The sequence below is a fragment of the Candidatus Paceibacterota bacterium genome (assembly GCA_035404205.1).
Classification (GTDB): domain Bacteria; phylum Patescibacteriota; class Minisyncoccia; order UBA6257; family JAVHQB01; genus JAVHQB01.
The window spans coordinates 23,050-66,557 of sequence record DAONGQ010000001.1; the positions used below are offsets into that span (position 1 = coordinate 23,050).

Consider the following 43,508-nt stretch of genomic DNA (forward strand, 5'->3'; position numbering starts at 1 on the left):
TGCCATTGGTTAATCCGGTGTGAGTATAGGTAATGGCAGTACCAGAATAAATTACGGTGCCAGAAGAACAATTTGCAGGAGCAGTAGCGCCTGTAGCAAAGACAACCTTGTAAGGTGTAGTAGTATTAAGGCCAGAACCAGCATCTGTAGCAGCCGTCCAATTTAGAACTACCTGTGAAGCTCCGCCAGTAGCAGTTAAAGTAGGGTTAGTCGGCAACTGTGAATCTTGTCTTACTGGTTTAGAATAAATATTTCCAGCGTTGCCAATGTTATCCCAAGAAGCATAACGCACATACTGAGTACAGACAGTGCCTGCCCCACAGGTAACAGAAGTGGAGGTCCCTATTGTACCTGAAGCTGGTACACAAGTATTAGCTGTATCCACACAATACTTAGTAGTAGCGACCCCTGAACCAGCGGTAAATAATTTTACATTATCTATCCATAAAGTTCCTTCCGAACCATACTGCCCATAAATGTATAAAGAAATTCCTTTGCTTACATCTATATCGCCTACAAGAGTAAAAGTGTAAGTCTTGGTTTCCCATATATTAATAGCAGAGAAAGTCTGCTGTGGTTGACCGCTAAGAAAACTAGTAGTACCACCTAGATTGGTATAATACAATCCAAAGGAAACTGGTTTTCCAGTAGCATCAACTTTACCGTCCATTGTAACCGTGATTTGCGTACCCGCGCTCCAATTACGACTAGCCGCTGTGCCTAAACTATAGGATGTCCCTAGCCAGCGATGGCAAAATCCATATGTACAATTCTTATCAATATATTCAAAACAAGGGGTTCCGTCTATACCAGCAGTAGGATTTATATGAGCGTGGTAGCCTATCGCAGGCGAAGAAACTCCCCCATTATAACCAGAAGCAAATCCAGTAGAAGGAGCATAAGTTAAATTTAGACTCGTATCCCATCCAGGATTGTAACTAGAATTTATATCAGAAAATTGGGCATTGTTTAAATATTGATTATCAACAGAAGTAAGATTTACGACAACAGGAGAAGTAGCCGTCCAATTGTTTGTCCAACTATCAGAAACTGTAGGACCTATGGAGTCTACTGTTTTTGTGGTATAAGTAGGCGTACTAGTTCCCCCGCTAGTAGTAGCTCTCATTCCAATCGATAGACTCGCGCCATTTGTAGCCGTAACATTTTGAATAGCGCAATTAAAATTAGGCAAAGCCCCCGAAACATTGGCCGAAGTCCAAGTTGTTCCGCCGTCAATAGAATATTGGCATCCAGTGATTGTTAACTGGCTTGTAAAAGGAATAGAAATACTAAAAGGCGAACCTATATAATTATTATATATAGTTGCTAATACCGGCGTTCCGGGAATAGGAAGCGCTTGTGGAGTAGCGCTGGCCTCAGATGTTAAAGTCCCTTCTCCTAAAGCGTTTACTGCCGCAATTTTATAATAATAAGTAGTTCCGTTAGTGAGCCCGGTATGAATATAATTGGTAACATTCCCGACACTAATAACATTAGGATAGCTGCCCGTAGTAGTCCCCCAGTGAATTTTATAATTTGTAATAGCGGGACCACCAGTGGTTGTAGGAATAAGCCAGGTTAAAGTATTTTGAGCATCTCCTGCCGCAATAGCAAAAGACCTTGGAGCTGTTGGTGTAGTGGTAGTAGCAAAAGTCCTTGTAGCAGACCACAGAGAACTTCCATTGGCTGGATTATAAGCGTTTACTCTCCAGTAATAGGTCACATACGGCTGTAAACCGGTTACCAGATAGGAAGTGTTAGCGATTGTGCCATCATAGAACAGGGAATTAAAATTAATATCATTGGCCACTTGCAATCTATACTTTTGGGCTCCACTTACGCTCGCCCATGATAATGTTTGAGTGCTCACCATCCCCAAAACTACTCCATCCGAAGGCGAAGATTGCGCAGGGACTCCCAGTAACTGCAAAACGGCGGGGGTGCCTAAGCTAATAAGACCGTCTTTTTTAACATAGATACTAACCGTATTGCTTCCCCCATCGCTCAAACTGATCAAATAGTCCGCATTGTCCTTGATTGTTCCTGTAGATTTATTAAAAACAACATCCATCGTTGTGATGCCATTAGGGTCGGGAGAAAGAAAATTAACTCCATTGCCTAAAAATTTCTGATCCGATAAATTATCGCTTCTAGCTGCTACTCCCTTAAAAATAGCATAACTAGAATAATTAGAATTGGCATTGGCTTCAAAATGAACCCCCCAATAATCCCCTTGTTCCTGATTAACTGCCTTAGTCTTTGCCTTCTCCAAACGAGCTACTATTTCTTTAGCGCTTGACTCCAACTGGTCTTTTTTGACGGCATTATAATAAGTTGCCCCACCTAAAGTAGCTAAAACCGCCGTAATACCCATCACAATCAAGAGCTCAATTATAGTAAAACCTAACCGCGATGACGCATATTTAGAGCCCAATGGTTTTGACCTAGTTTTCATATTCTTTAAAAATACTAAGGATAATAAGTTCCCACAAGTTATTAATTTTATCGGATTGATTAGACAATAGCGCTAGCATTAATTTAAAATTAAAATCTTTTATACTATTAATTAATTAGTAACTCAACACCCGCCTGCTCCTAATTTACAATTTTCATCTCCTAATTAATTTGTTTGCTAGAACTGTCCTACCAATTGATACATAGGAACAATAATGGACAAAGCCAGAACGCCAACAATCAATCCTATAAATACCAAAAGAACTGGTTCTATAAAAGAAACCAGCATTTTTAAAGATGATTCTGCTTCGGTTTTATAGAAATTAGCTAAAGTCTCTAGAATATCGCCAGTATGCCCAGCCTTTTCGCCTACGGCAATTAAATTAGACAGGACTCCACCAAAAACCCCTTCTTGCTTGAAAGCATCGCCTATAGACAGGCCTTTGGTGCTTATATTCCTGCTAATATTTAATAAAGCTTCGGTATATTTTTCGTAACCAGTAGCCTTGGCTGTAATTTCTAATGCTCGAATGATTGGCATCCCAGATTTAATTAAACTGGAAAGCACGGAAGTGAATCTTTGCAAAGCTAAATTTTCTTGCAAATGCCGAGCCACAGGAATTTTATCTAAGAAGTTACCGAAAGCCTTTTTCCCTTTACTGGTTTTAGAAAAATATAAGAAGAGACCAACTGGAATTATAATAAACAAGGGTAAGCAAATATATGCGTATTGATTTAAAAAGTTGGAAGCCCCTAATACAATTCTCGTATAGGTTGGAATTTTAGCCGTGGTGTTTTCAAATACTTTACCTATTTTGGGCAAAATGAACATGGCCATAAAAATTGTGACCGCCGCGGCGCCAATAATAAGGATAATAGGGTAAGTTAGGGCTGATTTTACCTTGGATACCAATTCAGATTCCCCTTCCAAATCTACAGAGATTTTCGCCAGGGTTTGGCTCAATTGGCCGGAAGATTCCCCCGCCTTAATTAAATTAGTAACCACTAAGCTAAAGTATTCGGGGTGCGCCTCAAAACTAGTATAAAAGGGTTTCCCCTTCTCCAAATTACCCCTTACTTCTAGAAGGAATCTCCTTACTGGACCTTCCGTGGAATCGGTAATTAAGATGTCTATGGCTCTAAATAAATCTGTACCAACCTGTAACATCAAAGAAAGGTATTTCATCAAAAATACCTTATCTTTAAGGCTAATTTTTTCTTTGCCCAAAGAAATATTAAGCCCCTTCCTTTTGACAATCTCCTTTATTGCTATAGGAATCATTCCTTGCGAAGAAATGTAGCCCAAAACAGTAGAAGTGTCTGGAGCCTCATAATCACCCTCCTTAATGTTCTGCTGAGCGTCTATAGCTTTGTAATGAAAAAGCATGGATATTGGTTCATCAAATTTATAAAGTTCATAAAGTAAATCCAAATTACAAAAGTCCGCTTTATAAACTTGATAAACTTTTTAATTGATAAACTTATATCTAATTTTACATCTAAAAAAGCCCCTTAGCAAGGGCTTCTTTAGTGCCTTATATAATTTAAACCTGTTTTTGCAAAATGTTTTTATTGCGCCTCTAAAGTCGTGCTTGTGGTCGGTATGGCATAAGCCGCCGGATTTTCCATTGCCCTGGCCAGTTCGCTATTATTACCAAGCTGATTAATCCAAACAATTTTGTCCCTATTCAAACTTAACTTATCTTCAGCCCCCCAAATAGAATTGGTGAGTTTGGCTAACATGTAAGGGGAAAGGCTGGCTGTTAGCGCATTATAATTTTTTTGCAGAAAATAAACATTAGTTAAATGTAAACTAGGAAAATAGCGCAATTTCCCAAAATATATTTCCCCATTATCCAAGTAAACAGCTGAGTAATGATTACGATTACCCATAGAGACCAATAAATTAACGGATAAAATTATTATGATCCCCGATAAAACAATTGTGATAACTAGGTATTTATTCCCTTTAAACATAAGCCTTAGTTAATAAATTTAATAATCTTTGTAGCCGTTAGTTTTTCCAAATTTAAAATATCGCTACCTGGTTCTTTTGTCCAAATAGCCACTTGGTCACCAGCTTTCAAAGCATTCGGATCTTCTAAATCTGAACTTGTCTTGGTAGAAAGGTCTTGCAATAAAAACGCAGTTTCTTTTGTGGTCAGTATTTCCTTGTCAATCGCTTCTTGCGTTGGGTTTTTAAAAATATGGCTTAGTCTCACACTCACAATCATTTGGAAAGGGTTCGCGCTTATAACTTGCTTCACTTGACCATCTATCAGATAGAGAGGTTGTCCTTGCTCATTTTCCGGTAAACCCATATTATTTGTGGGAGAGGGGCTATTATTTGCGGTCGTAACACTTTTTTTATAGCTTGACCTCTCTCTCACGATAACTAAGCCAGTAGTACCTAACAAAATAATTACTATCAATACGACTAAAATTTTATTTTTTTTCATATTATTGGTTTAAATATTTCAAGAATATTATACCAAAAGGGTTCGCTTTAGTAAAAGTTTTAAGATTTAACTAAAATTAATTTTGCAAATGTAGGCTCTTAAGCACCTGAGATAAAATAGACCCACGGACAATGAGGGCGCCAAGAAAAGCCGCGAACATAAAAGGCGCATAAGGAATTGTTTTATATATATTAAAAGTAACCTCAGGATTTGTTTGGCAAAATGCCTTAATGTTTGCAACCTGCAATTCGCTAAGACCATCTGAACTAGTTATCTCTATACCGGATGTTTGTAGTTTACTTTTTATTTGCGTCACACAGTCAGCTGTTAAAACCATGCCTGGACACAACTGGGTAGGCGTAATGGTAAGGGTCTCGTGTTTCTCTATATAGGAATAGACAAATTGTATTATTAGGTTAAAGAAAACCATAAACAAAATAGAGGGTCTCAAGATAGATAACAACGGATTGGAATGGTGCAAACATAAAATTATTGACCCCAATACACCTAAACCCATCATCACGGGCACAAAATATTTGTTTTTGGAAAAAGGTCTAAAAACTAATAGCTGTAACCCCAAAATTAATAAATACAGATTTAGGGGTTTGGCCATGATGGTCCGCAGGGTTAAGGGTGCCATGGTTTCTAAGCCCTCTAAAAAAACTAAGAAACTGACATATACCAACGGCAGCTTCAGAACTTTCCATATCAACTTTCCTACACTTTTGGCGCTAATTTTTGTAGGCTTAAAAAAATTAAAAATCACAATCCATGCGTTCCTGGAAAATAATTTATGTTTTTTTAACCAATCCGCCAGCAAATGGATTTCCTTAATTAGTATAGTTACCAAAAAAAACAAGCAAATAAGAAAAAAGGTGTCTATCAAAAGTGAAGCTGAAGGAAAAAAAGAAATGTAATCTTTCCCGTAAATTTCCAATGGGACAAGCAAAGCATAAAGCAAAAATAACTTAGCGTCTCCAGCTGCCCATAAATTGAAATACCATAAAATATAACCAAAAATGATGGCTATTGTGGCATTGGCCAGCAATTCTCCTAAATAGGTTAAATTAGTAGATTGCCTAAGAAAACTCCAACCATAAACAAACAAAAATAAATATAATCCCAAGACGTAGACCAATCCGAATAAAATATGGCGATTTTTTATTTTGCCATATTTTATATCGCTATAACTAGCCATACCCCCAACAAGAAACAGGGGCAGGAGAAAAAAAAGACTTAAGATGTGTTGTGGAATTATCATTATAATTGATGCGCTTCTTTTACCGGTCTATACTCAAAATCGCTGGGTCGTACTTTAATGTTTTTTACGGGATGGAACTCTTTTTCTCCTATCAATTTTAAATAGTCACGATGTATTCCCATGCAATATTTTTTTACACGGCAGTTATTGCAAGCTTTTACAAAAGTGACTTCCTCTCCCCTAAGGGTTCGCCAAGCATGTGGCCATAGTGTTGGTAGCAAGGTACAAAGAGGAAAATGATAAAGGCGAAAATCATTGAATGATTTGCTCCATTTTTCAGCTATTTGGTAAACCTTCCAATTAATCTGGTCATAACGTAATCCCACTAACTTGAAATTGTCTTGAGCTTGGCCTTCCATTTCCATAAAAACCAGCACTACATCTCTGATTAGACTAACATCAAACTCTTCGGTCAGGAATTCTAAAATCTTATCTAGATTCTTATAAGTTAATTTAGTAATTATAATTCGAATTTCTAGGAATTGGGAATCATTCTTATATCGCAAAATATTGTGAATCCCTTTTATTGTTTGTTCGAAACTCCCCTTGACCCTCGTGACCGCATCATGTGTTTTGGCGTTATAGCCATGAATGGCAATCTCTAAAACTAAATTATTAGTTCTTAAAACTTTGCGAGTAAAGGCTTCATAATAAAAAAGCCTGCCATTAGATGCCATCGCTATAATATTTTTAGGATATTGCTTGCTAAACCAGTGGAGTATCTCAAAAAAATCTGGATGGATAGTTGGTTCCCCGCCAGTTAAACAAATCGCTTCCCCTCTCTTTAATTTGGTATTGGTCCAGCGATTAATAATATTTTTGCACGAATATTCAGAGCTATTATTTTCGAGTTGATAATCCTTAGGATTAGTACACATCGTGCAATGGTTGTTGCATTGGTTCCAAATGGCAATATCTGGCATAGCTAAGACTCCACTATATTAAAAGTCATAGTATCATGTTCTGCAATTTCATCTATTTCCGCTTCTGTAACATTGTAATATTGGGCTTCATCTTGTAATTTTTTCTCAGCGAGAATCTTAGCTTCGGCCAGAGAAGAGGCTTTTACATAACCCAAAACTTCATAGTGCTCTTCGCTCTGATAGGTAATGATGTATTCTTTCTCGGCAGCTTCTTTATTGGTATTTGTGTTTTTAGTCATATAAATATGATGTTTAAAATATTTTAATAGATAAATTTTATTTCGTAATAGGTTTTAGCTCGGAAGTACCATAGTGTTTTATATAGTCAGGCCAAATCCCCTCACAAATATTATACAACTTACAACCTCGGCATATCTTGGGTTTAATCCTGCCCACTTCTTGTCGTCCCTTGATAGCATTGTCATCATAGAAATCGGGCGCTATGTGTTCACTATTGCTGTAAATTTGTATCTCCAGAAGCTCGCTAATCTGATTTAAATAATCTTGGAAATAACACAGGGGAACATAACGAATATGCCAATGGGGTATTTTATATTTTTTCCCAATATCTAAACATTTATGCACATAGGGGGCTATAACAGAAATCTTGGGCACTAATTTAGCAAATTGGTCATGCGCTCCACCATAGGTGGGGTCAACAAATATAAATTCCGCGTTTTTCAGGCCCAATTTTCTTATATACTCGCCTATTTGTGGCAAATATTTATAATTTTGTTTAACTATAGTGGTATTGGTTCCTAAACTAATTTTCAGTCCAGATTTTTTTATAATTTTTTGGACATTTCTCACTCCTTGCGTTAATTGTTTAAAACTTCCTGGCGTATCTGTAAGCACATCGTGTAATTTGGCAGTATGCCCATGGATGGAAAAAACAATACTATTGAGACCTGCTTGAATGATAGCTTCGGCAAATTCGGGATAAGCGAGCATTCTACCATTGGTAGCTATCATAATCGTTTCAAATCCCAAACTTTTGGCGAATCTAATGATGTTTAAAATATCTGGCCTGATAGTGGTTTCCCCTCCTATTAGCTCTAAATAAGTACTCCCCCTTTCCTTGGCTGAAATCATTTCGCGTTTAAGTGAATTGTAGGGAATGGCTGGAATTTTTCTTTTGTCATAATTAATGCAAAAAATGCATTTATTATTGCATGTGTAGCCTACGAAAATAACTGTTTTCTTTATCTTTTCCATTTGATTTTATCTATCTGGTTTTACTAAAACTGGCACATACTTATTCTCTTTTTTAGTTTCAAAAAGCTTTTTCTTATTAAAATAAATTGTCAATAAATTATCTGTGACGACAAGTTTGTTCCCCTTGGAAAGAATTTCTGCAATATCTCTCCATTGGTTAATAAGCTTTTTGTCTACTTTTTGATAATAAGTATCTGAATAAATCTTCGATTCAATTTTATTGTATTTAATTTCTCCTGTTCCCATGGTGTATCGTTTGAACGACCCCCAAAGGAAAATCTTATCCATAAGAGTCCAGTATAAAGAAGCTGCTTGTTTTTTGCAATCTTTAAATAAGGAGCTTCTTTTTTTATCTATATAATCGAGGCAAGCGAAAATTTCATCAACATAGGTTATACTTTTCTTACAAGTAAGATTGCAGGGATAATATGGCAAAAGAGACACGGTAAAAACATTTAAATGCCAGTCAAAATGTTTAGAGCGTTTTAAAGATTCTATGGCTGGATTTTTAAACCCAAAATTGTTGGGATTTCCTTGCACATTTTGCAAATAATTTCCAAATCGCAAACAACATTCTGGGTACCCCATCAATTTACCAAATTTGTAGCCATATCTGCCATCAATCATTTTAGCGTGATAATAATCTGCGCCTTTACGAGCCCTGTCCATAGTCGGAGCCAATGCCAAGATTATGTCTCCTTCACGGGAATCGCTAAGAGGTATTTCTTGAAAAATCCCTAGAGGACTGTTTACTATGTATTTGCACTTAGAGGTAGCCAAATATAAGTCAATTTGTCTAGCATAATCTTTAATTTTGTTTATATTTTTCTCAAGCTTATGAGTAAAAACCATCTCATCTGACATCGCCGGTTTATAACCTAGAACCGTCATCATTAATTCTATCTCTGAAAAACCAAAAAGCATACATAGCTTACTAATGACCGGATAAGCTTGTTTTAATTTTTGCTGTTGTGATTTAGCTAAAACCATCTATTATTAAAATTTGGGCTCAACATTGTTTTATTTCTCAAATTTGTTCGTTATCTATCTGGTTTTACTAAAACTGGCACATACTTATTAGCTTTATTAATAGTAAGCAAGCATTCTTTATCTTTATAGACACTACATTTTTTATCAGTTACTACCAGCCGATTTCCTTCTTTAAGAAATTTTTCTATTTTATGCCACTCTGTTAGTTTGTTTTCATCGACTTCTTGATAGAAAGTACCGGAAGTAAGCATAGGCTCTATTCTAGTATATTTTACTTCTCCGGTCATTAATCCGGTTCTTTTCAAATCTCCATAAAGCAAAATTCTGTCAGCACAAGTCCAATAAAGAGAAATGGGATTTTTTAAATAATCTTGTAAAAAAGAGCTTTGTGCTTTATCTACATAATCCATGTATAAAAACACCTTCTTAACATAATCTATGCTGCGAGGACAAGTGAAACTGCAAGGATAATGAGGCAAAAGAGACACAGTAAAAACATTTAGATGCCAATCAAAATGTTTTGAACGTTTCAACGATTCTATAGCTGGATTTTTAAATCCAAAATTATTTATGTCGCCATCCAAATTCTGTAAATAATTTCCAAATTGTAAGCAGCATTCAGGATATCCCATCAATTTACCAAATTTGTAACCAAATCTTCCATCAATCATTTTAGCGTGATAATAATCAGCTCCTTTTCTAGCTTTATCTTTAGTTGGGGCTAGGGCTAGAATGATCTTTCCGGGACGTGGATCATTAATAGCAATCTCTTTAAAAATACCTTGAGGGCTGTTTACAATATATTTGTATTTTGAAGTCGCCAATACCAAACCAGCCTTTTTGGCATAATTGGCAATATCTTTAAGATTTTTTTGTAACTTGGTATCCAAAAAAATAGCATCCGCCATCGCCGGTTTGCTACCCATTACCGTCATTAAAATTTCTGCTCCAGATAGATGAGATAACTCAACTATTTTTTGAACATTCGGATAGACTTTATCTAACATTCGTTTTTGAGTTGAGGTCAAAACCATTTTAAAGCATTAACTTTTATCTAAATGCCATCAGCTTAGCATTTTTTATCGATTTAATCTAATTCCCAACAAAAGTTTCCTTATAAAATACGGATGATTTTGCTGGCTATTAAATAGACTTTTTTACTAGGAATAGAGTATCTGCTTGTTCCTATCAATAATTATTACTAAAATTTTATTTTGTCTAGCATCTAAAACCAGACTTTCTAATAGCGTTTGAGTAAACTTGCCAACTTGAATTAAATTAACTTTATGAGGATTCAAGTTTTTTATTATATAATCCAATTCTTTATTATTTTGTAAATTACTTTTTATTTTATTACCCTTAAAATTTAATGCAGTTACAGGACGAATACCATCAAAATTAAATAATTCTATATATTTCTTCCAAAAACCCTGACATACATTATTAAAAATACATTTTCGACACAATTTATCTTTATTTTTATATAATTGTTGAAACTCATCACCCGCCATTTCAAAATCGTGATAAGCTTTATTTCCGATGACGCCAAAAGTTTTTTCTTCGCTAGAATTAAGACTAGAAATTACCGCTTCTTCAAATCCTGGAATGGCACACAAAGGAAATTGCCCACAGCTAGCAATGATTATTTTGTAACCTTTCTTTTCAAAAAATCGTAACGTTTTTATTAGATGCGGCCTAAGATCACTAATCTTGGGAAAGAGCCAATCATTATCAACGGCATTTCCCTGTGGAAAAGGATAGGCTAAATTTATAATTTTAATTTTAGGGAAGTTGGTAGATAGAAATCGCGCAAATGCGTACAAATTTTTATAGTTCTTGGTGGTAATTACTTGATAGATAGTTAAAGAACGCCCGTGAGCAATAATATTCTTGATTCCATTAATTGTTCTATTAAATGAATTCGGCAAACGAGTTAACTGCTCAGAAATATTTTCTTTATGTGAGTGCAAGGAAACGCTAAAATTTAAAATATTTCTAAAATCAGCTTTTAATAAATCGTTAAAATATTTTTTATCGCTTAAGCGTACACCATTCGTAATAATGCAGATACTTTGAATACCTTTAAATTTTTCGGCATAGCGAATTATTTTGGGGAGGTCATCTCTTAGTGTTGGTTCCCCACCAGTAAAAACAATCCCTTCCCCCCCATTTTTAACAAAATCAGAAATGGTTTTTTGCGCTTTTGTGATATTCATGGACCCAAAAACACCGTTATTTTGTCCCTTGACGACACAAAAAACACAATCTTCATTACACTTCTCATCCGGGTTTATATAAATTACTGTCGGACTCCTCCTTTCTTTGTGGACAGATAATTCGACTTTTTTGTTTTTAGTTATTTTTTGAATAAACTTATCCATGTTTATTGGCCAAATTTTTTAAGAAGCTTCTGTGGATTATCTTTCCGTGGTTTAAAATCCTTAACACCATATAATTCTTTCATTCTTGGATAAAAACCTGCGCAGATTTCATTTACACTGCACCTTTGACATTGAGGTGCTTTTATAGCCCTAGCCGAATCTAACTCAGAAAAATTTAGGTCTCTTTTGCCGGTTAGATAATCATCGGTTATTTTTGTATTTTTGATTTTGAAAGTGGTAGAAATAGTGTGAGTTTCAAATCCTTGCATGATGCAAAGGGGCACAACTTCTGATACATCAAAGGGAATATTGTAATCAACGCATTTCCTCATAGCCTTTTGTAAATAAGGCTTGATATCGCTTAAGCGTGGTATTATCCATTGGTTTTCCCACGCCCAACCATCGGGAACAACTATACTTAAATTAAGAGTTAATTTTTTGATATGCAAATCATGAACAAAATCAATAAACCCCGGTATATCCTGATAATTTAACTGATTAACTACATGGATGATGTGTATATCAAAGCCAACTTTATTAGCAAATTTAATGTTTTGAATAATACTTTCATACCCGAAATCTACACCTCTTAATTGATTGCTAATATTTTTTTTATGGCTGTGACAAGCAAAATTAATAATATCTAATCCAGCTTTTTTGAGATCTTTTAATTTATTCAAGGACAACAAGGTCCCGTTAGTTTGGATTTCAACAATAAAATGACATCCTTTAGCATAATGAATAACTTCTAAGAGGTGTAAATACAGCAGTGGTTCGCCTCCTGTAAAAATAATCCTTTTACAGGTTGGATCATTCGCTAATATGCTAATTTTCTTTTTTATTTTTACTAAGCTGGTCTGGAAAGAATTATTATAAGAATTCTTTGGGGGACGATTGCAAAAAATGCATTTTTGATTGCAATTAGAGTTTGTTTGAATATAAATCGATGTTTCTCCTTGTAAATTAGACACTGGTTTTGTGTTCAAATTTAAAACAGTTTTTTTAATTAATGTTTTTGCGGTCATATATTAATGAAGGTCAATAGAATTGAGTATGGCAATTCGTTTATTTTTCTCCGAAATCCAATATAAACCCATCCATAATATTCTGTTTTTTATAAACAAATAGAGACCTATCATCTTTAAAAATTTCTACTTGTTTATCATTAGCCGTAAGTTTGTTGCCGCTTTTCAAGGCTTTAAATATTGGTTTATCTAGGAGAAAGAATGGTAGAGATATTTTTTGATAATATACAGCTTTATTTTTAACACGACCATCTAAAACTGCTAATTTAAAGAGGTCAAAGAATAGAATTGGTTTAGATAAGGTCGCTTTTACCACCCGCTCTATATCTGGAGTATATCGTTTCATTAAAAAGTCTATTTCTTTACCCATTTTAATGCTTTCTTGGCAATCATAACGACACGGAACGTGAGAAATAAACTGAAAATAATGAAATGGGATGGAAAGACGCATGTTCAGTGGACCACATTTTTCAAAATCCTTAACTTCATTGTCCCCGACTCTTGACGAAAAGTTAAGCAAATTATTAGCAAAGGGGCTACATTTATAGGCAGTTTTATAAGCCTCATAGGTCACGAGAGGCGCATTGTGTTGTTGATCTGCATGAATATACTTTACCCAACTTTCAGTGCAACACTTAGGGTATCCAAGCAATTTGCCCATTACATCAGGGGTATCTCCTTTGCCGCAAAATGCATTTAATGTCCTTTGTGCCAAAAGTTTGTTGTACGATATTGAAGATATTTCTATCCGTCTGTGCCAAAGTGTTTGCTCACCAGAAACAATATATAAATTAGGAAAATTACTTCGGATCAATTGAATATCCTCTTCTGAAATGCCGCAATTAATTACCGGCTTGATTCCGGCCATTAGGGCAAGAAATTCTTGCAAAACAATGTGAGTTTTAGGAATTATAATTGCCGCTTTTTTTAACTGTGAATCTACGGTTGTCATAATTTGAATTCTTTATTACCATAAAGTTGAAGATAACTATCCAATATACCATCGCAAGATTGTTTGTAGGGGCATTTGGCACATAAAGGAATTCTTACTTTTCTATTATTCTTTTCTAAACATGGAAAAAAATATTGTCGAGCCTCTACTGGTAAACTACAGGGAGGGAATTCCACCAAAAGAATTTTTAGGTCTTTTTTATCCAAATAGCCACCATTTTTTATAGTATCAAAAACATATGCCCCAGCTTTTAACATGGGTAAAATGATTTTTTTACTAGACGATCGATAGCTTAAAGGCGCAATATTTAAAATATTTATTTCTTTTACTCCTAACCCAGTTAACAGTTTTAAACTAGCCCCCAAACTTTTATAATTTAATTTGTTCACAGGTAGGTTAACCAGTATGCTTACGTCTGGTTTTTTGTACTTCAGCACATTTTTTATCCCAGCTATTGTTTGACCATAAGCCCCTACGACCTTTACTTGAAAATCGTGTACAGCCGGTGTAGCTCCACTCAAAGAAATACCTATTTGGTTTACTCCCGTATTAAGGACGGCTTTAGCGAAAGACGGTTGGCTTAAAAGCCTTCCGTTGGTAGTAAAACCAACTTGGTGAAATTTAAGCTTTTCTACTAGCTTAAGAATTTCCAAAAAATCTGGACGAATGGTTGGTTCTCTTCCCATGATGTTGATAAAATCATAATGCCGTCTAATTAGTTGTGCTTCTTTTTCTATTTCTTCTAAGCTTTTCTGCTTCAACGTTTTTAGATATTCATCAGCCTCACTACAAAATATGCAATTGTTGTTGCAGTAATAACCAACGTATAAATAAGGACTCGAGTCTAGCATATTCTTAATTTGATATTTATTCTGTCGTACCATTAATTATCTTATTTCTCAACACAAGCAGTTGAATCATGTAACTTTCATTTGGAAGATAAAGTTCCTTTTCGATTCGTGACCTTTTCTGGACCACTAATTGGCAAATATTTTTAAATATATTGTTATTATCACAATCAAAAGATTTTAGAAAATATACCTTCGGTTCGTTTTTAATATCACTTGAGTTTAAAATAGTATCCGCTGATAACTGCGCATTTGTCAATTGGGTATTGCTGTTAATAAAATCGGTAACGCTTATTGCTTTATACCCCAAACACAATAAAATATTTCTATCTGTATTGGATAAAGTAACAATAAGGGATTGCTTGTCAGTGAATCCTGATAAGAGTCTACTATCAATGGCATAAGAATTAAACCATGAGGGAAATGAGGTGATTTCACTTCGGTAATTATTCAGGCTGCATATACAAATACACATCTGGAATGTTAATAAATAAATAATTAAACCCTTGCTTAAAAACTTTATTATTGCCTGTTTCTGCTGCCCCATTGCCCAAAACCAATATAAGCAATATCCTGCATAAATAACCAGAAACCCATAAGCAGATATAGCGTGTCTAGCCTCATACCAGCCACAATCAAAACAATAACCAAGCGCCAGGGAGGCAAAAAAGATTATGGGTAAAAAAAATTGTAATTTCTTGTGTGTGTAATCTCCGGAAATCAAAAATATACCAATAATGGCCAGTAGTACCGGTAAAATAAGATCATTTTGACTCCAAAATTTAACAAAAACCGGTAAATCACCTAAAAAATAGCTTAGGCTAATCCTCGTATTAACCAAAGGTTTTAAAAGCTTATTTACTAAAAGTACAAAAGAATTATTGGCATAGACATCATTCGTTGTTTGAGAGGGAAAACCACACCAACCAGGATTTCTTGAAAAGGAAATCTTAAACAAATTCGCTTTTATTATTGGTGGAATTAGTAGCATTACTGCGATAATAGAAAACAAAACTATTTGTTTTTTAGAAAAATTTTTCCATTCTTTAACGATACAGAATATAATCAGATAGATAAGATAATAAAAGAAATACTCCATTTTGGTCTGGTTAAGAACCATCAGTGAGCTTAAAGCAAGAAGATGTAGAGATAGTTCGTGATATTTAAAAGCCAAAAGGATTGTTAACAAACACAAAAGAGATAAAAAATGTACTAAAGTTGGTAAACCGAATAATACACCAGTGTAACGATATGACCAAGGGGTTAGTATGTAAATAATCACACTAAAAAGGCCAGCTGTATCATTGTCAAATAAAGTTCGGGAGCAACCAAAAATAAGCCATAAGCTTAAACTTCCCAAGAGAATGTTAAAAATCCTTATTGCTGGATAATTAAAATTGCTTACTTTCAAGAGGCCTGCCATTATTATAGGAAATACTATACCTGTATGCTCATTAGAATAAGTTACTTTGTTGCCCCCCAATATAGTTTTTGCCCGATAGATAGATCCCCACTCTTCGTCGGCGGCTCTAAAAGAATTAAAATTAAGATTAATTACAAAAAAACATAACGTTAAGCAGATTAGAATGATTAAAATTGGTTTCTTAATCTGTTTGCCTAAAAACATGCTTTTTTTAATGATAATTGCTAACCAGCCCATGCCAATAGCAAACATTATTATCATTATCATGAGTTGTAAGCTCCAGGGATAGATAACTGAGGAATGGAAAAAAAGTTTATCTATAATTTGCGTCAGCATATTATTGTCTTATAATCTTGCTTTCGAACGATTTAAAAGCAGTTCCACCATACAGTTGCTTGTAAAGTGTCCAGATCCCACCGCACTCTTTCTCGTAAGCGCAATTTTGACATTGAGCGCCTCTAGTTTTGTGAATATCATAATAAACGCTATCCTCTTTTTGGAAACGTTTGGGGTTATACCCCACCTGATGAATAGCCTCTGCTCTACCTTTGGCTGCGATAATATTCATATTGGATTGATTTAACAGTTTCTCTGGGAATAAACAATAGGCAAAATCAAAAAAATTTACTACTTCGAATTTTTTTAAAGTAGTATAGAGGGAGGCAAAAATTTTCCGTAATTTCTGGGGATTGACTGACAAGATTTTATAATTCGTTAAAGCATAACCATCTGGAATAAGGTCCAGCAATGTCCAGTATTTAGCCCCTAGAGAAACTAAAAATTCCCCTGTTTTTTTAAGGCCATTTATCGTTCTGTTAAACACTGCTGTATTGATAGTAGTTACAATTCCCAAAGATAAAGAATTTTTAATTCCTTGGACTGTTTGTTCAAAACTGCCTGGTACTCGGGTAATGCTGTCATGTACCTTAGATTCTCCTGAATATAAAGTTATAGTTACTCTGTTTAAGCCATTCTTTTTTAAGGACTTCAGATATTGAAGTGAACTTAAAGCCCTACCATTAGTACTAAGAGCTATTTCTCTATAACCAAGTTTTGTGGCTTCACTTACTAGCTCCAAGAGGTCTTCTCTTATGGTAGGTTCTCCCCCAGTAAACTCTGCCCGTTCAAATTTGAGCCTCTGCCCTTCTTTTAAATCTTTTAAAATGTCTATTCTACTTCTTGGAGTAAAATGTACACCCTTTGGTCTAACACTGCACATAACACAATTATTATTGCAACTGAAGCCCGTCATTATCAGAAAGACTTGATTGTTTGAGAATGTATGATCAGAGTAATTCTTTACCATATGTTAAAATTAATATTTAAACCGCTAGGGGTAAGAATAGTAATATACAAATAAGACTATTTTAAACAGTTGTGTTTGTTTGCTAATTGTTTAATTTCTTTATCTCCAAACAAAGAAAGATAGTCTTCCCATACACCAGCGCATTTTTTAGAGAATATGCAGGTTTGGCATATCTTTATCTTCTCTTGGCCAATAGCATTCGTATCGGTGTTACGTACACTTTTCTTCCGTCTCTCTTTGCCATACCTTATGGGTTTTTCCACCCCTAGTTTTTGTTGTGCGGTGACAAAGCTAACACGAGGTGACATTGCCAATATAGCAGGAGTAAAAAGGCAGGGAGAAAAGGCATAAAAAATAACTGTTTGGAATTTATTCAATAGGGGCTGTAAACTTTCTAGGGTCATAGCTAGATCGATTCTTTTAACACACAAGTCTTTATAATTACCGGTATTTTTGTTTGGAAGCAGGTCGGTAAGGGCCCAGATAGACACACCCAAAGAATGAATAAAATTTCCTATTTTAAATAAATACCGATAGTTTAACCCTAAAACAACTGTGACCACACTTACGGTTAATTGCTTATAGGCTAGAGCATTTTTGATTCCGGTTATAGTTTGTGAAAAAGCGCCAGGGTCACGAGAAATGGCTTCGTAAAGTTTTTTATTATGAGCATGTAGGGAGAATGTAATATTTGTCAAACCAGCCTGCACAAGTTTCTGACAAAATATTTTGTCGCTCAATAGTACTCCATTAGTGCTTATGCCTATATTTTCATATCCCAAATTCTTGGCTTGTTGTACCAGGTAGCAAAGGTCTGGCCTTATCGTTGGTTCACCGCCAGTAAATTCCATTCTCGTATAGCCTGCTTTTCTTCCCTTGATTAAATCTCTTATTATTTGTTTTTTGCTGCCATCCATCAAATTTTGATTTGAAGAGCGAACAGAACACATAATGCAATTGCTATTGCAGGACAATCCGGCAATTATCAAAAAAACTTGTTCATTGGGAACTTTTTGCTTTTTAATTTCTTTTTTTACTATCATTTCTATTTTATTGGTTTAAACTCTTCCCAGCCGAAAAGGGCTGGATATTCACACCAGGGCCCCTCACAGATCTTATTCTGAGAGCAATTTTTACATTGTGGCCCCTTAGCCTTGCCGCTATTCTTTCTATACGCTCCATAATCAGCCAATTCTATTTTATCGTCAATTACACTAGTAAAGGGGATATATTGCTCAGAAATATATTTTTCATAATTTTTCATGAAACAATAAGGAACAGCCTCTACCATTACCTTAGCTCCTGCTTTTGACCCTATATCAATGCCTTTTTTAATGTAGGACATTACTTTGTTGTAACGGGGGACAATTTTATTTACCAACTTTGGGTCACGCATAATAATACTGTTAATATGCATAAAGGCAAATTGGAACTGATCGACTTTAAGTTTTATTAAGAGCTTGGCTAATTGAGGCAAATCTTGGTAATTCATAGCGGTCACAACACTATTGGTGAGGACATATTGATTTAGTGCTTTCAAATTTTTGATACCAGTAGTTACTTCCAAAAAACTCCCGGGAGCCTGTGTTAAGCCTTCATGAATTCCCTTACAGGAACCATGTACGGCGAGAGCGAATTCATTGGCCCCCGCTTTCACGATGTCTTTACAATATTTTTTATAATAAAACATTCTTCCATTACTTTGGATTTGAATCACTTTATAACCGAATTCTTTAGCATAAGAAACCCAATTAATTAGCTCAGGTCTCACAGTGGGCTCACCGCCTGTAAAAACCACCCCCTCATGGTTTTTGCGCATACGCTTTAAAATTGTTTTTATTTCATTGTCTGTTTTGTTGGGGCAACTAAATCTTTTATCGCCCTGAATGCAGAAAAAACAACGATTATTACACTGAAAACCTACTTTTAGGTCTAATCTGTTCATGCTTTATATAATTAATACATTGATTTTTGTCATCAGAAACAGTACATCACTTATAATTTGGGGCGAAAACAAAAGGATAAAATTTTATGTACTTCTTCCAAACTCTAGGACAATTTTTTGCATACAAGCAATCCTGGCACTCCCTAGCAAAATATTTATCCCGATATAGTTGGTCGAAAGAATTGAGATCGGTCTTGATATGATATTCTACCGTTTTATTTTTATATTTACCCAATATGCAAAAGGGATAGAAAGTAAGTGAAACTTTTATCCCTAGGTTATTTGCATAATCGATAGCCTGCTTAATAAATGGAAGCGTGTCTTCTATCCTTGGGATGAGATAACTATGTTTTAAAGCACGACCTTTTGGAATAATGAACAAAAAAATAGTTTCTTGGATATGCAATCGATTAAGTAGGCCAATATATTCTTTAAGGTATAAAAAATTTGACGAACAAACCACTAAATTACAAATAACCCTAACCCCTAATTTATTCAAGTTTTGGATTGCCTTTAAGGCTCTGCCAAACCCACCCCTCTCACTTACTAGTTTATCATGAATTTCAGCAGATGGACCATGCAGAGAGAGGTAAATTGTAATATTTTCTTTCTGCCTTGCCAAGCTTTTTCTAGCTAAGTGATAATGGCTAAAACCAGTACCATTTGTTTTTATGGCAATCTTTTTGAAACCCAAAAGGAAACTTTCTTCTATGAGTTCCGGGAAATATGGCGCAATTGTAGGCTCGCCCCCATCTATACCTAAGAAAATCGCCTCTTGTCTCCTTGCCCTCTGGAGTTTTTCCCGCGCTTCTTTAAACGAGAGCATATATCCTTTTCCTCCATTAACCAAACAAAACCCACATTTTTGATTACAGGTATTTCCTAGATTCAAATGATAATAATTCATAAAATATTCCTCGAGTTGCTTGCCTATTAAACGGAGCTATTATATCATATAATATGCTATTATTCACTGATTAATATGCGCGAGACATGATGTTAACAATACCTAATTTGCACAAAAAATTATCCAAGCTTTTATGGCTAATACCCATTGTTTTAGCAATTACAACCTTTTTTTTAATCACTAAAACCGAGCTTCCTTTACCATCAATCAAGCTCACCCAAACTCAATATATAAAAACTATAGAGACTTTATCAGGTAAGGATGATTTTTCTCAAGCCTATAAAGTCGCTCTAAAGTACGAGAAGAAATTTCCTAAGTCCAGTAATAGCGCCTATTATTTAGGTGAAATACTATTCCATTTAGGACAGTACCGGGATTCCATCAATAAGTTGCAATTTGCTCTTAAGGATGATTCCTTGTCAGCGTCTAAAAAATCTAATATCTATTACTTAATTGGTCGAGATTATAACTATCTGCATGATTCTGCCAGCGCAATTGCTTATTTCCAAACAGCTCTTGGTATTGATGCCAATAATTTTTTAGCTTATGATTCCCTGGGAATGGAATTCATGACAAAACGAGAGTACAAGAATGCTCTAGATACTTTTAACACTGAATTGTCAATTATACCAGATAACCTTACCAACCCATTAGCGACCTCCCCTTACTATAATTTAGCTGCCATCTATTTAGAACTAGGAGATCATACTAACGCTCAAAAAAACATAAACTTCGCAGAAAAATTATCCGCAGGCTTAACACAACCTGTCCCGACATTATTATTAGCAAAAATAGCCAGCTTAAAGCTAGCTATCGATAAGATGGGACAGTAAATTCGTTTTAACTCTATGCTTTATCGCGAAGACAGAAAATCTTTATAAATGTCTTCCCGGTCTTGATATTCACTAAAGTTTCGTTTACCAATTTGATTACGCGCAAAATAGACTCTTTCCCCTTTTAGCCTGTATAGTTCTAAACAATCCTTGTAGCTCACTGGCAAAGAGTAGGTTTGGCATACCTCTAAATATTTTTGTCCGAATAAAATCTTTGGTAATGGTTCTGTGACTCTATAGCACACTTTATTCTTTTGTAAGGCATCTAGAAAAATAGTAATGGAGTTCGCCGTATTTTTATTTAATAAAGCCGTGGTGATCTGGAAGTTAATTAAAACCATTACCAAGTCTTTATGCTTATTTTTATAATTTATAATTTTTGCAGCCAATGCGCTTAAGTGTTCAACGTCCTTAATTATAATATAAGGATTTTTCTTTAAATTCTTCCCACCATTGCTAACAGCCAATTCAAAATCAGTATACAAAAGAGAAAAGAATAATCTGCCGTTTTTTATTTGCAAGCATGGTTTTTTATTAATCAGATACCTTTCAGAAAAATATTTCAAAGTAATCGTGGGCGATATTTTTTCTATTGACCCACAGAGAGGAATTATTGGGTCAATCGTGCCACTCTTGTGACCTTGAGCATATAAGCAAATCGTGGAGCAAGCTCTCAGCAGAGAGCAATCATTACAACCATTAACGTTCATCTGGTGTTCGATTTTGTCCTTCAAGCCATCTACCTTAGCTAAATCAATTTTAAATGCTTTGGTTTTAGAATTATACCCCCCCACTATAAAATCTTGCATGAAAGGATATTTAATAAAATCGCTAGTATCATTATGTCTATCACAAGCCGAAGCATTACCGTGTGGGTCAATAACTAAATTAGATTTAGTATAGATAGAACAAGTAACTGTAGAACCTATTGCTTTAAAATTTAAAACAGTAACATCCATTCCCAATTCATTTTGTAGCTCCATTAACTTTTTAAATTCTTGAAATAACGATTCTAGGTTACTTAGTTTAGTCGTTTGTTTCAATTCTAATTGTTTTATCATTGCCTTGGCAGCCCCCACCTCTTCTAATGGCCCAAAAGCCAGATTTTTGACGCCTAATTGCCAAAAGTAGTTAACAATTTGGGTTTCATTACCAAAAAGATCGGCTGTCATTGTCGCCCGCACAACAAAATCCTTTTGTTTTTTAATAAGATATTTCACCGTGTTTTCCACTATTTGGCTTGATGGCATACCGTTCGCAAGCGGTCTATATTTATTTTGAATAAAGGCCGGGCCATCACAAGAAATTTGAATATGTTTAACATTCTTGATTAGCCAATCTGCTACTTGCTTAGAAATAATGCCATTGGTTGATAGCGGATTAATAGTAACCTGACCGATTTTCCGTTTAGCATAATTAACGACCCTTTTTAACAATATAAACTCAGTTGTGGACTCACCCTCTCCAACAAATTTTAAATTAAGAGAATCTCCACAATACTGAGAAACATAATCAATAGCCTTCCTCGCTATTTCGAAAGTCATCACTTGGTGATCAGGTTTTCTGCCAGACAGGGCATAACAATAACGACACCTTAAATTACAATTAGGGGTCAAGTTTAGCTGTAAATTAGTGAAATAAGTATTTGGCTGAAAAACTCTTGGATGCTTTATCTCCAAAGTAACAATTTGCAAATCAATTAGCAGTTGCGGTATGAAAGATTGCGAGGAAAAATTCTCAATGTATTTTCTATAATCTTTATATTGTAGTTTAAAGACTTTACCCAGTATAAAAGAACCCAAAATGATCTGGGTTTTAGATGCAAACAAAGTAACCAAAGTATTATTAATACTATAACCAAAATCAGGTATTAGTTTCACTAATTCCTTATTTTCTAATACCTGACTAAAAAATGTCGTTTTTTTTAAATCTACTATCTCTATTAACATATAACTAAATTTAGGAACCAGCATAGGTGTATCCCGTTGTTCCACAGCAGCAATTACTATGAGACACATGTGAAGCATGGGAACCATGGGAACCGTGGGAGCTATGAGAAGAATGAGAAGAGTGAGAGGAGTGAGAGGAGTGAGAACCATGTGAGCTGTGGGAACCGTGGGAGCTATGAGATGAATGGGAGGAATGAGAGGAGTGAGAACCATGTGAGCTGTGAGAACCATGAGAAGAATGAGAGCCGTGGGAGCTATGAGAGCCATGGGAACTGTGGGAACCATGAGAAGAATGGGAAGAATGGGAAGAATGGGACGAATGGGAGGAATGGGAGGAATGGGAGCCATGGGACGAATGGGAGGAATGGGAAGAATGCTGCCCCTTGCCAGCAACATCACTAAATTGGCTAACGTGAGCGCCAGTTGAAGGTGGTGTAGTAGCATTGGATATATGTTCTCCCCTCCCAGAAATATTAGTAAACTGGCTAGTGTGGTCGGCCCTAGCCACTTGGTTACCCAAAGCCGCTCCAGCCATTGTTAGGGCTAAGCCGAGTTTGAAGGCATTTTTTTTAGTAATCTTACCTTCTTCGCTGGTTAAAAAAGCTTTTAGATTCTTTTTAATTTTTGGTAGTTTGTCCATGAAACGTATTATTTGCTCTTTTTTATCCCTAACCAATTTTTAAAAACTTCTTTCACCTTAGGGTTCTCCATTTTTTTAAATAAATAATCCAACATACCTGTATTCAAACGGCAGCGATAGTTATTAGCGTTAGGCGGGAAAAGACTGTTATACAGGGAATAATTTAAAACAGGACACAGCCCGCAATAAGGCTTATAGACGCAATAGTCGCATTGGGAATTTTCCAAAATAGAGGCTTGGCATACTGCTCTCAGATTGGGATTGGCAATTATTTCCTTATAACCATTTTTATTTACGTCACCTAAAACAAACGTATCCTCTCCCAACATTCTGGCCTCATCACAAGTATAAACTAGACCATTATAATTATACAACATTTGTCCAATGCCGGCACCACAAGGAGACCTCAGGTCCAGGAAATTTGGATCTAAATCCGTAAAAATCTTTCTTAGCATAATTATGCTTTCTCTCTCGTAGAAAAAATGCCCTTTAAGATTCAGGTTAATGATATAATCCATGGATTTTTTCCAGAAGTCTAAAAACTCGTCTACAGAGTAGCCTATAGGATTTTGGGGGTTACCAGAAAGCCCTAAAAGACTCAACGGTCTTAAATGAATACCAACAAAACCCCACTTTCTGTATTCATCAACAATCTCTTTAGGATATTTTAAAGATTTATGAGAAATAGTTACCAGAGCTCCTAATCTATATAAAGACTTATCTTTAGCCTCTGCTTTTTTAAACTTAGCTATCCAATTAGTGGTAGCTTGATAGCTGTTTCCGCCAACAAATGGTCGATTAAAATTATGCAATTCTTCTGGCCCGTCCAAGGAGGTACAAACAGAAATATGGTGTTTAATTATATAGGCATATTTTTCATCATCCATCCTGCTCAAATTGCTCACCAAACTAATAAAGAGCTTCTTTTTGACCTTAATATTCTTCTTTTCGGCATATTCAACAATCGTTTTTATAACAGGCCAATTTACTAATGGCTCCCCTCCCTGGAACTCTATAGTAATATTAGGATTAGGAGAGGCAAAAATAGTATCCACCACTGCTTTGGCCGTTTTGGCATCCATATCGTATCCTTTTGCCTCCATTCCCTTGGAACTAGCCTGACAATAGATGCAGTTATAGTTGCATCTTAGGGTTACCACTACGATATGAAGAGAGGGGCCATCAAACAGAAAAGCATTACGATTACGATAGCTATTGATTAAGCTATCCACATTTTCGTTTTCTTTTAAAAAGTTCTTACTGGCTAATTCCTTATACAATTTACTAGTTGGTTTTAATTTACCCCCAACGAAGCTCTGGAAATCTTGAGTTGACAGCCAACTATACTGCCCCACATCATTGGTAATGAGATAATCTTTCCCGAATTGCTTATATCGAAAGAAGCCAACCTTGTCTTTATTTAATTTTATCTGTGAAATATTCTTATTCATAACGTTTAGCTTCTGATTTCAGATAAAACATAATTACAGAACTCCTCTTTTAAATTAAGAGGGGTATCCTTAGTATTTTTCTTGCTTTTCAAATTTACGACAATGAATTTTTTCTTTTCTTCTAAAGTAAAAACTGCGATTCCCTTATAGGCTGCAATAGCCGCTTTAACTGACTGGACGGTATAAATTTCTTTATTAAAATTAATGGTCATGTCCGAACAGATAAGTTATTCTTATTTCTTAGCTATTTTGTTGGGCTTTTTCTTGCTAATCTTTTTGGGAGAAAATTTTTCTTCCCAGGGTATCGCTATACCTAAGTCATCCCCTTTCCATTCACCCGTATCTTCGTCGCTGTTTGTGCCTATTCCAGCAGATTCGTCTGCTAATGGATCTTCGCCTATTGCTCCAACCAAAGCCCTTCCGACAATATATTCTCTAATTTTTTGGTTGTCTTTAGCAATTGACTCCCTGAGAGAATAATTAAGTAGTTGATTACTAAACTCACCACTTAAATTTTCCAAACCCTTTTTAGTTAAGATTGTTTTCGGCTTCAAGACTGTAATAATATCGCCCGCCGCATCTTTATCTAAAAAAACATAGGTCGTGTCTAAAAAAACATAGGCTGCGCCATAAATCGCTTCCAAGGTGTATGTTTGGACATCAATCTTTAAAGTAACTTCGTTCTTATCCACATCTATATGAGTACGATCCATATATTGAAATAATTACTTAAGTTTAAATAGGATTGCTAACTTTGCAGCATAACATATATCCATTAGTCTGACCAACAGCTGACCAGGTATAATAGCCAGCTGGGCAAGTAGTAGTCCCACTGCCATTTGTATAGGCAACCAATGTACAAAGATTGGTGTTGCCAGTAATATACAAATCCCCGGAAACATCCAATTTGTGAGTTGGTGTCATTCCTATTCCTACGTTACCAGAAGAGTTCCAAACACCAGTGCCTGGCATGGTAACGCTGCCTGTAAAAGTAGGGTTGGCTGTAGGTGCTTTAGCATCAAGGGCAGATTGGACCGCTGCCACTGCTCGAGCATTAGTAAAATATAAATTACTGCCTTCAGACACTAAACTAGTTGTGTAATCTCCTGATTGAGCGGTTACTGTTCCAGTGCGCCCAAAAACAGACATTACATCTCCACCACCGCCTGTAACCGTTTGCCAACTCGCTAACCCACTATCATCCGACGTTAGCACTTTGCCGGAAGCAGGATTACCTCCTGTAATTTTCACTTGTCCAGCTACTTCGAGTTTTGCTCCAGGCGTAGCCGTTCCAATACCCACATTGCCGCTACTATCAAGGTTAATAACAGCGTTAGCATTAGAGTTAGGACTGCCTGTAGGTGAAACCCAAGCATAAGCATAAATACCCAACAAGGCCACTAGCAATAACGAACAAAGGATACTCGTCCAAAAAAATGGCTGCTTAAGTATATCTTTATGTAAAGTTGCCATATTACAAATTTTAAATCCTAAATTTTAAATTAATTTTAAACTTTTTAATGTTTGAGGATTAGACATCTGGAGGTTATGCAGACGTCAGGCTATAAACTTTAGATATCAAAATGAGTATTAGTAAAGTTTTGTTCTATCGAGCACTTACTTTATAACTTTATAAACTTTACTGGTAGTGAGCGTAGCCCAACTATAAACTTACACTCACATTATACCACCTTTAAATAGCCAATCAAAGGCAAGGCTATTATTAAATTATTAATTTTAAATCTCTAATTTTAAATCAAATCTAAATAACTAAATAATTAACCATAAAATAAACCATTATGCATAGAGTTGCAATTTAAAATTTAGACATTGGGGCATTCAATTAATCCGGTAGCTAACGGATAGCCTTTAAAATTATGACTCTTCTATTCTAAATAGCTTCTTAGTATTAGCGAAAGTTATATCTTTAACTTCATCTATACTTACTTGTCTGACCTTGACTATCTTTTCTAAAACATACTCCACAAATTTTGGTTCATTTCTTTTGCCTCTAAAGGGCACTGGCGCCACGTACGGGGCATCAGTTTCTATCAATATTCTTTCTAAGGGAACCTCTCGCAGGAGATTATCATAACGATTGTCAAAAGTAATATAGCCGTCAAAACCCAAATAAAAGCCTCTCTTTAAAAAATCTTGAGCTTCACCTAGATTCCCTTGGAAAAAATGGACTACTCCTTTAGGCATTTGGGGTAATCCATCAAGTATTTCTAAGGCATCCCCATAAGCGTTAAAGCCATTGCCTTCCCCATTTTTATTGCGCAGGTGCATTATAATCGGCAAATCATGTTTGAGCGCCAAATCCAGCTGTATTTTAAACAACCATTTCTGTTTTTCTCTTGTCTCCATCGTTTCTGCATTTTGTTTAAACTTTAAACTTTGGACTTTAGACTTTTCCTCTAACTGCGCATAGTCCAGTCCGCCCTCACCTACGGCCACTACTTTTCTATCATGCACTATTGTTTCTAGTAATGCCGATACATTATCTGCCAATCCATCGGCATACTCCGGATGAATCCCCACTGTGGCCCAAATATTTTTAGGATATTTATTAGCTAAAGCAATAGCTTTTAAAGATTCTTCATAACTTGGACCGACGGTAACCATAAACAGACCGTCACGCTCAGCTTCATTTATGATTTTTTCTCTATCTACGTCAAATTTTGCATCTGTCAGATGACAGTGGGAATCAAATAACATAAAAATTAATTAACTAAATACATAAAAACTGATAAAATTGAGAACATTTAAAAACAAGTTTACCCATTCCGCTTGCACTTCGCCAAATACTTCCAATCTTGACAAATAGCTTATATTTGATATCATCATAATATCACCACGAAAAAGACCCTGTTAAGGCTCGTCCTTAATGGGGGCTTTTTCATTATTGCCCGTTTCTGAATTAGCATTCATAGAAATTAGCCGTTTTACGTCATTTAAATAAGTAATAGGAGCATTGGTTCTCTTTAACAAAATAGAACATTTCTCTGGAACACTTGGCGAAAGAATAATTTTTAACTTATTCTTTTCTTTTAAGAACTTCACTAAGCCAGCATAATCACCATCACTACTAACTAATACAGATTGCTCACAAGCATTCTCATAAACATCTCTCACTGCTTGCAAAACTAAATCGGCATCGCAGTTCCCCTTAGGTTTGCCATCTCCATCATATACTACCCCCTTAAAGATCAAAGTAAAGCCCGCTTTCTGCAAAGTTTCATACAAATCTTTTTCCTTAGGAATTAAGCCAATGAAATAATAGGCTTGAGTTACTCCATATTTGTCAGCCAGCCATCTTTTAAATCTAAAAAGGTCAATGTTCCAACTGGAGTTTTTCACCCCACGATAAAGATTATTGCCATCTATATATGCATAGTTGCTCTTGCCAGCCATATTTCTAATCATAATAAAATCTTGTAAATTACCTAAAAACTGATAGGTTAATCAATTGAAAACTATTCTTGTCCATGCCTGGGAAATAAAATTTCAGATTTTTTAAGACAAACCGCTCTGTTACTCAGTCCTTCCAAGAAATGTATAGGCATGTCTTCCAACCCCAAACTGGTAATGATTTTGCCTCCTGTTTGCGGCATAAATGGTTTTAATTGCCAGCCTATATTGGCTAAAATATAAACTAGATTGGCTAATTCTCTTTCCGCCTTTTCCTGGTCCGTTTTAATGGTTTCCCAAATTTTATTATCAGCTATGTATTTATCAGAAAATCTGACCAATTCCCAAATCCTGTCTAAAGCTTCATTGAAATGAGCTGCAGACATCGATTCCGCAGTTTTCCTTATGTTCTCCTCTACCAAAGTTTGTGTTTCTGTCTCAACTTTTTTAAGCTTAATTTCTTTCTCCAATAATTGTCCCAGAGTAGTAACTCGGCTCAAAAGATTTCCTATTCCTCCCGCCAAATCCGAATTATATCTTTCCCAAAAACGTTTAGCTGAAAAATCGCCATCATCATAGGCAGAAATTTCGTGAGTTAAAAAATAGCGTAATGGTTCTACCCCATAATTTTGGGCTGCTTCGAGGGGGTCTATAACATTACCCAGGCTCTTAGAAATTTTTTCTCCTTCTGTAGTCAGGTAGCCATGCACAAAAATATGGTCAGGCATCTTTATTTTGGCGGAAAGCAAAATGGCTGGCCAATAAACAGCATGGAAGCGCGATATACCTTTTCCTATAATATGCCAGATTTCATCGCTTTCTTGCCACCATTTAATAAAATCTGCCTGATCGCCCCCATAATTCAAAGCTGTAATATAATTGGCCAAAGCATCGATCCAAACATATATCACCTGGGAAGAATCGTCTGGCACTGCTATCCCCCAGCCCCCAGCCCGTTCCCGACTGCGAGAAATGCTTATATCCTCTAGGCCAGATTTTAATAAAGATAAAACTTCATTTTTCCTGCTTTCAGGAATAATTTTTAGCTTATCCGCGCTAATTAGCTCAATTAGCTGGTCTTGATATTTGGACAGCCTAAAAAAATAATTTTCTTCCTCAATCGCTTCTGGTTTGGTTTTATGCTCCGGACAACAGCCATCGACTAAATCACTTTCCTTAAGAAAAGCTTCACAACCAATGCAGTAAAGTCCTTTATAGCTTTTTTTATAAATATCTTCAGGATTAAGCGCTTGCCATAATTTTAAAACGCCCGTCTTATGTCTTTCTTCTGTTGTTCTTATATAGTCATCGTAAGCAATTTCATAAAGGGGGTAGATATCCTGAAAAGATTTGGTATTACTATCTACAAAATCTTTGACCGGAATATTCGCTTTCTGGGCGCTTAAAACATTTTTTAGAGAATTCTCATCGCTCCCCGTTTGGAAACGCACTTCTCCTCCATTCTGTTTTAACCAACGGACCAAAACATCCGTTTCTATGAATTCTAAAACATGCCCCAGATGGGGCTTGGCATTAACGTAAGGAATCGCAGTGGTAACGTAGTATCGAGACATGGAATTTAGTTTATCAGGTTTATAAAGTTGATAAAGTTATAAAGTAAAAATACAAAAACAAATTTTAAACTTAGCCTTTAAAATTATCTTGTATTCTGTTTTATGGATTAGCTTCCTCTTCACCTACTGGCACATATTCGGTCTTGTGAAATAATGCTTTCATTATTTTTTTATCTTGGAGTATCTCTGACACAATGGCCGCCAAGGGAATAGCCAAAACCATACCGATAGCCCCACCTAGAGATCCGCCTACAAGCAGGGCTAGGATAATCATGATAGGGTCCATTTTTATCATTTTTCCTCTGAAATACGGAGAGATTATACTTTCAAGGTTTTGGGCAAAAAGGAATAAGGCAGCGGCTAAAACTACTGTCAGCCAACCCTCTTTTATGCTTACTACCACAATGAGTCCCAAGCCAATAGCTGGTCCAACATAAGGTATAAAATCCAGAAAGGCTACTAAGATTCCCAAAAAGTAGGAATAGCGCACTTGTAATAGGAGCAATCCGACAAAAACTACTATCCCTATAATTGCGCTAATTAGCAATTGGGAATAAAACCAAGAGTCAACTTTATATTGTATGCGAGGCCAGAAAGCATTAAATAGTTCTTGATGTTTTTCTGGCAATAATTTAGCTAAATTACTGCGCACCCCTCCTTTCTTGAGGTTTAAATAATACGCCATCATTACCGCTAAAACGCCTTTGCCCAAAGAATCGCCCACATTGCCCAGAGTTTTAAAAATTTTACTTATATTTTCCCACCAAGCTCCAATCTCTCCTCCAAAGAGACTCAAAATATTGGGGGCAGCGCTAGTAGTTGCGGGTGCCGAGATAACAGTTTTACCATTGATTAAATTGGTAACTTGATTTTGCACTGTATTCTGGGTAAACAACTTAGAAAAGGGGGCTACATTTTCCACTATAATAGGAATGGTGAGATAGATGAGGCCGGCCAAAGAAAAAATTACCAAAAGATAAACAGCTGTAGTGGCTATCATCCGCGGTAATTTATGCGCAATAAGCTTATTAATAGGACGTTCAAATATCATTGCCAAAATAATCGAGAAAAGCACCACAAAAATCAGCCATTTAAAATGCCAGACGCCCACGACTAAAAGTCCCAACGCTAAAACACGCCATAAGGACTTCCAGGTAATATCTAATTTTAGTTCTTCTGCCTTCATATTACTTATTAAATATACACTAAAAAATACGCCATTACAAGCTAAATCCCTTGCTTTTTATGCTATTTCCATGTAATATCTGAAAAGTGCGCGGCCCTATCGTCTAGCCTGGTTAGGACATCGCCCTTTCACGGCGGTAACAAGAGTTCAAATCTCTTTGGGGCTACTAAAAATCTTTATGGAGGTAAAGATTCTACAATTTCACCCTACATTTTTTCAGAACCAGTGTTCCTTTATATTTTTTATAATTTTAGCAGAAACAAGAGAATCCTCTCTTGTTTTTTAGTGCAACCAATGTCCAAACGCAAGGTTACATTTTCTAGTAATTCTTATTACTATCTCTCCAATAAAAGCGTTGATAAGAAAATACTTTTCAAAGGAGTGTCTGACTATCTTTATTTTCTCTATTTACTCTATTATCTAAACCGCTCCCACTCTCTGGAATTGAGGTGTTTAAATTTAAACTTTGCTTGCCAAAACAATAAATATTTTAAACCTGCGCACTCTATCGCACCACCTTATTTGCAAGTCATTGGTTTTTGCTTGTTGCCCAACAGTTTTTCTTTAATAGTGAAACAATTGGGCGCTAATGATATTTCTGATTTTATGCAAAGATTAGGCACGAGCTATAGCTTGCATTATAACAGGAGATATCGTCGCTCCGGCCCTATTTTCCGCGGCCCCTTTCAATCTGTCTATATCGAGAAGACTGCTTTAGGTTGTGCCCTGCTCTTCCTCCATCTCCAACCTGCAAAACTCTTTATTGGTATATCGCCTCAAAAATTATTCTCACAAGTGAAAAATTATAGCTGGTCTAGTTTGCCCTATTACTTGGGAGAAAAAACTTGGTCGCCGCTTTTAAACAAAAACAAAAAAACAGCTCCTTCTTTCTATGCGCAACCCATGAAGGAATTAATTTTTAAAAAGAAATCTAACCGACCGATCTGTTTTAAAAAAGTTCTAGATTACAATATTCAGCAGTTTATCCTGAATGTAAATAATTTTTTGAACATTTTGCTGGTCGAAATACTTATTAATAGTTTCTACTTTCTTAGCCAAATTGAAGACTTCACCTTGAGTTAATCCGAAGGGCGCCTCAATGTTACCTCTAAACTTGCCGTTAATTTGTATAGCAATAATGGCGGTTCTTTTTTCTATATCTTTTTCTTCCCAACGAGGCCAAGGCTCTAATTCCAATGGCTTTTTTTGGCAAAGCATGGTCTGCCAAATTTCTTCCGTAATATGGGGAGCAAAAGGATTGAGCAGTTTAATAAGGCTAATCAAATAAATTTTGTCTAATAAAGCATCGGCGTCCCAAAGAGCATTAGTATAAATCATTAAAGCACTGATTGCCGTGTTAAATCTGAATCCTTCTATATCTTGAGTAACTTTTTTTATCGTCTCAGCTTTTAACTGTATTAATTTGCTTTTAGCCTCTTTCGAGAGAGGTCTTTCGCCCTGTTGGGGAGTCGAAATCTTTCGCGCCACCAACCAAACCTTATCCAAAAAGCGAGTAATGCCTGCCAGTCCTTCGGTGCTCCAGGGTTTACTATCTTGTAACGGCCCCATAAACATTTCATAAATTCTCAAGGCATCGGCCCCATAATTTTTCACTATTTCATCGGGATTAACGACATTTCCTCTGGATTTTGACATTTTTTCATGACCGCTGCCCAAGATCATGCCTTGATTGATAAGCTTGTAAAACGGTTCCTTATTAGATACTAAACCTAAATCATACAAAAACTTATGCCAAAAACGGGCATACAACAAATGCAAGACTGCGTGTTCTACCCCGCCAATATATAAATGTACTCCAAAATGCTCTGATTTTTTATTGGCTAACCAGTATTTTTCCTTTCTGGCATCCACCAGCTGTTTGCTATTTTGAGGGTCTAAATAACGAAGATAATACCAACAGGAACCAGCCCATTGAGGCATAGTATTAGTCTCTCTCTTGGCTGGTCCACCACATTTTGGACATTTTACGTTGACCCAAGAATCGATTTTTGCCAAAGGCGATTCCCCTGTGCCAGTTGGCTCATAATGTTTCACCCTGGGCAATTTGAGAGGTAAATCGCGCAACGGCACTGGCTGAATACCGCAAATGGGACAATGAATCAAAGGAATAGGTTCCCCCCAGTAGCGCTGTCTGGCAAAAACCCAATCTCTTAATTTATAATGCACCACCTTTTTCCCCGCTAAATAATTGCTGATCTTGGCAGCCGCTATATCAGTAGATAAACCATTAAAAATTCCAGAATTTACCAATACGCCCGAAGCAGTAAGAGGGGCATTTAACATCTGTTGAACCTGTCCATCTTTGGAGATTACCTGTATAATCGGCAAATTAAAAGTTTTGGCAAATTGCCAATCGCGACTATCGTGAGCAGGCACGCCCATTACGGCGCCTGTTCCATAGGACATAAGAATATAATCTGCAATCCAAATAGGAATTAATTTTTTGCTCGCAGGGTTAACCGCATAAGCGCCGGTGAAAACCCCTGTTTTAGAAGCATTGCTTCCTTGCCTTTCCAGGTCTGATTTTTTACGCGCTTGGTCTTGATACAAAATAACTTCTTTTTTGTATTCAGCTGTCGTAATTTGATTAATGAAAGGACTCTCGGGAGACAGCACCAAATAGGTAGCTCCATAGATAGTGTCTATCCTAGTAGTAAAAACTTTAATCTTTAAGTCAGTATTTTCCACTTTAAAATCTAATTCGGTCCCCTCGCTACGCCCAATCCAGTTGGTTTGCATAACCTTAATTTTCTCGGGCCAATTTAAAAGAGGCAAATCATTTAATAATCTGTCGGCATAGGCGGTAATACGAAGCATCCATTGGCGAATATTTCTGCGCTCCACTAGTGTGCCGCAACGATCGCATTTATTTTCTTTCACTTCTTCATCAGCCAAAACAGTTTTACATTTTGGGCACCAATTCACGGGCATATCAGCTTCATAAGCCAAACCATGTTTATAAAGTTCTAAAAATATCCATTGGGTCCATTTGTAATAACTAGGGTCGGTAGTATTTATTTCTCGAGTCCAATCATAGCTCAAACCTATCATCTGCATCTGTTTGCGAAAATGATCAATATTTTTCTTGGTCGAAACGGCCGGATTAACTTTATGTTTAATGGCATAATTTTCTGCTGGCAATCCGAAAGCATCCCAGCCCATAGGATGAAGCACGTTATAGCCCTGCGCTCTATAATAACGGCTTAAAATATCTGAGGCAGTATAGCCTTCCACATGCCCCACATGCAAACCGTCTCCCGAAGGATAAGGGAACATATCCAGGATGAACATTGGCTTTTTGGGAGAAAAATCTTTAGCTTGCCAATTTTTAAACTTATTTTTCGCCCACACAGCCTGCCATTTTTTTTCTACCTTAGCGTGATTATAATCGCTGCCCCTAGCCATAAAATATAAGAAAAAATTATAAATCTAATCTAACAAAAAACCAGCCGAAGGCCGGTTTTTTAAATCACGATCTCAATTCGCTTAAGCACCCAAACCAGCCAAATTAATAATAACGCCTTTGACAAGATTACTCAAAGGAGTTTTTTCTACAGTTAATGCCACAACATCAAGCATATCTAGCATATCTTTATTCGTAATCGTAGTTTCTAATTTTTTGGCTGTTTCTAGGGTTATCGCCGTCCACTGAGAATTGCCTAATTTTCCTAGAGAAAGGGCCCAGTTCTGAATAATAATTTTCCTAAACGAGCTAGCAATCATCGGGTCTAAACCATTTTTCTCCAATTCATTTAATACTACTAGTTGCTTTAAACTCTCCTTATCAATAGACGCTTCCAAGCCGTTGTTTAAGCTACCACCATTGGCATTGCTAGCTTTGGCATAATCTAGAGCTAAATAGCTAGACCAATCTGCATATAAATCATAGACTTTGCTCTCCCAAGATTTATTGGCTCCATTAAAATGAATATCCGCTAATTCTCTGACCAACTCAGACAATTTTTCTAAATCAATTGTTACTCTATCTGTAGCATTAAAAGAGGTAAATCTATCTAGACGGCGCGAGAGGTTTTTAGATGGGTAAAAAGAACTATCCGGTAAAATAGTCTGTTCTGCTACCCCGAGATATTGAGTAGTTTTTGTTTCTAAAATCTCGTCGGCCTTAACCGAACCTCCGGCTATGCCTAAGAGGATGATGGCTACAGCGATAGCTCCACCCAGATGAGTTTTATGTTTCATAAAGAGGTAAAAATCCTCATTCCAGTGTTTTTACTGTTTGTTTTGGATCTCTTTTTTAATTCTAGCTAAAAACTCTTCTAAAGGCAATACCCCAGCCTCTCCCTTGCCTCTTTGCCTAATAGCCACAGATTGAGACTGCTTTTCTTTCTCACCTACTATAAGAATGTAAGGAATTTTCTGTCCTTCGGCTGTTCTGATTCTTGCCCCTAATGGCTCATTGGCCTCTATTTCCTGAACTCTAACACCGGTATTTTCTAGAGTCTCCTTAACTACTTTTGACCAATCTGATTGTTTTTCACCAATAGGAATAATAGCTGCCTGTACGGGAGATATCCAAAGTGGAAAGGCACCGGCATAGTTTTCTGTTAAAATCCCAATGAAACGTTCGAGGGAACCATAGATTACCCTATGAATCACTACTGGTGTTTGTTCCTTGCCTTTATTGTCGATATATTTCAAGTTGAAATTACGAGGCAGCTGAAAGTCCAACTGCATAGTGCCCATTTGCCATTCCCTGCCTAAGGAATCTTTCATCAAAATATCAATTTTAGGACCATAAAAAGCGCCATCGCCGTTTTTCACCGTATAGGATTTACCGCTTGCTTTTAATAGGTGTGCCAGCACTTTTTCGGCCTTATTCCAGGTCTTAATGTCTCCCATAAAGTTCTCCGGACGAGTGCCTAAACGGAAAGAATATTTTAAATCAAAAATAGAATAAAATCTTTCCACGATATCAAACAGATTTTTATACTCGCTTTCTATTTGCTCTTCACTGACAAAAATATGGGCATCATCTTGGGAGAATTCCCTCACTCTCAAAAGACCGTTGAGCGTCCCCGACTTTTCAAATCTGTGTAAGGTATCGCTATCTGAAATTCTTAGTGGCAGTTCCTTGTAACTGCGGGGATGCATTCTAAAAACCACCATGGCATTAGGACAATTCATGGGTTTCAAACAATAGGTCTCCCCTTCCTCTGTTTCAGAAATAAACATATTTTCCTTGTAGTGGTCCCAATGCCCCGAAGTTTCATAAAGCGACTTTTTATTAATCAAAGGAGATTTTATCTCCTGATAACCGCGCTTAATGTGTTCTTCCCGCCAAAACGCTAATAAAGTATTATAGATTGTTAACCCCTTGGGCAACCAATAGGGCATACCGGGTGCAGTTTCATCAAAAGTAAACAAATCTAATTCTTTGCCCAGTTTGCGATGGTCTCTTTTTTCTGCTTCATTTAGCAGATTTAAATAATCGTCTAATTCTTGCTTGGTTTTAAAAGCTACTCCATAAACTCTGGTCAGCATCTCTGCCTTTTCGTCTCCACGCCAATAAGCCCCCGAAACTTTAAGCAGTTTGAAAAAAACAGGCGCTTCGCCAGTGCTTTTTAAGTGAGGACCGCGACAAAGGTCAGTGAATGTGCCTAATTCATAAAGAGAAACGGTGGTAGGAACCTTGGAAGCTTTTTTGGTTTTTTGCCGTATGGCCAAAATCTCATTATTATCGGTAGTACCATACTTTTTAAGGTCGTTTAAGAGGTCTACTTTCAGCGGCTGACCTAATTTTTTAAATACTTTGGTAGCTTCCGCTATACTTAAATTCTTTTTCTTAAAAGCGATATTCTCGGCAATAATCTTTTTCATTTCCGCTTCTAAGGATGCCAAATCTTCTAGGGACAATTGCTTTTTGAGCCCCATATCATAATAAAAACCGTTTTCCACAGTGGGACCTACCCCAAATTTAACTGCTCCATAAAGCCTTGTAGCAGCCAAGGCCATTATATGAGCTAATGAATGACGAGCTACATCTAAATCATCGACAGCTTTATCTTTTTTTCTTATGATATTCCTTTTTTGTTTCATACTATTGTTAATAAAATTTCACCATTGGGACCCAAATTATCATTGACCGCTTGCTGATTAAAAAACATTGGCAGATAGCGATAGTTTACGCCTAATTTAGGTGGAGTATTATTGGGGTTAATTTGTAGATTATACTTCCTGCGCCCCTATTCGTCAATTGATTTTAACTCCTCAATGCTATCGCAAACGACTTGTTTATTGCCCTCCCTTTCGGTTAATTTCCCATCAATGATAACAACCTTGTCTTGGGCGACTATGGATACGCTATTTAAAAGAACGCGAGGATAAATAACCACCTCTATTTTGTCAAAAGCAGTGTCAGTGAGAACTACGAAGGCCATCGGTTCTCCCTTTTTTGTCAAAATCTGCTTCACGCTAACAATCATTCCACCTAGTTTTACTCGACTACCAATGGGTTTTGTTTTGCAGCTGCCAATATTTTGGCTAATCTTAGAAAGTACTATTTGGAATTGCCTCAAAGGATGGTCGCTTAAATATAAGCCTAAATAATCCTTTTCCCAATTTAAGCGAATCATAAGATTGGGCTGGGTTTTTACAGCTACCGAGCTTTTGCCATCAGACAACCCGCCTTTTGAATCACTAGTTAAATTATCATTGGGCATGGAATCTAGAAACTTCAAATTTTGCGTTTGCGGCACAGACGCATTGCCATCATTGGCGCCAAAAAGGTCCATTTGACAGGCATCTTTAACAGTATGAAAGTCATTAACTGCTTCTACTATTTTGTCTAGATTTCCTGACATACAATTTCTATCCCCAAAGTCATCCATAGCGCCAGCTTTAATAAGACTCTCCAGAGTTTTACGGTTAAGGTAGTGCTTATCCAAACGAGCTAAATAATCTGCTAAATTTTTGTAGGGACCATTTTTCTTGCGTTCTTCAGTAATGGCTTCTGCCACCATAGTGCCAACGTTTTTAATAGCCGCCAGGCTAAAACGAATATCACCACTTTCCTTATCTACGCCAAATTCCACAAAGGAATGATTCACGCTTGGCGGTAATACTTTTATTTTCATTCGTTCGCACTCGTTAATCTCAATAGCTATTCTATCCAAGTCGCCATAATCAGAAGTTAACAGAGCGGCTAAAAATGCGCTCGGATAGTGGGTTTTTAAATAAGCTGTCTGGTAAGCAATCCGAGCATAGGAAGCAGCGTGACTTTTATTAAATCCGTATTGAGCAAAAGGCTGGATCCACTCCCATAGTTTATTGAGTTCCTTTTCTTTATGCCCCATTTTTATGCCTCCTTCAATAAACTTTATTTTCTGTTTGGCCAAAAGCTCGGCATTTTTCTTGCCCACGGCCTTTCTTAAAATATCGGCTTCCCCCAGAGAAAAACCGGAGATATCTCTCGCCATTCTCATCAATTGCTCTTGATAAACCATAATGCCATAGGTGTCCTTCAGGATTGGTTCTAACTCCGGTAGCATATAATCAAATTTTATCTTGCCGTTTTTCCTGTCAATGTATTCTGGCAAGAATTGCATTGGACCAGGACGGAACAAGGCCACCATGGCGATGATATCCTCAAATCTCGTCGGTTTTAATTCCTTCAAAAAACGTCTCATGCCTGTTGATTCTAGTTGAAAGACCCCCACGGTTTCTCCGGCGGAAAGCAGTTTATAAACTTCCTTGTCTTCAAATCCTAAGGCATCTAATTTTAATTCATTCTCTTCTCCTTCAATTTTTCTTATAATTCTGAGCGCATTTTTAATAACAGTCAGATTTTTCAGCCCCAAAATGTCCATCTTTACCAAACCAATACTTTCTATGTCATGGCCAACATACTGAGCCACCACACTGCTATCCGACTTGGCTGAACGCTGGAGGGCGGTATAATCAGTTAAAGGCTCACGAGCAATTACTATTCCCGCGGCATGAATAGAAGCATGGCGAGCCACGCCTTCTATTTTTTGAGCATTATCTATAATTTCGTGAGCAGCCGAATCCGTGTCATACAAGTCTTTTAACTCGTGAATTTCATTTAGGGCATCAGCTAAGCTCTCTTTGGTAGCTTGGCCTAAGAGCTTAGAAATTTTATCACCCATTTCATAAGGGTATCCCAAGGCTCGAGTAACGTCACGCACGGCCAAGCGGGACTGCATCATTCCAAAAGTAACTATTTGAGAAACATGGTCGGCCCCATAACGCTTAGTAATAAATTCTATAATTTCCTGACGGCTCACATCAGGAACATCACTATCGATATCAGGCGGAGAAATTCTTTCCGGATTTAAGAATCTTTCAAAAAAGAGATCGTATTTTAAAGGGTCAATATCAGTAATGCCCAAGATGTAGAGTATCAAAGAACCAGCCGCCGAACCGCGCGTATTAGTAAAAATCCCCTTATTGCGAGCGTAGGTAATAAAATCATGTACTATAAGAAAATAATCAGCAAAGCCTGTTTTCTCTATAACACTCAGCTCATAATTTAATCTTTCTCTAGCTTGTTTTTCGTCTTGAAAATGAAATTTGGGAAAATTTGTTTCCAAAAGTGATTTTAGGTAATCTAGGGAATTGGTAAAAGGTTGAGGTAATTCAAAACGAGGGAAAATTGGTTTCCCCATAGGAATTTCCACATTGCATTGCTCTGCAATTTTATGGGTATTTTCCATATACTCTTTGATTTTCGGATAGTCAGCCATTTGTTCCTCAATTGCCTCTGGAGTTTTGAGGGAAAAGTCCTTGCCTTTGAGGCTTAACCTTCCTTCGTCGTAAATAGTGGAACCAGTTTGAATGGCTAATAAAATATCTTGAGCCGGTCCGTCCTCAGGTTTTAAATAATGGGAATCGCAAGTAACGATACAAGGTAAATTAAATTCTTCAGATAGCTTCACCATGCCATCATTGACTACTTTTTGTTCAGGAATTTCAGAATGCGGTTGCAGCTCTAAGTAAAAATTTCCCTCTTCAAAAAGGTCCTTGTATTCAACCGTCAACTTTCGCGCTAATTCGTAATTATTTTTAATTAAAGCCTGCGAGATTTCACCTTTTAGGCAGCTGGAGGAAGCAATCAAGCCTTTGCTATATCTTTTTAAATGCTCTCTGTCTGTGCGAGGTTTATAATAATACCCTTCTAGGTGCGCCGAGCTCACTAACCTCATCAGGTTTTGATAACCTTCGTAATTTTTGGCGAGAAGAATCAGGTGATAGTTAGTACTATCTATACCGCTCTCTTTATCAGTTAATTTTCTTGGCGCTACATACATTTCACAGCCTAAAATGGGCTTTATTCCAGCCGCGCGAGCCTTAGTATAGAATTCGATCAAACCATAAACCACACCGTGGTCGGTTAGGGCCAAACTATCCATTCCGAGTTCCTTAACCCTAGCTACCAAATCGTCTATTTTGGATAGGCCATCAAGCAAACTGTAGTGACTGTGGACATGAAGATGGGTAAAAGGCATGGATAAATCGTCAATTAATAACCCCATTATAGCAATTAAAAAAGTTTTGGCAAAATTGGCAGATTTAATTCTTTATGCTTTAATAACCAGACTAAAATGAAATATTCAAAGCCAAAAATTTTAATAATTTTAGGCCAAACAGCCACAGGGAAATCAGATTTAGCCATTGCCCTCGCCCAAAAATACAACGGCGCCATTATTTCTGCTGACTCTCGCCAAGTTTATCGAGGAATGGACTTGGGCTCAGGTAAAGTTAAACGCGATACTAACTCATCCGGCGCTGATTTTAAAAGCGAAGGCATCCCTCACTACCTTATAGACATAGCCGACCCGAAAAAAGATGTTTTTACTGTTAGTGATTTTTTAGTTCAAGCCAAAAAGGCCCTCAAAGATATAGAACAAAAGAAACAATTGCCTATTATTTGCGGGGGTACAGGTTTATATATCTCCGCCTTACTAGAAAATTGGCAACTTCCTAAAATTAAACCCAATCTTAAACTAAGAAGCGAATTGGAAACTTTATCAACCAATGCCCTTGTCAAGAAATTAAAAATCTTGGACCCGGAAAGAGCAAAAAAGATCGACCTGGCTAATCGCAGGCGGCTTATTCGCAGTTTAGAAAACGCCCTTCAAAGCAGCCAACCATTACCGCCCTTAAAAAAGGGAAGGGCCTTGGGAGAATTTCTTATCCTTGGCCTCAGAAGAGATAATCAACAAATTAAAAAACTTATTGCGCTAAGATTAGACAAGCGCCTGCGTTTAAAAATGTTAGAAGAAATTATTACCTTGAAAAAGACAGGCGTATCCAGCGAACGCTTAGAAAATTTTGGTCTAGAATATCGGTTCCTTAACCGTTATCTTGAGGGTAAAATTACCTACCAAGAGATGAAAGAGCAGTTAACCAATGCCATTTATCATTTTGCCAAAAGGCAAAACACTTGGTTCAAAAGAATACCCAATGTCTATTGGTTTTCCACCAAAAAAGAAAATAAAAAAGCCTTCAAACTAGTCGAAGACTTTCTTAAAAATTAAAAGCGCATCCCCTAAACTGCTTTTGCTAACTCTTGTTCCAGCAGTTTTTTTAGTACTTCTGGATTGGCCTTACCATGAGTAGCTGCCATCGTTTGACCAAGCAAAAATTGAATAGCGGTGGTTTTCCCCCTTTTGTATTCGCTAACTGCCTTCACATTTTTTGCTAGTACCTCTGCTACTATTTTAGCTAGAGCCTCCGTGTCATTATTCTGAGTATATTCTTTCAAAAGACCGTCCAAGCCCTCTTTTTTCCAATCTTGATTATTCGCATCGGTAATTATAACTAGAATCTTTTTAGCCGAGGCGCTATTAATTTTGCCTTCAGCTAAAGCTATAATTAGATTTTTATAATCAGCCTGATGAATAAATTCCTCGCTCACTTCTACCCCCTGGAGAGAGGCCAATCCCACTAAATCAGAGGCTAAATAATTATAAGCCAATCTATTAAGTTTTTCTAAAACCAAAGGCCCTTTTTGTAATTCTTTAAATGATTGAGTTAGACTCTCGTAATATTTGGCAACATGCGCATCACGAATAAGGAGATTGGCTTCCTGGCTATTAAGTTTATAAGCTTCTTGAAAATAAGTTTTTTTATCCCAAGGGAATTTGGGCAACTCTTTTTGCACTTCATCTAAATCAAATAACGTTTCTTTATCTTCTTTTGACCAGACATGCATACGAGGCAAATCTGGTTCATAAAAATATCTGTAGTCATTAGCATTCTCTTTTATTCTCTGAGAAATAGTTGCATTATCATTTTCTAACCATCCTCGGGTTTCCTGAACCACCTGTCCGCCCTCTTCAATTAAATCTATTTGCCGACGGGTTTCATAGTCTATAGCTTTCTCCAGAACTCTAAAAGAATTAAGATTCTTCACCTCTACTTTGGTGCCAAGTTTCTCTTCCCCCTTCAACCTCACCGAAATATTGGCCTCGCAACGCATTTGACCTTTTTCCATATTAGCTTCAGATACCCCTAGAGTTTTATAAAGGATTTGCAAGCCTTCACAAAATAATCTTGCCTCCATTCCGCTTCTTATGGTTGGCTCAGTCACTAATTCCATCAAGGGGACCCCGGCTCGATTAAAATCTACTAAAGTATTTTGTTGCCCATGGGTAAGTTTAGCCACGTCTTCCTCTAAGTGCACCCTAGTAATAGCTACCCGCTTGGGAGATAAATCATTGCTCAAGTAAAGGTCCAAGTAACCGCCTAAGCACAAAGGCATATCATATTGAGAAATTTGATAGCTTTTTGGCAAGTCAGGGTAAAAATAATTTTTTCTATCAAATTTAGAATACTCTGCAATTTGAGAGTGCAAAGCCAGACCCACTTTAATCACCTGCTTGACTGCCCCGATATTAATAGTGGGCATAGCTCCCGGCTGCCCAGTACATATAGGACAAATATAGGTATTGGTCTCTGCTCCTTCCGGGTCATTAGGACAAGAGCAAAACATCTTCTGCTTAGTAATGAGCTCTGCGTGAATTTCAAGACCCACTACTGTTTCATATTTTGAATAAATGTCGTTCATCATAAAAATAGGTTTGTGGAGTTATAGTTCGACTTCGCTTCTTGCTTTATAAACTTAAGAACTTTAAAAACTTGATAAACTTATGACCCATTCTAGCACAAAAAGGATTACAAAAAAACCGGATTTAGGTCCGGTTTTTTGCATATTAAAACATCGGGTTAATAAGATGCATTCATAATGTGTCACTTCTAAGAAAGTATGTAATGACTCCCCCACCGGAACTGTCAATTAATTTATAAATCTAGATTTGAAGAAAAGACTATCGCTTATATCTAATTTTTTTAATTTATTTATTACCAGAATAA

The 43,508-nt window shown here is 36.6% G+C and carries 35 protein-coding genes and 1 tRNA gene; 3 read left to right on the top strand and 33 right to left on the bottom strand.

The window, feature by feature from the left end; all coding sequences use genetic code 11:
- The 19 genes from PK547_00090 to PK547_00180 all read right to left on the bottom strand — a co-directional run.
- Nucleotides 1–2,455 (bottom strand): fibronectin type III domain-containing protein (locus tag PK547_00090; GenBank protein HPR91132.1); only part of this gene is annotated, 2,455 nt, incomplete at its 3' end.
- 177 nt (nt 2,456–2,632) lie between these two features.
- On the bottom strand, nt 2,633–3,886 hold the full coding sequence (locus PK547_00095) for a type II secretion system F family protein (protein HPR91133.1): 1,254 nt from the start codon (nt 3,884–3,886) through the stop codon (nt 2,633–2,635).
- 137 nt (nt 3,887–4,023) lie between these two features.
- A complete protein-coding gene (locus PK547_00100) occupies nt 4,024–4,431 on the bottom strand; it encodes a hypothetical protein (GenBank protein ID HPR91134.1) in 408 nt (135 codons plus the stop codon).
- A gap of 5 nt (nt 4,432–4,436) precedes the next feature.
- Nucleotides 4,437–4,913: a hypothetical protein gene (locus PK547_00105; GenBank protein HPR91135.1), complete on the bottom strand. Its 477-nt coding sequence runs from the start codon at nt 4,911–4,913 to the stop codon at nt 4,437–4,439.
- Nucleotides 4,914–4,989: 76 nt separating this feature from the next.
- A complete protein-coding gene (locus PK547_00110; GenBank protein ID HPR91136.1) occupies nt 4,990–6,111 on the bottom strand; it encodes a hypothetical protein in 1,122 nt (373 codons plus the stop codon).
- 62 nt (nt 6,112–6,173) lie between these two features.
- Complete coding sequence (locus tag PK547_00115) at nt 6,174–7,097, bottom strand: radical SAM protein (protein ID HPR91137.1); 924 nt, start codon at nt 7,095–7,097, stop codon at nt 6,174–6,176.
- Between the two features lie 2 nt (nt 7,098–7,099).
- Nucleotides 7,100–7,336: a hypothetical protein gene (locus tag PK547_00120; protein ID HPR91138.1), complete on the bottom strand. Its 237-nt coding sequence runs from the start codon at nt 7,334–7,336 to the stop codon at nt 7,100–7,102.
- A 37-nt stretch (nt 7,337–7,373) separates the two neighbouring features.
- Nucleotides 7,374–8,312, bottom strand: coding sequence for a radical SAM protein (locus PK547_00125; GenBank protein ID HPR91139.1), 939 nt, complete (start codon nt 8,310–8,312; stop codon nt 7,374–7,376).
- A 6-nt stretch (nt 8,313–8,318) separates the two neighbouring features.
- Nucleotides 8,319–9,302 (bottom strand): hypothetical protein, encoded by a 984-nt coding sequence (locus PK547_00130; GenBank protein ID HPR91140.1) that lies wholly within the window; start codon nt 9,300–9,302, stop codon nt 8,319–8,321.
- A gap of 50 nt (nt 9,303–9,352) precedes the next feature.
- Nucleotides 9,353–10,336 carry a hypothetical protein gene (locus tag PK547_00135; protein HPR91141.1) on the bottom strand — a complete coding sequence of 328 codons (984 nt, stop codon included), beginning with the start codon at nt 10,334–10,336 and terminating at the stop codon, nt 9,353–9,355.
- 126 nt (nt 10,337–10,462) lie between these two features.
- Nucleotides 10,463–11,683: a radical SAM protein gene (locus tag PK547_00140; GenBank protein HPR91142.1), complete on the bottom strand. Its 1,221-nt coding sequence runs from the start codon at nt 11,681–11,683 to the stop codon at nt 10,463–10,465.
- 2 nt (nt 11,684–11,685) lie between these two features.
- Nucleotides 11,686–12,708 (bottom strand): radical SAM protein, encoded by a 1,023-nt coding sequence (locus PK547_00145; protein HPR91143.1) that lies wholly within the window; start codon nt 12,706–12,708, stop codon nt 11,686–11,688.
- 40 nt (nt 12,709–12,748) lie between these two features.
- The gene (locus PK547_00150; protein HPR91144.1) at nt 12,749–13,660 is read right to left on the bottom strand and encodes a hypothetical protein; all 912 of its coding nucleotides are present in this window, start codon (nt 13,658–13,660) and stop codon (nt 12,749–12,751) included.
- Nucleotides 13,657–14,511 (bottom strand): radical SAM protein, encoded by an 855-nt coding sequence (locus PK547_00155; GenBank protein HPR91145.1) that lies wholly within the window; start codon nt 14,509–14,511, stop codon nt 13,657–13,659. The genes PK547_00150 and PK547_00155 overlap by 4 nt, the downstream gene beginning before the upstream one ends.
- Nucleotides 14,512–14,527: 16 nt before the next feature.
- Nucleotides 14,528–16,267, bottom strand: coding sequence for a glycosyltransferase family 39 protein (locus PK547_00160; GenBank protein HPR91146.1), 1,740 nt, complete (start codon nt 16,265–16,267; stop codon nt 14,528–14,530).
- A 1-nt stretch (nt 16,268) separates the two neighbouring features.
- On the bottom strand, nt 16,269–17,183 hold the full coding sequence (locus PK547_00165; GenBank protein HPR91147.1) for a radical SAM protein: 915 nt from the start codon (nt 17,181–17,183) through the stop codon (nt 16,269–16,271).
- A 110-nt stretch (nt 17,184–17,293) separates the two neighbouring features.
- Nucleotides 17,294–18,280 carry a radical SAM protein gene (locus PK547_00170; protein HPR91148.1) on the bottom strand — a complete coding sequence of 329 codons (987 nt, stop codon included), beginning with the start codon at nt 18,278–18,280 and terminating at the stop codon, nt 17,294–17,296.
- A gap of 2 nt (nt 18,281–18,282) precedes the next feature.
- Nucleotides 18,283–19,182, bottom strand: a complete 900-nt coding sequence (locus PK547_00175; GenBank protein ID HPR91149.1) for a radical SAM protein — start codon at nt 19,180–19,182, stop codon at nt 18,283–18,285.
- A gap of 46 nt (nt 19,183–19,228) precedes the next feature.
- The gene (locus PK547_00180) at nt 19,229–20,089 is read right to left on the bottom strand and encodes a radical SAM protein (GenBank protein HPR91150.1); all 861 of its coding nucleotides are present in this window, start codon (nt 20,087–20,089) and stop codon (nt 19,229–19,231) included.
- A gap of 86 nt (nt 20,090–20,175) precedes the next feature.
- On the opposite strand from PK547_00180, the gene PK547_00185 reads away from it, so the two are divergent.
- Entirely contained in the window at nt 20,176–20,922 is a 747-nt protein-coding gene (locus PK547_00185) for a hypothetical protein (protein HPR91151.1), read from the top strand.
- 20 nt (nt 20,923–20,942) lie between these two features.
- Here the strand turns inward: PK547_00185 and PK547_00190 are convergent, their stop codons facing one another.
- The 9 genes from PK547_00190 to PK547_00230 all read right to left on the bottom strand — a co-directional run bounded on the left by PK547_00190 (nt 20,943) and on the right by PK547_00230 (nt 31,133).
- The gene (locus tag PK547_00190) at nt 20,943–23,315 is read right to left on the bottom strand and encodes a radical SAM protein (protein ID HPR91152.1); all 2,373 of its coding nucleotides are present in this window, start codon (nt 23,313–23,315) and stop codon (nt 20,943–20,945) included.
- Between the two features lie 204 nt (nt 23,316–23,519).
- Nucleotides 23,520–24,962: a His-Xaa-Ser system radical SAM maturase HxsB gene (gene hxsB / locus PK547_00195; GenBank protein ID HPR91153.1), complete on the bottom strand. Its 1,443-nt coding sequence runs from the start codon at nt 24,960–24,962 to the stop codon at nt 23,520–23,522.
- A gap of 5 nt (nt 24,963–24,967) precedes the next feature.
- The gene (locus tag PK547_00200; protein ID HPR91154.1) at nt 24,968–25,174 is read right to left on the bottom strand and encodes an HxsD-like protein; all 207 of its coding nucleotides are present in this window, start codon (nt 25,172–25,174) and stop codon (nt 24,968–24,970) included.
- A 21-nt stretch (nt 25,175–25,195) separates the two neighbouring features.
- Nucleotides 25,196–25,675, bottom strand: coding sequence for a His-Xaa-Ser system protein HxsD (gene hxsD / locus PK547_00205; protein HPR91155.1), 480 nt, complete (start codon nt 25,673–25,675; stop codon nt 25,196–25,198).
- A 22-nt stretch (nt 25,676–25,697) separates the two neighbouring features.
- The gene (locus PK547_00210) at nt 25,698–26,435 is read right to left on the bottom strand and encodes a hypothetical protein (protein ID HPR91156.1); all 738 of its coding nucleotides are present in this window, start codon (nt 26,433–26,435) and stop codon (nt 25,698–25,700) included.
- A 402-nt stretch (nt 26,436–26,837) separates the two neighbouring features.
- On the bottom strand, nt 26,838–27,680 hold the full coding sequence (locus PK547_00215) for a TatD family hydrolase (protein HPR91157.1): 843 nt from the start codon (nt 27,678–27,680) through the stop codon (nt 26,838–26,840).
- Between the two features lie 153 nt (nt 27,681–27,833).
- Nucleotides 27,834–28,388, bottom strand: a complete 555-nt coding sequence (locus tag PK547_00220; protein ID HPR91158.1) for an NYN domain-containing protein — start codon at nt 28,386–28,388, stop codon at nt 27,834–27,836.
- A gap of 50 nt (nt 28,389–28,438) precedes the next feature.
- Nucleotides 28,439–29,947, bottom strand: a complete 1,509-nt coding sequence (locus tag PK547_00225) for a methionine--tRNA ligase (GenBank protein ID HPR91159.1) — start codon at nt 29,945–29,947, stop codon at nt 28,439–28,441.
- A gap of 100 nt (nt 29,948–30,047) precedes the next feature.
- Complete coding sequence (locus PK547_00230; protein HPR91160.1) at nt 30,048–31,133, bottom strand: AI-2E family transporter; 1,086 nt, start codon at nt 31,131–31,133, stop codon at nt 30,048–30,050.
- A gap of 92 nt (nt 31,134–31,225) precedes the next feature.
- Here PK547_00230 and PK547_00235 point away from each other — a divergent pair.
- Nucleotides 31,226–31,299 (top strand) — tRNA-Glu (locus PK547_00235).
- 794 nt (nt 31,300–32,093) lie between these two features.
- On the opposite strand, the gene leuS is transcribed toward PK547_00235, so the two are convergent.
- The 4 genes from leuS to PK547_00255 form a co-directional block, all read right to left on the bottom strand.
- Nucleotides 32,094–34,559, bottom strand: coding sequence for a leucine--tRNA ligase (leuS, locus tag PK547_00240; protein ID HPR91161.1), 2,466 nt, complete (start codon nt 34,557–34,559; stop codon nt 32,094–32,096).
- An 81-nt stretch (nt 34,560–34,640) separates the two neighbouring features.
- Nucleotides 34,641–35,354, bottom strand: a complete 714-nt coding sequence (locus PK547_00245) for a hypothetical protein (GenBank protein ID HPR91162.1) — start codon at nt 35,352–35,354, stop codon at nt 34,641–34,643.
- Between the two features lie 30 nt (nt 35,355–35,384).
- Nucleotides 35,385–37,211: a threonine--tRNA ligase gene (thrS, locus tag PK547_00250; protein HPR91163.1), complete on the bottom strand. Its 1,827-nt coding sequence runs from the start codon at nt 37,209–37,211 to the stop codon at nt 35,385–35,387.
- Nucleotides 37,212–37,357: 146 nt separating this feature from the next.
- On the bottom strand, nt 37,358–40,666 hold the full coding sequence (locus tag PK547_00255; protein HPR91164.1) for a DNA polymerase III subunit alpha: 3,309 nt from the start codon (nt 40,664–40,666) through the stop codon (nt 37,358–37,360).
- Nucleotides 40,667–40,735: 69 nt separating this feature from the next.
- Between PK547_00255 and miaA the strand changes: the two genes are divergently transcribed.
- On the top strand, nt 40,736–41,671 hold the full coding sequence (gene miaA, locus PK547_00260) for a tRNA (adenosine(37)-N6)-dimethylallyltransferase MiaA (GenBank protein HPR91165.1): 936 nt from the start codon (nt 40,736–40,738) through the stop codon (nt 41,669–41,671).
- An 11-nt stretch (nt 41,672–41,682) separates the two neighbouring features.
- On the opposite strand, the gene gatB is transcribed toward miaA, so the two are convergent.
- On the bottom strand, nt 41,683–43,206 hold the full coding sequence (gatB, locus tag PK547_00265; GenBank protein HPR91166.1) for an Asp-tRNA(Asn)/Glu-tRNA(Gln) amidotransferase subunit GatB: 1,524 nt from the start codon (nt 43,204–43,206) through the stop codon (nt 41,683–41,685).
- Nucleotides 43,207–43,508 lie beyond the last annotated feature (302 nt).

Coding starts and splice junctions, on each gene's coding strand:
- PK547_00100 (HPR91134.1), bottom strand. CDS start 4,431: ATGTTTAAAGGGAATAAATACCTAGTTATCACAATTGTTTTATCGGGG.
- PK547_00105 (HPR91135.1), bottom strand. CDS start 4,913: ATGAAAAAAAATAAAATTTTAGTCGTATTGATAGTAATTATTTTGTTA.
- PK547_00110 (HPR91136.1), bottom strand. CDS start 6,111: ATGGCTAGTTATAGCGATATAAAATATGGCAAAATAAAAAATCGCCAT.
- PK547_00115 (HPR91137.1), bottom strand. CDS start 7,097: ATGCCAGATATTGCCATTTGGAACCAATGCAACAACCATTGCACGATG.
- PK547_00120 (HPR91138.1), bottom strand. CDS start 7,336: ATGACTAAAAACACAAATACCAATAAAGAAGCTGCCGAGAAAGAATAC.
- PK547_00125 (HPR91139.1), bottom strand. CDS start 8,312: ATGGAAAAGATAAAGAAAACAGTTATTTTCGTAGGCTACACATGCAAT.
- PK547_00130 (HPR91140.1), bottom strand. CDS start 9,302: ATGGTTTTAGCTAAATCACAACAGCAAAAATTAAAACAAGCTTATCCG.
- PK547_00135 (HPR91141.1), bottom strand. CDS start 10,336: ATGGTTTTGACCTCAACTCAAAAACGAATGTTAGATAAAGTCTATCCG.
- PK547_00140 (HPR91142.1), bottom strand. CDS start 11,683: ATGGATAAGTTTATTCAAAAAATAACTAAAAACAAAAAAGTCGAATTA.
- PK547_00145 (HPR91143.1), bottom strand. CDS start 12,708: ATGACCGCAAAAACATTAATTAAAAAAACTGTTTTAAATTTGAACACA.
- PK547_00150 (HPR91144.1), bottom strand. CDS start 13,660: ATGACAACCGTAGATTCACAGTTAAAAAAAGCGGCAATTATAATTCCT.
- PK547_00155 (HPR91145.1), bottom strand. CDS start 14,511: ATGCTAGACTCGAGTCCTTATTTATACGTTGGTTATTACTGCAACAAC.
- PK547_00160 (HPR91146.1), bottom strand. CDS start 16,267: ATGCTGACGCAAATTATAGATAAACTTTTTTTCCATTCCTCAGTTATC.
- PK547_00165 (HPR91147.1), bottom strand. CDS start 17,183: ATGACGGGCTTCAGTTGCAATAATAATTGTGTTATGTGCAGTGTTAGA.
- PK547_00170 (HPR91148.1), bottom strand. CDS start 18,280: ATGATAGTAAAAAAAGAAATTAAAAAGCAAAAAGTTCCCAATGAACAA.
- PK547_00175 (HPR91149.1), bottom strand. CDS start 19,182: ATGAACAGATTAGACCTAAAAGTAGGTTTTCAGTGTAATAATCGTTGT.
- PK547_00180 (HPR91150.1), bottom strand. CDS start 20,089: ATGAATTATTATCATTTGAATCTAGGAAATACCTGTAATCAAAAATGT.
- PK547_00185 (HPR91151.1), top strand. CDS start 20,176: ATGATGTTAACAATACCTAATTTGCACAAAAAATTATCCAAGCTTTTA.
- PK547_00190 (HPR91152.1), bottom strand. CDS start 23,315: ATGCTACTACACCACCTTCAACTGGCGCTCACGTTAGCCAATTTAGTG.
- hxsB (HPR91153.1), bottom strand. CDS start 24,962: ATGAATAAGAATATTTCACAGATAAAATTAAATAAAGACAAGGTTGGC.
- PK547_00200 (HPR91154.1), bottom strand. CDS start 25,174: ATGACCATTAATTTTAATAAAGAAATTTATACCGTCCAGTCAGTTAAA.
- hxsD (HPR91155.1), bottom strand. CDS start 25,675: ATGGATCGTACTCATATAGATGTGGATAAGAACGAAGTTACTTTAAAG.
- PK547_00210 (HPR91156.1), bottom strand. CDS start 26,435: ATGGCAACTTTACATAAAGATATACTTAAGCAGCCATTTTTTTGGACG.
- PK547_00215 (HPR91157.1), bottom strand. CDS start 27,680: ATGTTATTTGATTCCCACTGTCATCTGACAGATGCAAAATTTGACGTA.
- PK547_00220 (HPR91158.1), bottom strand. CDS start 28,388: ATGATTAGAAATATGGCTGGCAAGAGCAACTATGCATATATAGATGGC.
- PK547_00225 (HPR91159.1), bottom strand. CDS start 29,947: ATGTCTCGATACTACGTTACCACTGCGATTCCTTACGTTAATGCCAAG.
- PK547_00230 (HPR91160.1), bottom strand. CDS start 31,133: ATGAAGGCAGAAGAACTAAAATTAGATATTACCTGGAAGTCCTTATGG.
- leuS (HPR91161.1), bottom strand. CDS start 34,559: ATGGCTAGGGGCAGCGATTATAATCACGCTAAGGTAGAAAAAAAATGG.
- PK547_00245 (HPR91162.1), bottom strand. CDS start 35,354: ATGAAACATAAAACTCATCTGGGTGGAGCTATCGCTGTAGCCATCATC.
- thrS (HPR91163.1), bottom strand. CDS start 37,211: ATGAAACAAAAAAGGAATATCATAAGAAAAAAAGATAAAGCTGTCGAT.
- PK547_00255 (HPR91164.1), bottom strand. CDS start 40,666: ATGGGGTTATTAATTGACGATTTATCCATGCCTTTTACCCATCTTCAT.
- miaA (HPR91165.1), top strand. CDS start 40,736: ATGAAATATTCAAAGCCAAAAATTTTAATAATTTTAGGCCAAACAGCC.
- gatB (HPR91166.1), bottom strand. CDS start 43,206: ATGATGAACGACATTTATTCAAAATATGAAACAGTAGTGGGTCTTGAA.